The 57174-nt window shown below is 59.6% G+C and carries 49 protein-coding genes (2 of these 49 running past the window's edge); 25 read left to right on the forward strand and 24 right to left on the reverse strand.

Translation table 11 applies throughout. The annotated features are described in order from the left end of the window. The 4 genes in view from HDF16_RS12000 to HDF16_RS12015 are tightly spaced (each overlapping or abutting the next) and all read left to right on the forward strand, a layout consistent with a single transcriptional unit that may run on beyond the window. Positions 1-175, forward strand: partial view of a TIGR04282 family arsenosugar biosynthesis glycosyltransferase gene (locus HDF16_RS12000; protein WP_184216868.1) — the end only. Its footprint begins 578 nt before the window's first position; the window shows 175 of its 753 coding nt (coding positions 579-753); the start codon falls outside the window, past its left edge; it ends in the stop codon at positions 173-175. Further along, positions 172-1593: a glycosyltransferase family 87 protein gene (locus HDF16_RS12005; RefSeq protein WP_184216869.1), complete on the forward strand. Its 1422-nt coding sequence runs from the start codon at positions 172-174 to the stop codon at positions 1591-1593. The genes HDF16_RS12000 and HDF16_RS12005 overlap by 4 nt, the downstream gene beginning before the upstream one ends. Then, complete coding sequence (locus tag HDF16_RS12010; protein WP_184216871.1) at positions 1590-2726, forward strand: radical SAM protein; 1137 nt, start codon at positions 1590-1592, stop codon at positions 2724-2726. Before HDF16_RS12005 ends, HDF16_RS12010 begins: the two co-directional genes overlap by 4 nt. After that, complete coding sequence (locus HDF16_RS12015) at positions 2714-3418, forward strand: glycosyltransferase family 2 protein (RefSeq protein WP_348641309.1); 705 nt, start codon at positions 2714-2716, stop codon at positions 3416-3418. Before HDF16_RS12010 ends, HDF16_RS12015 begins: the two co-directional genes overlap by 13 nt. Before the next feature lie 3 nt (positions 3419-3421). Here the strand turns inward: HDF16_RS12015 and HDF16_RS12020 are convergent, their stop codons facing one another. Then, positions 3422-5389 (reverse strand): ArnT family glycosyltransferase, encoded by a 1968-nt coding sequence (locus HDF16_RS12020; protein WP_184216873.1) that lies wholly within the window; start codon positions 5387-5389, stop codon positions 3422-3424. Positions 5390-5475: 86 nt separating this feature from the next. On the opposite strand from HDF16_RS12020, the gene HDF16_RS12025 reads away from it, so the two are divergent. Continuing rightward, complete coding sequence (locus HDF16_RS12025) at positions 5476-6234, forward strand: AIM24 family protein (RefSeq protein WP_184216875.1); 759 nt, start codon at positions 5476-5478, stop codon at positions 6232-6234. An 8-nt stretch (positions 6235-6242) separates the two neighbouring features. On the opposite strand, the gene HDF16_RS12030 is transcribed toward HDF16_RS12025, so the two are convergent. After that, positions 6243-6686 carry a MauE/DoxX family redox-associated membrane protein gene (locus tag HDF16_RS12030; protein ID WP_184216877.1) on the reverse strand — a complete coding sequence of 148 codons (444 nt, stop codon included), beginning with the start codon at positions 6684-6686 and terminating at the stop codon, positions 6243-6245. Between the two features lie 53 nt (positions 6687-6739). Here HDF16_RS12030 and HDF16_RS12035 point away from each other — a divergent pair, with 53 nt between their 5' ends. Beyond that, positions 6740-7531, forward strand: coding sequence for an ABC transporter ATP-binding protein (locus HDF16_RS12035; RefSeq protein ID WP_184216879.1), 792 nt, complete (start codon positions 6740-6742; stop codon positions 7529-7531). A 72-nt stretch (positions 7532-7603) separates the two neighbouring features. Here HDF16_RS12035 and HDF16_RS12040 read toward each other — a convergent pair whose 3' ends face one another. The 11 genes from HDF16_RS12040 to HDF16_RS12090 all read right to left on the reverse strand — a co-directional run bounded on the left by HDF16_RS12040 (position 7604) and on the right by HDF16_RS12090 (position 18190). Continuing rightward, complete coding sequence (locus HDF16_RS12040) at positions 7604-8917, reverse strand: hypothetical protein (RefSeq protein WP_184216881.1); 1314 nt, start codon at positions 8915-8917, stop codon at positions 7604-7606. Between the two features lie 80 nt (positions 8918-8997). Beyond that, complete coding sequence (locus HDF16_RS12045; protein WP_184216883.1) at positions 8998-9615, reverse strand: GNAT family N-acetyltransferase; 618 nt, start codon at positions 9613-9615, stop codon at positions 8998-9000. A gap of 8 nt (positions 9616-9623) precedes the next feature. Further along, a complete protein-coding gene (gene argH, locus HDF16_RS12050; RefSeq protein WP_184216885.1) occupies positions 9624-11042 on the reverse strand; it encodes an argininosuccinate lyase in 1419 nt (472 codons plus the stop codon). A 17-nt stretch (positions 11043-11059) separates the two neighbouring features. Further along, positions 11060-11467, reverse strand: a complete 408-nt coding sequence (locus tag HDF16_RS12055; protein ID WP_184216887.1) for a hypothetical protein — start codon at positions 11465-11467, stop codon at positions 11060-11062. A 91-nt stretch (positions 11468-11558) separates the two neighbouring features. Further along, positions 11559-12899, reverse strand: coding sequence for an argininosuccinate synthase (argG, locus tag HDF16_RS12060; RefSeq protein WP_184216889.1), 1341 nt, complete (start codon positions 12897-12899; stop codon positions 11559-11561). 121 nt (positions 12900-13020) lie between these two features. Then, complete coding sequence (locus HDF16_RS12065; RefSeq protein ID WP_184216891.1) at positions 13021-13347, reverse strand: GIY-YIG nuclease family protein; 327 nt, start codon at positions 13345-13347, stop codon at positions 13021-13023. A gap of 166 nt (positions 13348-13513) precedes the next feature. Beyond that, a complete protein-coding gene (gene argF / locus HDF16_RS12070) occupies positions 13514-14614 on the reverse strand; it encodes an ornithine carbamoyltransferase (RefSeq protein WP_184216893.1) in 1101 nt (366 codons plus the stop codon). Then, positions 14607-15869 (reverse strand): aspartate aminotransferase family protein, encoded by a 1263-nt coding sequence (locus HDF16_RS12075; RefSeq protein ID WP_184216895.1) that lies wholly within the window; start codon positions 15867-15869, stop codon positions 14607-14609. Before HDF16_RS12075 ends, argF begins: the two co-directional genes overlap by 8 nt. Next, positions 15866-16648: an acetylglutamate kinase gene (argB, locus tag HDF16_RS12080; RefSeq protein ID WP_184216896.1), complete on the reverse strand. Its 783-nt coding sequence runs from the start codon at positions 16646-16648 to the stop codon at positions 15866-15868. The genes HDF16_RS12075 and argB overlap by 4 nt, the downstream gene beginning before the upstream one ends. Then, positions 16645-17700, reverse strand: a complete 1056-nt coding sequence (argC, locus tag HDF16_RS12085) for an N-acetyl-gamma-glutamyl-phosphate reductase (RefSeq protein WP_184217504.1) — start codon at positions 17698-17700, stop codon at positions 16645-16647. Before argC ends, argB begins: the two co-directional genes overlap by 4 nt. A gap of 52 nt (positions 17701-17752) precedes the next feature. Next, positions 17753-18190, reverse strand: a complete 438-nt coding sequence (locus tag HDF16_RS12090) for an arginine repressor (RefSeq protein ID WP_184216898.1) — start codon at positions 18188-18190, stop codon at positions 17753-17755. A gap of 396 nt (positions 18191-18586) precedes the next feature. Here HDF16_RS12090 and HDF16_RS12095 point away from each other — a divergent pair, with 396 nt between their 5' ends. Beyond that, on the forward strand, positions 18587-23035 hold the full coding sequence (locus HDF16_RS12095) for a glutamate synthase-related protein (RefSeq protein ID WP_184217506.1): 4449 nt from the start codon (positions 18587-18589) through the stop codon (positions 23033-23035). A 21-nt stretch (positions 23036-23056) separates the two neighbouring features. Here the strand turns inward: HDF16_RS12095 and HDF16_RS12100 are convergent, their stop codons facing one another. Further along, complete coding sequence (locus HDF16_RS12100) at positions 23057-24217, reverse strand: pilus assembly protein TadG-related protein (protein ID WP_184216900.1); 1161 nt, start codon at positions 24215-24217, stop codon at positions 23057-23059. 236 nt (positions 24218-24453) lie between these two features. Between HDF16_RS12100 and HDF16_RS12105 the strand changes: the two genes are divergently transcribed. From HDF16_RS12105 to HDF16_RS12130, 6 genes are all read left to right on the forward strand, one after another. Continuing rightward, the gene (locus HDF16_RS12105) at positions 24454-24933 is read left to right on the forward strand and encodes a TadE/TadG family type IV pilus assembly protein (protein ID WP_184216902.1); all 480 of its coding nucleotides are present in this window, start codon (positions 24454-24456) and stop codon (positions 24931-24933) included. 8 nt (positions 24934-24941) lie between these two features. Continuing rightward, a complete protein-coding gene (locus HDF16_RS12110) occupies positions 24942-25346 on the forward strand; it encodes a TadE/TadG family type IV pilus assembly protein (protein WP_184216904.1) in 405 nt (134 codons plus the stop codon). A gap of 117 nt (positions 25347-25463) precedes the next feature. Further along, positions 25464-26108: a TetR/AcrR family transcriptional regulator C-terminal domain-containing protein gene (locus HDF16_RS12115; RefSeq protein ID WP_184216906.1), complete on the forward strand. Its 645-nt coding sequence runs from the start codon at positions 25464-25466 to the stop codon at positions 26106-26108. Between the two features lie 30 nt (positions 26109-26138). After that, positions 26139-27926, forward strand: coding sequence for an AMP-dependent synthetase/ligase (locus tag HDF16_RS12120; RefSeq protein ID WP_184216908.1), 1788 nt, complete (start codon positions 26139-26141; stop codon positions 27924-27926). A 60-nt stretch (positions 27927-27986) separates the two neighbouring features. Next, positions 27987-29075 carry an MBL fold metallo-hydrolase gene (locus HDF16_RS12125; protein ID WP_184216910.1) on the forward strand — a complete coding sequence of 363 codons (1089 nt, stop codon included), beginning with the start codon at positions 27987-27989 and terminating at the stop codon, positions 29073-29075. Positions 29076-29190: 115 nt separating this feature from the next. Then, complete coding sequence (locus tag HDF16_RS12130; RefSeq protein WP_184216912.1) at positions 29191-29454, forward strand: helix-turn-helix domain-containing protein; 264 nt, start codon at positions 29191-29193, stop codon at positions 29452-29454. A gap of 20 nt (positions 29455-29474) precedes the next feature. Here the strand turns inward: HDF16_RS12130 and HDF16_RS12135 are convergent, their stop codons facing one another. Next, entirely contained in the window at positions 29475-30332 is an 858-nt protein-coding gene (locus tag HDF16_RS12135) for an SDR family NAD(P)-dependent oxidoreductase (protein ID WP_184216914.1), read from the reverse strand. Between the two features lie 105 nt (positions 30333-30437). On the opposite strand from HDF16_RS12135, the gene HDF16_RS12140 reads away from it, so the two are divergent. Beyond that, the gene (locus HDF16_RS12140; protein ID WP_184216916.1) at positions 30438-30989 is read left to right on the forward strand and encodes a TetR/AcrR family transcriptional regulator; all 552 of its coding nucleotides are present in this window, start codon (positions 30438-30440) and stop codon (positions 30987-30989) included. 7 nt (positions 30990-30996) lie between these two features. On the opposite strand, the gene HDF16_RS12145 is transcribed toward HDF16_RS12140, so the two are convergent. Continuing rightward, entirely contained in the window at positions 30997-31890 is an 894-nt protein-coding gene (locus HDF16_RS12145) for a metallophosphoesterase (protein WP_184216918.1), read from the reverse strand. Between the two features lie 62 nt (positions 31891-31952). On the opposite strand from HDF16_RS12145, the gene HDF16_RS12150 reads away from it, so the two are divergent. From HDF16_RS12150 to HDF16_RS12175, 6 genes are all read left to right on the forward strand, one after another. Then, positions 31953-33023, forward strand: coding sequence for a M24 family metallopeptidase (locus HDF16_RS12150; protein ID WP_348641310.1), 1071 nt, complete (start codon positions 31953-31955; stop codon positions 33021-33023). Positions 33024-33055: 32 nt separating this feature from the next. Then, positions 33056-33553, forward strand: coding sequence for an acetyl-CoA carboxylase biotin carboxyl carrier protein (gene accB / locus HDF16_RS12155; RefSeq protein ID WP_184216921.1), 498 nt, complete (start codon positions 33056-33058; stop codon positions 33551-33553). Between the two features lie 89 nt (positions 33554-33642). After that, complete coding sequence (accC, locus tag HDF16_RS12160) at positions 33643-34998, forward strand: acetyl-CoA carboxylase biotin carboxylase subunit (RefSeq protein WP_184216922.1); 1356 nt, start codon at positions 33643-33645, stop codon at positions 34996-34998. 8 nt (positions 34999-35006) lie between these two features. Further along, positions 35007-35636, forward strand: coding sequence for a thiamine phosphate synthase (gene thiE / locus HDF16_RS12165; RefSeq protein ID WP_348641311.1), 630 nt, complete (start codon positions 35007-35009; stop codon positions 35634-35636). 110 nt (positions 35637-35746) lie between these two features. Beyond that, positions 35747-37213 (forward strand): APC family permease, encoded by a 1467-nt coding sequence (locus HDF16_RS12170; protein ID WP_184217510.1) that lies wholly within the window; start codon positions 35747-35749, stop codon positions 37211-37213. Positions 37214-37259: 46 nt separating this feature from the next. After that, complete coding sequence (locus tag HDF16_RS12175; RefSeq protein ID WP_184216924.1) at positions 37260-38858, forward strand: amino acid permease; 1599 nt, start codon at positions 37260-37262, stop codon at positions 38856-38858. A 202-nt stretch (positions 38859-39060) separates the two neighbouring features. On the opposite strand, the gene HDF16_RS12180 is transcribed toward HDF16_RS12175, so the two are convergent. The 4 genes from HDF16_RS12180 to HDF16_RS12195 form a co-directional block, all read right to left on the reverse strand. Continuing rightward, a complete protein-coding gene (locus tag HDF16_RS12180; protein ID WP_184216926.1) occupies positions 39061-41724 on the reverse strand; it encodes a hypothetical protein in 2664 nt (887 codons plus the stop codon). 86 nt (positions 41725-41810) lie between these two features. After that, positions 41811-42389, reverse strand: a complete 579-nt coding sequence (locus HDF16_RS12185) for a GrpB family protein (RefSeq protein WP_184216928.1) — start codon at positions 42387-42389, stop codon at positions 41811-41813. Between the two features lie 50 nt (positions 42390-42439). Then, positions 42440-43207 (reverse strand): ABC transporter ATP-binding protein, encoded by a 768-nt coding sequence (locus HDF16_RS12190; protein ID WP_281383457.1) that lies wholly within the window; start codon positions 43205-43207, stop codon positions 42440-42442. Positions 43208-43386: 179 nt separating this feature from the next. Next, the gene (locus tag HDF16_RS12195; RefSeq protein ID WP_184216930.1) at positions 43387-44787 is read right to left on the reverse strand and encodes an efflux RND transporter periplasmic adaptor subunit; all 1401 of its coding nucleotides are present in this window, start codon (positions 44785-44787) and stop codon (positions 43387-43389) included. Positions 44788-45066: 279 nt separating this feature from the next. Here HDF16_RS12195 and HDF16_RS12200 point away from each other — a divergent pair, with 279 nt between their 5' ends. Then, entirely contained in the window at positions 45067-46809 is a 1743-nt protein-coding gene (locus HDF16_RS12200) for a GWxTD domain-containing protein (RefSeq protein ID WP_184216932.1), read from the forward strand. Positions 46810-46956: 147 nt separating this feature from the next. Next, entirely contained in the window at positions 46957-48720 is a 1764-nt protein-coding gene (locus tag HDF16_RS12205; protein WP_184216934.1) for a carboxypeptidase regulatory-like domain-containing protein, read from the forward strand. 12 nt (positions 48721-48732) lie between these two features. Here the strand turns inward: HDF16_RS12205 and HDF16_RS12210 are convergent, their stop codons facing one another. The 3 genes from HDF16_RS12210 to HDF16_RS12220 form a co-directional block, all read right to left on the reverse strand. Then, positions 48733-49461 carry a ZIP family metal transporter gene (locus HDF16_RS12210; protein ID WP_184216936.1) on the reverse strand — a complete coding sequence of 243 codons (729 nt, stop codon included), beginning with the start codon at positions 49459-49461 and terminating at the stop codon, positions 48733-48735. Positions 49462-49542: 81 nt separating this feature from the next. Continuing rightward, complete coding sequence (locus HDF16_RS12215; protein WP_184216938.1) at positions 49543-50040, reverse strand: DUF4149 domain-containing protein; 498 nt, start codon at positions 50038-50040, stop codon at positions 49543-49545. A gap of 49 nt (positions 50041-50089) precedes the next feature. Further along, complete coding sequence (locus HDF16_RS12220) at positions 50090-50929, reverse strand: zinc metalloprotease HtpX (protein ID WP_184216940.1); 840 nt, start codon at positions 50927-50929, stop codon at positions 50090-50092. A 185-nt stretch (positions 50930-51114) separates the two neighbouring features. Between HDF16_RS12220 and HDF16_RS12225 the strand changes: the two genes are divergently transcribed. Continuing rightward, on the forward strand, positions 51115-52722 hold the full coding sequence (locus tag HDF16_RS12225) for a glycoside hydrolase family 43 protein (protein ID WP_184216942.1): 1608 nt from the start codon (positions 51115-51117) through the stop codon (positions 52720-52722). 38 nt (positions 52723-52760) lie between these two features. On the opposite strand, the gene HDF16_RS12230 is transcribed toward HDF16_RS12225, so the two are convergent. Next, complete coding sequence (locus HDF16_RS12230; protein ID WP_184216944.1) at positions 52761-54890, reverse strand: glutaminase family protein; 2130 nt, start codon at positions 54888-54890, stop codon at positions 52761-52763. A 160-nt stretch (positions 54891-55050) separates the two neighbouring features. Here HDF16_RS12230 and HDF16_RS12235 point away from each other — a divergent pair, with 160 nt between their 5' ends. Together HDF16_RS12235 and HDF16_RS12240 are read left to right on the forward strand one after the other, a co-directional pair. Then, positions 55051-56106: a LacI family DNA-binding transcriptional regulator gene (locus HDF16_RS12235; RefSeq protein ID WP_184216946.1), complete on the forward strand. Its 1056-nt coding sequence runs from the start codon at positions 55051-55053 to the stop codon at positions 56104-56106. Between the two features lie 115 nt (positions 56107-56221). Then, positions 56222-57174 carry the 5' portion of an endo-1,4-beta-xylanase gene (locus HDF16_RS12240; protein ID WP_184216948.1) on the forward strand. The gene runs 211 nt beyond the window's last position, so 953 of the gene's 1164 nt are visible here — the first part of the coding sequence; the start codon lies at positions 56222-56224; the stop codon falls past the right edge of the window.

Here is a 57174-nt window from a genome sequence, read left to right on the forward strand (position 1 = left end):
GCTTGAAGTGGTGATGCTCCCGCTTTGGTATGACGTGGATGATGCCGCGACGCTCGAGGTGCTGTGTGGAGAACTCGTCGGCGGCAGGATGCCTGATTTCGTAGGGGTGTCGGGGTATGAAGCTCCGCATACGAAGGAGTTTCTGGTGGCGATGCGCGAGACTGCGACGGTATGACGAAGACCTTATCGTGGCACGCGAGCAGAGCGTGGCAGACGAATGCAGCATTGTTGCTGATTGGTGCCGGGATGCTGGCGCTGGCGCGGCAACTGGTGAGTGAGAACGACCACTTTACGATTGGGCACTCCGGTGTTTCGGGGTACTCGGTTGTGCTGTACATAGCGGCCATCGTGATCATCCTGATGAGCGAGGTGGACCGGTTTACGTTTCCGATCATTCTTGCGGTCGCGGTCGCTTGCAGACTGGTGACGCTCTATGACGATCCGGCGATGTCGTCCGATGTTTATAGGTATGCGTGGGATGGAGTGGTGCAGCACGCGCACATCAATCCTTATCGCTATGTGCCGGGGGATAAGGCGTTGGCGTTTTTGTGCGCGCCAAATCAGGACCTGTTCGACAACATGAACCGGCGGGACTATGCGCATACGATCTATCCGCCGGCGGCGCAGTTTCTGTTCTACCTGATTACGTTCATCAGCCCGACGATGACGTTTATGAAGACGGCGATGGTGCTGTTCGAAGGACTGACGCTGTGGGCGCTGATGGCGCTGCTGCGCGAGATGGGAGTGCGACGCGAGCAGACACTGATCTATGCGTGGTGCCCGATTCTTGTATGGGAGATTGGGGACTCGGGGCATCTGGATGCGGTGGCAATGGCTTTCATCGCGCTTGCGCTATTGTTTCGGTATCGACGGAAGCCAGTGTTGACGGGGTTGTTTCTCGGGCTTGCGGTGATGACAAAGATGTATCCGCTGGTGCTGATGCCAGCATTGATGATGAAGAAAGATTCCAAATCTCAAAGGCGAGATGCGGGGCACCCGATCTTCGGATGGGATTGGACGATGCCTGCCACGGTGTTTGGTTTGATTGTGGCAGGGTATGCGGCGTATTCGTCTGTGGGGAAGCTGGTGTTCGGTTTTCTCGGCGGCTACGTGGAAGAGGAAGGGATGCAGTCGGGGGCGAGATACTTCTTGCTACAACTGACGCAGGAGGTGCCGGGCCTGCATCGGTTGCCTGCTTCTTTCTTTATGGGATTCTGCGTGGTGGTGTTTGGAGCCTTGACGGTTTGGGCGTTGAAGGTGGCCCGGGACTCGGACGGCAGCGCGTTTCTAGGGCCGGCGTTTGCGCTGGCGTTCGCGCTGATGCTCCTGTTCTCACCTCACTATCCCTGGTACATTGTTTGGCTGGTGCCGTTGCTTGCGCTGGTGCCGAGTCTGACGGTATTGACCTACGTAAGTGCATTTTTTTATCTGTACACGACGGAACTTGCGGAGCCGGGGCCGAAGATGTTCCTGGCCAATAAATATCTGTACGCCATGGTACTGGGTGCCGCGATCATCGAGGCAGTGATGCGCAAGTGGCCGGTCCATCGCCATTATCTGATTCAGGCTGACCCTGCGAGAGAGACCCTATGAGCACACTGCTTCCTATACTTCCGCCTAATAACCTAGTTGAAGACGATCGGCTTTCACCGGAAGCGCAGCGCGCCGAGGAAGAGAAGAACGCGATGCGGCGATACTTCCAGAAGCCGGAGGAGCAGCTGCTTCCCGTGGCGAACCATGAGCCAGTATGTCTTTATCTGGAGACGACAAACCGCTGCAATCTGCTGTGCGTGACTTGTCCGAGAACTTATGAGCAGCTTGAGCCTGAGGCGGACATGCCATGGGAGATGTTTACTTCGCTGATCGATCAGTATCCCAACATTGCGCGAGTAGTCCTGCATGGGATCGGCGAGCCGATGCTAGTGAAGGATATTGCGCAGAGGGTCGCGTATCTGAAGGCGCGGAACATCTATGTGCTGTTCAACACGAATGGGACGCTGCTAAATGATGCGAATGGGCGGGCGCTGATTGACGCGGGGCTGGATGAACTGCGGGTCTCGCTCGATGCGGCGGAGTCAGAGGTCTACCAGATGGTGCGAGGGAAGGATTTCTTCGCGAAGATCGTCGAGAACGTAAGGAACTTCACCCGTCTGCAGCGAGAGTTACATGCTCCAAAGCCGCGCGTGTCGCTGTGGCTTACTGGGCTTCGTGAGACGGTGGACCAGTTGCCGAACTTTGTAAGGCTCGCACATGATGTCGGTGTGACCGAGGTGTATCTGCAGCGGCTGGTGTTCTTTGAGAGCGGCGAGGCGAATGAGAACTCGCTGGCAAGGGCGGAGTCGGCGCTGTTTGAGCATACGAGCGAGGGCGAAGAGGCGTTGATTCGCGAGGCTGAAGATGTGGCGAAGGAGTTGGGAGTGATGTTCTCGGCTTCGGGTGCGGTCGATCCGGGTGAATCGATACGGATGGCGCGGACCGATAATCCGTGGAGTCTGTGCCGGAGGCCGTGGTCGTTGATGTACATCACCGCGAATGGGCGCGTGCTGCCGTGCTGTATTGCGCCGTTTTCGATGAAGGGATATGGGAGTTTTACGCTAGGCGATGCTACTCAGGAGACGCTTCGTGAGATCTGGAACGGCGCGGAGTATCAGCGGTTTCGCGAGGGGCTGCTGACGAGTGCGCCGCCTCCGGCTTGTTCGAACTGCGGGCTTAGGTGGAGTTTGTAACCCTGAACGTTACAGTGATTATTCCCGCGCTGAACGAGGCTGAATCGATCGGCCATGTCGTCGCCGAGATGCCGTGGAATTTAATCGCGGAGTGCATCGTCGTCGACAACGGATCGACGGATGGGACTGCGGAGATTGCGCGGGCGGCGGGGGCGCGGGTGGTGAAGTCGGCGCGAGGATATGGCGCGGCTTGCCTGGCTGGATCGAATGCGGCTCTGCAGGATTCGGAGATTCTGGTTTACATGGATGGGGATGGGTCGGATGTGATCGCCGGACTGCCTGAGTTGCTTGCTCCTATTGATCGTGGCGAGGCGGACTTTGTGATTGGATCGCGACTGCGGGGCGTTCGAGAGCCCGGATCGATGCTGGCTTCGCAGGTGTTTGCGGGGCGGTTCGTAGGGCTACTGCTGCGGGTGTTTCTTGGAGTGAAGTACACGGACATGGGACCGTTTCGGGCGATTCGGAGATTGTCACTCGAAGAGTTACAAATGTCTGAGCTCACATATGGGTGGAATCTCGAGATGCAGATCAAGGCGGCTAAGCGCGGGCTGCGCATCGTCGAGATTCCGGTGGACTACCGGAAGAGGATTGGTGGCGAGTCGAAGGTATCGGGAAACTTCAGAGCCTCGATGAAGGCGGCTGTGCGGATTCTTGAGGTGCTGATCCGAGTCAGCGCGGGAAAGAGTTCATAGAGGTCATTTGGGGAAGACCAGTTCGTCGTCGCCGAAGACCTGGGTTTCACCCATGCTCGTGTCGGACTTGCCTCCGTTCGACTGGCGGCAACTTAGACAGACGATGGCACAGGGCGCTGGGGTCGACGTCGTTGAGGCGAAGGCCTGGGTGGGGTTCTGGATGTCGATGTAGCGGACGAAACGCGAGCGACCGTCGATGCGAAGTTGCGCAAGAAAAGGATAGACATAGAAGGAGTGCGGGCTCATACCGATCTGCGGTTCAGGCATGGGGAGGTAGGCATCGATGGCTATGTGGCCGCAACCATGCGCCTTGATGGCGTCGGCCATCGCGATCTGTGCAGGTGCCGAGGCGGCGTGTTGGTCAGCGAAGTACAGCAAAGCTCGTGGCTCGAAGATTGTGGGGAAGCCCTTAGTGTGGAGGAGGGACCGGGTGGAGTTGGATAGTAGATAGGGCCCCGCGATGAAGAGTAAGAAGGCGGAGAACCCGAGGACCTGCCATGGGCGAGGCAGAAGGCGTTCCGCGACGCAGCCGACGAGGACTGCCGCCATGGCGAAGAGCGGCATGTGGAAGCGACTGCCCCAGGGCTGCCAGCGGATGACCGCTGAGTACGCGATGAACGCGATGATGATGCTGAGGGTGTAATAGCGGGCACGCTGGTCTTTCACGTTGAGCCGCAAGAAGATAAGCGCGGCGAAGCACGCAAGGATAATTGCAAAGTGGACAGGGTTTCCGGCCTGGGTCTCGAGGCGTGAGGGGCGATCAACTTCATAAGGGAGATTCGACCACAGGGCGCTGGGATCGTCGGGATTTTGGCCGAGAATGCGGATGGTTTTGCGGGCTGCGGACTCGACGACAGTGTTCAACTTCGCGGATGGCGTGCCCATCTGCAGCGTGATCTGGCGAAGGGTGTTAGCGGCGATGCTTGCGGGGATGATGTGGCCGTTGCCGAAAGCCAGGCGGGGACCTCCATCTGGGAACGGAGCATCGAAGGGGGTGCCAGTGATCTGGTAGGCACGAACGAATTGGCCTGCGTTGATTGCGAGTAGAAGAGCGATGAAGAGAGGCAGTCGCTTGAGCGCCCACATGCGAACAGGCGACGGACGGAAGGCGATGCAGCCGATGAGCAGAATAGGCAGGTAGACGAAGGTTATGCCCTTGGTGAGGCATGAGAGACCGCAGGCGAGCGCAGCAGTGACGAGGTCCAGGAGGTTTGGCTCCGCTCCGGCCCTAAGCAGGAAGCAGCAGGCGGTAACAGTAAAGAACGTGACGACGCCAGTGGTCATAGAGCCCGAGGATTCAAGGAGTAACTCCGGGATCGTAAGCACGAAGAGTGCGGCGAGGAGTTGGCCGGTGCGCCGTGCTCCAAAGCGGCTGGCGATGAGCGTGACGGCGATGGCCGATCCGGCAAGCGAGAAGAACTCGACCAGGTTGGCGAAGCGATCGGAGCCGGAGAGGAGATAGGAGTTGAGAGTGATTATTTCGGCGGCATTGCCGAGCACGATCTGGGTGTAGTCCGGCGTGGGAAAGGGCCGGAGCGTGTGATTACTGACCCAGAAGAGTACGCGGGGCATGTGGTGTTCCATGACGTCCCAGCTATTGGGCGGGACGACGATGGCGACAACTCCGATGATGGCGAGGATGGCGCATGCAATCGCTGCCAACACGATGTCCAAGCCGCCGAGGTCAGGAGGTAAATGCACTGCCGGACGATGCTCACCCGCAGGCACAGAGGGGCGCAACTTTTTTGTACGGAGGAGAAAGAAAGTTGCCCCGGCGAGTGTGATCAGCCACGCCACTGAAAGCGCCGGCCCGGTGAGCAGATAAGGAATGCTCAGAAGCTCAGAGATTGTAACCAAAGTCGTTACAGAAAAGATCGCAGCGCGGAGAAGAGCGATACGTGAGCTGTCGCCGCGGAGACGGAAAGTAAAGTAAAGAACGGCTGCAACGGCGACGGGCAGAATTAGGGCCAAGGGACCTCGGGCTAGCACTGACGATTACGGATACGGAGATGATAGCAAGGGCTATATACTTCTCTCGTTGCATTCGAGGAGAAGCGATGGAACATCGGGTTGTTGGGACGACTATGCCGGTACTGGAGTTCGCGCTGGGAGCGAACGATGCGATCATCTCGGAGGCGGGGGAGCTATCTTGGATGACGCAGACGATCCAGATGACGACGCACACGCAGATGGGTGGCGGGGGTGGCTTCTTTGGCGCGATCAAGAGGATGGCCGGCGGAGGGTCGTTGTTCATGACGGAGTACCGCGCCATTGGCGCTCCCGGCGAGGTGGCGTTTGCGGCGCGGGTTCCGGGGCATATTGTTCCGGTGCAGGTCGGCAATGGCGTGGAGTACCTGATCCATCGGCATGGCTTCCTGTGCGCGACGGCTCAGATCGAGCTTGGTGTAGGGTTTCAGCAGTCGCTTGGGGCGGGGATCTTTGGCGGGGATGGCTTCCTGCTGCAGAAGGTGAGCGGCAATGGGATGGCGTGGTTGGAGCTATCAGGCGAGGTGGTGATCAAGGACCTTCGGCCGGGCGAGACGCTCCGTGTGCATCCGGGTCATGTGGGCGCGTTTCAATCGAGCGTGAACTTTCAAATTACACGGATTCCCGGGCTGAAGAACATGATCTTTGGTGGCGATGGTATCTTCCTTGCGGCGCTGACAGGACCAGGGAGAGTTTGGCTGCAGACGCTGCCGATCTCAAGACTGGCTCATCAGTTAATGGAGTACATGCCGGCACAGCGCCGGGCGGAGGGCGTCGAGGATGGTGTCATCGGCGGGGTTGTGGGGTCGGTGCTGCGAAACATGCGGTAGATCGCGGGCTATTTTTTGCGGTCGAGCAGGGCGTCGATGGACCAACCGTTGAAGCGCAGAAGGAAGAGTAGCGCTGCGTAGACTGCGGAGTACGTGAGCTGTATCGAGGCGGCTTGCCAGTCCTGAACGAGCGATGAGCCGAAGGTGAGGACGAGCATCAGGAGCGCTCCGCCGATGAGGGCGGCACGGGTGCGAAGGCCGACGAGCAAAAGAAAGCCGAAGAGGCCTTCGAGCCAAGGGAGGCCTTGCCCGAACGTGTGGACTATCGGCTGTGGCAGGGGCGACGCGGCGAACTGAGTGGTGAGCTTTGCGCTGAAGACGGCGGGGCCAGCGATGACGCGACTCACGCCGTGCATTGCTATGTTGGTTCCGAGAGTGATCCGCAGGAGCGCGTAGGCGGTGAGTTTGTCGCGATCGTTCGGGGGCAGGATGGTTGGGCCTTCGATGCTCATAAGGAATTATGATGCGTCCGGAGCGACGCTGTTATACCCGCTATCCTTTTGTGATGGGACCATTAGACGCAGAGACTTTTTTATCGCTGGAGAATGTGAATGTAGCGCGTGGGGAGAACGTCGTTCTTCATGACGTGAACCTGTCCGTGAAGAAGGGAGAGCATATTGCGATCCTGGGGCCGAATGGGTGTGGCAAGTCGACTCTGATCAAGACGATCACTTGTGAGTGCTACCCGCTGGTGAAGCCCGGGATGAAGGTAAGTATCTTCGGGCGTGAACGGTGGGATCTTACGGAGTTGAAGAAGAAGCTGGGAGTCGTCTCGGCGGAGTTGCCGGGACGGCCGACGCTTGGGATCACCGGGTTTGACGCAGTATTAACAGGATTCTTTTCCAGCTCGACTTTGTGGCCGAACTTGAAGGTGACTTCGGAGATGAGGGATAGAGCCGCCGAGGTTTTGAAGCGGATTGATTCGGTGGAGTTGACGGACAAGGTTGTCGGGGAGATGTCGGCAGGGCAGCAGCGTCGGGTGATGATTGGGCGGGCGCTGGTAGGGTCGGCGGATATGCTGCTGCTCGATGAGCCTTCGAATGCCCTGGATCTTTCGGCGCAGAAAGACTTACGGGATCTGCTGCGAGGGCTGGCGCAGGACGGGACGGGGATCATGCTGATCACGCACCATATTGCGGATATTCTGCCGGAGATCGACCGAGTGTTGATGATGCGAGAGGGACGGATTGTGGCGGACGGGGCCAAGACGGAGTTGCTGACTGCGGAGAGGTTGAGTGGGTTGTTTGGAACGAATGTGGGGTTGGTGGAGCGGGATGAGTTTTACTTTGCCTGGTGAGAATTTTACGTCCCACCATGCGATGAAGTCGCATGGATGGGCACCCGGGCATTATGGGTCTTTTGAGAAGAACTACTTCGGTGTTGATGACCAGTTTGCCCCGATAAGAGCGACAGCGGAGTCGACCGTGTCCCCGGGTTGTAAGGCAGACTCGTTGGCGATGTCGAAGAGGCGGACTATGCCATGGCTGTCGGTGACGATCAGCAGGGGAAGGTCGGTCGCGTTGAAGGTGTCGAGCAGTGCCGGCGGCACGGTGAACGTCGGTGTTCCGCGTAGAGAGGCTGCTGCGTAGGCGGGATTGAACGATTCTTTCTGGGCCGATGTGTCCTTGGTAGATAACTTGGGCATCTCCTGTGGTGGGACGGTCTGAGCGAGCAGGCCATAGATGTAGGCGTCGTGCTGGTTGACCGCGAATATGCCTGCGGGCATCTGTTTGGCGATGCGAATACATTGCGCGCACCAGTCGGGGAAGAGAAGCAGGACGGTAACCGTGTGGTGGGGTGGTAGCTTCGGCGCGCGCGGGAGAGTCGCGAGCGAGGCTAGTGGCGCGATGGCGGGGAGTGGCTTGCCGAGGAGCGCATAGCGATCTCTCATGCGGTTGATCGCAATCAGATCATCGTTCGCGATAGCGGACGGCAGCGCAGATTCGATCGCGGCGACGGTCTCTTGTGCAGCAGCCGGCTCTGCTTGTAGCTGTTGCAGTTCAGCGAGCACGAGGGCTTGCTTGTAGAGATCTGCGGTCGAGGGAGGTGCGTCCGGAGTGGCTTGTACATCGGGCGATGCGGGATGAAGAGCAGCGAGCAACAGAGGTTGCCGCTTCGCGGCGAGCGTGACCGCGTCGACGGTATATAGCAGGTGCATGTAGCCGATGGCCTGGTTGGTCGCGTCGGCGACGACAGAGGTATATGGAACGGCGGTGAGCAGAGCCAGGGCGTCGGTGAGCGCGCTGTGCTCATCTTTGAGCTGTAGCTCGGCGTTGATGAGCAAGGCATAGGCTTCGGCGAGCCGGGGCTTGGGTGTAACGTCCTCGTGGATGTAGCGATTGGCGGCTGCGACGGTTGCGGGCCAGGTGAAGCCCAGAGCGCAGAGCCGGCTGAGATCGACGAGCGCGGAGCCTGTGAAGTCGGTCGTAGCGCGCGCTGCACAGGCGACGGACGCCTGCTTGATGGCGACTCCCAGAGACGACTGCTCGGTGTCGGACCAGTTGGCGACGGCTGCGCGGGTAATCTCGACGGGCCGCATGGCTTCGCGATAGGCGGCTGCGGGTGAGAGCTCCGGTGTGGATGCGGCTGGCGGTTGTGTGGGGCTTGCGGGGGACTGTGCGAAGACAGCAGGGGAAGTGGCTAGAATTACAGACAGAAGGATTAGCGGTTTTATTCGGGGCAAGCGTTGCTCCTCGGATGATCGGGCTTGCACAACGAGGTGATGTTAGCTTAACCGCGGCAGAGTTGTGAGGGGTAAATCGGTTAGTTGTGGGGAATGACACCGGTCTGGAGCTTGACTAGCTCTGGCTGCGGTAGGCGGCTGGGGCCCAGCACGGCCATCCTTGGTAGCGGGCCGCGAACCATGGCGACTTCGTCGCAGGCGTAGAGGCGCGGGCAGGCCTGGCAGTCTTTGTAGATCTTGTCGGGCAGAGCGGTGCGGTCGGCGGTGCGGAAGCCGAAGTGGAAGAAGAAGTCCGGGATGCGCGTGAAGAGGCTGACGCAGACGACGCCTTGCTCCTCGGCTTCGGCGAGCAGCGCCTTCAGGATGCGGCCGCCTGCGCCTTGGCCCTTGGCTTCGGGTTTGACGACGATGCTGCGGACCTCTGCGAGGTGCGGGCCGTAGAGATGCAGCGCACCGCAGCCGAGGAAGACGCCAGCTTCTGACTCGGCGATGTGGAAGTCGCGGACGTTTTCGCAGATCTCGGCGTAGTTGCGGCGGAGGAGGGTGCCGTCGTGCGAGAGCGAGTTGACGAGCTCGAAGATGTGGACGGCGTCCTGGAGCTTGGCCTGGCGCACGATCGCGCCGCCGACGCGGGGACGCGATGAGTCGGTCGAGGTGGAGTCGCTGATCGCTCCGACGAGTGTAGAGAGTACGGACATTTCTTTGCTTACTTCTCGCTTTCGGTCTCGCGTGTGGACACCTTCTTTTTAGATGCGACCAGGGCTTCGGCGACGCGAGGGCGCGCGGTTCCGCCGATAACGTCGTGACAATCCAGTGTAGCTTCCAGCGTGATTGCGGCAAAGAAGTCTTCGGCGAAGGCGGGTGACAGTTGTTGTAGCTCGGGGAGCGTGATGTCGTCGAGTTCGCGCTTGGTTTCGATGCCGAGGCGGACGGCGTTGCCGATGATCTCGTGTGCCTTACGGAAGGGCACGCCTTTATTTGAGAGATAGGTTGCGGCGGCCATGGCGTTGAGGTAGCCGGTGGTGGCGGCGGTCTTCATTCGGTCGAAGTTGAACTTCAGAGCGCGGGTGAAGGCAGGAAGGACGGAGAGGATTCCAGCGATGGTGTCCGCGGAATCGAAGACCGGCTCCTGGCCCTCTTGCAGGTCTTTGTTGTAAGCGAGCGGCAGGCCCTTGATGAGCGTGGCCAGCGTCGTGGCCGCGCCGAGCAGGCGGCCGGACTTGCCGCGGATGAGTTCGGTCAGGTCGGGGTTCTTCTTCTGCGGCATGGCAGAGGAGCCGGTGGAGAAGGCTTCGGGGAGATCGAGGAAGCCAAACTCGGCCGTTGAATACAGAGTAAGTTCTTCGGCGAATCGGGATATGTGAATGCCGAGCGTGGCAATGGCCTGGGTGAAGTCGAGGGCGAAGTCGCGGTCGGAGGTTGCATCCATGCTGTTGGGCGTGGGCGCGGTAAACTTGAGCTCACGAGCTGCGATGGTACGGTCGAGGGCGAGGGTCGCGCCGGCGACTGCTCCCGAGCCAAGCGGGCAATAGTTCATGCGGGCGCGCGCGTCGGTGAGGCGGGAGATGTCGCGCTCGATCATGCTGGCGTAGGCGAGCAGCCAGTGCGCGACGAGCACGGGTTCGGCACGCTGAAGATGGGTGTACGAAGGGATCACGCTGTCGCCTGCTTCAGTCGCGAGCGTGGTGAGGGCTTCGTGCCAGGCGCGAAGGCCAGCGACCGTGTTATCGATGGCGTCGCGGACGAAGAGACGCATGTCGGTAGCAATCTGCTCGTTGCGGCTGCGGCCGGTGTGGAGCTTCAGGGCGAGGTTGCCGATGTGTTTGGTGAGTTCTAGTTCGACGAAGTGGTGGATGTCTTCGGCGTTGGTGGCTTTGGCGAGGATGGTCTCGGCGTGCAGGGGATTGCTCGTCACAACTGCATCGAGGCCTTCGAGCATCTTCGTTAGTTCGGCCTCGGTGAGGATGCCTGCGGCTGCAATGGCTCGGGCGTGTGCCTTCGATGCGGCTACCTCCTGGGGCAGGAGTCGCCAGTCGAAGGGGAAGGAGCGCTGCCAGTCTTCGAAGGCTGAGTTGAGGGGCTCGCGGAAGCGGCCTGACCACATTTTTGTCGGTTCGTTGGACATTTAGGTTCAAACTCTTTCTAGTTTGCTGAGCACTGCGGACCGGTCACTTGTAATTTATGCAACTGAGCCTTGGAATAGCCGGATTGCTTCCGACGTGTTCGTTGTAATGCACGTAGCTTGGGTGTGCTGAGTTCATCACACTCCATTACTGCGTCCCAAACTGTGCCGGTAATGGGATCGACAGCGTAGAAGCCAATCTCCACGCTTCCGCCTGGAAGTCCCTCCCAGATTGCATTGAAAACATAAAGTCCCTTGTCTGCACTTTTGTCTGCGAGAAGTTGGAAGCCGGGCATTTGCTTGGCCTTTGAACTTATTGCGGCCATCGCAAATCTGCTTGCTTCTTCGGCGGACATCTTCGTTGGGCGTTGAGCGTGGGTGACGGCAACAGTACCTGATAGAAGGAGCGCGATGAGGATTGACTTCATTATGAGTACCTCAGGGGCTAAAGCCCGGAAGCAACTGCGACAGTTACGGCACGGCTGAAGCCGTGCCCTTAAGCGAGACGAGTGTTACGTCTCAGTTCTTATCGCTACCGCTGCTGAGTTGCGGCATCTCGGTGCCTTTGCTTAGTTTGATCAAGCCACTCTCCGCATACGTGATGAGCTTGGCGCGGGTGTCGGTGATGTCGAGGTTGCGCATGGTGAGCTGGCCGATGCGGTCGCGGGGGCTGAAGGTGGACTCGCCCTTCTCCATGGTGAGGCGCTCGGGGTGGAAGGTGAGATTGGGCGAGGATGTGTTGAGGATGGTGTAGTCGTTGCCGCGGCGCAGCTCCAGCGTGACCTCGCCGGTGATGGGCTTGGCGACCCAGCGCTGGGCGGCTTCGCGGAGCATGATGGCTTGCGGGTCGAACCAGCGGCCCTGGTAGAGGAGGCGGCCTAGCTTGCGGCCGCTGTCGCGATACTGCTCGATGGTGTCCTCGTTGTGGATGCCGGTGAGCAGGCGCTCGTAGGCGATGAAGAGCAGGGCGAGACCGGGGGACTCGTAGATGCCGCGGCTCTTGGCCTCGATGATGCGGTTTTCGATCTGGTCGCTCATCCCGAGGCCGTGGCGACCGCCGATGCGGTTGGCTTCGAGCATCAACTCAACCGCGTCAGGGTAGTCGGTGCCATTGAGGGCGACGGGGAAGCCCTCTTCGAAGCGGACGGTGATCTCTTCGCGCTTGACCTCAATGTCATCCTTCCAGAAAGACGCGCCCATGATGGGGACGACGATCTTCATGCTGCTGGTGAGGAGTTCGAGGTCCTTGGCTTCGTGCGTAGCTCCGAGGATGTTGGAGTCGGTGGAGTAGGCCTTTTCGGCGGACATCTTGTAGCCGAAGCCAGCCTTCGTCATGAAGGCGGACATCTCGGCGCGGCCGCCTAGCTCGTCGATGAAGGCGGCGTCGAGCCAGGGCTTGTAGACCTTGAGGTCGGGGTTGACGAGCAGGCCGTAGCGATAGAAGCGCTCGATGTCGTTGCCCTTGAAGGTCGAGCCGTCGCCCCAGATGTTGACGTCGTCTTCCTTCATCGCCGTGACGAGCATGGTGCCGGTGACGGCTCGGCCGATGGGCGTGGTGTTGAAGTAGGTGACGCCGGCGGTGGTGATGTGGAAGGCGCCGGACTGGAGCGCGGCGATGCCTTCGCGGACGAGCGGGCCACGGCAGTCGATGAGCCGTGCCTGCTCGGCGCCGTACTCGAGGGCCTTGCGCGGGATCTCGTCGTAGTCTGCCTCGTCGGGCTGGCCGAGGTTGGCGGTGTAGGCGTAAGGGAGTGCGCCCTTCTGCTTCATCCAATGCAGCGCGGCGCTGGTGTCGAGGCCGCCGGAGAAGGCGATGCCGACCTTTTGGCCGAGAGGGAGAGATTCTAGGATTACGGACATTTTGTTTAGAGCCTCAGTGTTCGGTGTTGGTGCGCCTTTGTACTTGCTGTCATCCTGAGCGAAGCGAAGGATCCCGAGGGAGTCGACATTACCTCAGCCGCTCGAACCTTTCGCCCACGAACTATTTCTGGTCGGCGATAGCTTGTTGCGGGGGGAGCATCTGCCAGTGGTGTTGTGGGCAAAGGTCTTTGAATTCAGGATTGGTTTGGGCGATGAGGGCGAGTTTCTTTGCGCGGGTCCAGCCTTTGATTTCTTTCTCGCGCGAGATGGCTGAGCGTATGTCGGTGAACTCTTCGTGCAGCAGGACTCTCTTGCAGCCATACTTTGTTGCGAAGGTGGACTTGATGCCGTTGCGGTGTTCCCAGAGACGTTTGTCGAAGTCGCTGGTTACGCCCGTGTACAGGGTGCCGGTCTCGCTGCCGAGGATGTAGACGTGGCCTTCTGGCATTCGTGGCTCCCTTTACACGGGCGGTTTGGGTTGAAAGGTTCGGGCGGTTGAGGTGGCGTTGAGTCTCGCGGGGTCCTTCGCTTTGCTCAGGATGACGGCAAGAACAAACAACTGCAACAGCAAAAACAAACAACTGCAACAGCAAAAACAAACAACGAAGAGAGCTTTAGTTCCGCTTACGCGCCTGTATGCCACGGCTGCGGCTGTTGGAGATGCGCTTCGCTCCTCCAAGCAGCATCAGCAAAAGTGCCTTCTGCGCGTGCATGCGGTTTTCGGCTTGGTCGAAGACGACCGATTGCGGCCCATCGAGAACTGCGTCCGTCACTTCGGCGTTGCGATGGGCGGGCAGGCAGTGCATAAAGACGGCATCTGCCTGCGCGTGGGCCATCAGCGCTTCGTTGACCTGGTAGGGCTTGAAGATGGGGGCGCGTTTGGTGGCCTCGTGCTCGAAGCCCATACTGGTGCAGACGTCGGTGTAGACGGCGTCGGCGCCGGTGACGGCCTTGACGGGGTCACTCATCAGGGTGATGCTGCCGCCGGTCGATTCGGCGATCTCGATGGACTTGTGGATGATGTCGAGCTTCGGCTGGAAGCCCTTGGGCGTCGCGACCGTGCAGTGCGTGCCGAGCTGCGCGGCGGTGAGCATCAGCGAGTGGCAGACATTGTTGCCGTCGCCGACGTAGGTGAAGTGGAGGCCCTCGGCTGAGCCGAATTTTTCTTCGAGGGTGAAGAAGTCGGCGATGGCCTGGCAGGGGTGTTCTAGGTCCGAGAGGGCGTTGATGACGGGAATCTTCGAGCAGGCCGCCATCTCGGTGATGGTGTCGTGCGAGTAGGTGCGGAGGACCATGATGGACATCCAGCGCTCGACGTTATGGGCCATGTCGGGGAGCGATTCGCGCTCGCCGAGCGGCGACTGCGTCTGGTCGACAAAGATGGCGTTGCCGCCGAGGGTGTTGATGGCGGTCTCGAAGGTGAGGCGGGTGCGCAGCGACGCCTTCTCGAAGAAGAGGACCATCTGGCGCGCGTCTAAAGCATGCCTGAAATCCTCAGGATGATTCTTAACGGCGTGGGCAAGCTCCATGATGGCAGCCATCTCCTGCACGGAGAGGTCTGCGATGGAGCAGAGGTCCCGACCGGCGAGGCGCTTGGCTGCTTCCGAGAATGCGGTGTCGGACTGGATACCGAGGGTGCTCGGAGCGGGGCGGGACATCAGGCCCTCTTCGTTGTCGATTGCCTTCTGGGAGAGAGCAGCGGTCTTGTTAGGCATGGGTGGTGTCTCCGGCCAGTACGGGGCTGGCTTGGTTACTCATGGGGTTCTCGTGAAGGGTGAAGAGTTCGTCGAGCGCGGCGATGGCGATGTCGACGTGCTGGGTTTCGAGGATGTACGGCGGCAGGAAGCGGAGAACCGTTTCGCTGGTGCGGTTGATGATGATCTTGCGCTCCATGAGCTCGCGTGCGATGTCACCGGCGAGGGTGGCGTCGTCGAGTTCGACACCGATCATGAGGCCGAGGCCACGTACTTCAGTGATTGCTTCATGCGACTTCGCGAGGTCGTTTAGGCGGTCGATGAAGTATGTGCCTACTTTGGTTACATGTTCGAGAATGCCGTCGCGCTTGATGGTGTCGAGGACAGCGATGGCGGCGGAGAGAGCGAGAGGATTACCGCCGAATGTGGTCCCGTGCATGCCGGGGTGGAAAGCCTTGGCTGCCTCTTCGGTGCAGAGCATCGCGCCCATGGGGACACCGCCAGCGATGGGCTTGGCGATGGTGGTGACGTCGGGAAGCACGTTGTAGTGCTGGTAGGCGAACCACTTGCCGGTGCGTCCGATGCCGCATTGGATCTCATCGGCGATGAGCAGGGCACCGGTGGAGTCGCAGAGTTCGCGAGCCGCAGTGAGGAACTCCTGCGAGACGGGATGGATGCCGCCTTCGCCCTGCACCGTTTCGATAAGGACGGCGCAGTAGTCGGAGGAGAAGGCGGCGCGGAGAGCGGCGACATCGTTAAATGGCACGAAGTCTACGGAGGGGATTAGGGGCGAAAATGGCTCGCGGTACTTGGCCTTGTGCGTGGTTGAGACCGAGCCCATGGTGCGGCCATGGAAGCTGTGTTCGAGCGCGAGGAACTTCGTGCCGATGTTGCGGCCCGCTTCGCGGAGATCGAGCGTGTGGGCGCGGGCAAGCTTCAGCGCGGCCTCCCATGCCTCGGTGCCGGAGTTGGTGAAGAAGACGCGGTCAAGGCCGCTGATCTCGGTGAGACGGAGGGCGAGCGGGGCGGTGTGCTCATGGAAGAAGAGGTTCGAGGTGTGGAGGAGCTTCTTCGTCTGCGCGATGATGGCTTCTTCGAGCGCGGGATGTCCGTAGCCAAGCGCGGAGCATCCGATGCCGCTAAGCAGGTCGAGATACTCAACGCCGTTCTCATCCTGCAGATAGACGCCCTTGCCGCTGGTGAAGAGGTAAGGGTTGCGTTCGTAGGTGTTCAGCAGCAGCTTCTTTTCAGCGGCCTGCAGGGATTCAAGTTTCATGCGACCATCACCTCCGTACCTTCGTTGACGCGGGTTGATATGAGATCGGGCAAGAGTTGGGCGGACTCTGCAGGGAGTATGCGGACGCGCTTGACGCCGTGAGTGAGGGCGTCGCGGCAGGCGTGGAGCTTGGGCAGCATGCCACCGGTGATGACGGACGCAGCTTCCAGACCTGGGATCTCCGGCAGCTTGAGCCAACGCATGACTTCGCCGTCTGCACCTTTGACGCCGGGTACGTCGGTGAGGAAGACGAGGGCGTCGGCCTTGGTGGCAACGGCGCAGGCGGAGGCCATCTCGTCGGCGTTGATGTTGTAGTACTCGCCGTCGAAGCCGAGTGCGATGGAGGAGATGACGGGGACAGCGCCCATGGTCCAGATGGCGTCGAGCCAGCGCGGGTCAGTCGCTGCGATCTCGCCGACGAAGCCAAGGTCAGGAGTGGTGATCTTCTTGCGGGCGCGGAAGACGTGGCCGTCTCCGCCAGAGAGGCCGACGGCAGCGCAGCCATGCTGGCCGAGCGCGGCGACGAGCGACTTGTTGACGCGGCCTGCGAGGACCATGAGGGCGGCGTCGCGGGTTTCGGCGTCGGTGACGCGGAGGCCGGAGATGAACTGGCTGACCTTGCCCATCTGGGCGAGGGTCTTGGTCAACTGCACACCGCCGCCGTGAACGACGGCGACCTGGTTGCCGTCGCCGACGAGTTCGGCGATAGCCTTGCCGCAGGAGTGAAGCAACGCTTTATCTTCGAGCGATGCTCCACCGAGCTTGACTACGTATTTCAAAGCAGGCCCTCCGCTTCGTTCCAACCACACATGAGGTTGAGGTTCTGGACGGCCTGACCGGCAGCGCCCTTGAGTAGATTATCGAGGCAGGAGACGATGACGAGGCGTTTGCCGCCGGGTTCAAGCTCGAAGCCGATGTCGCAATAGTTCGTGCGAACGATGTACTGGATCTGGGGAAGATTGCCGTTGCCGCGCACGCGAACTAGCGGGCTGGTGGCGTAGCAGGCACGGAAGATCGACTCGATCTTTTCGGGGTGCATGCTCTCGATCAGGCGGACGTAGATCGTGGAGAGTATCCCGCGCGGGATCGGCAGCAGATGCGGCGTGAACTGGATGTCCGAGGCGTCGAGGTGGAGCTGCTCGAGAAGCTCACCCGTGTGGCGATGGCCAAAGACGTTGTAGGCGGAGAGATTGTCGGCCGCGTACATGAAGTGTGTCTTCGCGGTCGCCGCTTTGCCTGCGCCGCTGATGCCCGACTTGGCGTCGCAGATGATACCGGGGGAGAGATCGACGATACCTGCCTCGAGCAGAGGCGCTAGGGCGAGGATGATCGACGTCGCGTAGCAGCCGGGGTTGGCGACGATACGGGCATCGCGAAGATCTTTCCGGTGGAGTTCGGGGCAGCCGTAGACGGCTTCTGCCTGTAGGTTCCGGGCGAGGTCGGGATTGGCGTCAGTCAACTTGTAGACGGCGCGGTTGGCATCGTCGTTCAGACGCCATGCGCCGCTGAGGTCGATGACGCGGATGTTGCGGGCAATGGCCTCGGGCACCCACTCGCGAGACTGCTCGTGTGGCGTGGCTAGGAAGAGGACTTCGACGCCTTCATCGACAAGCCGATCCCAGGAGAAGGGAACTACTTCGGGCGAAGGGCCGCTGGTCGCGAGTTGCGGTTGTAGATCCGTGAGGTAGAGCTTCGCAGCATCTTCGCCAGGACGACCGAGGAACGTTGGGGTGGTATCGGCTAGCTTCGGGTGGTGCAGGAGCAGCCGCGCAAGTTCGCCGCCGGCGTAGCCGCTGACACCAGCCACAGCAGTGCGAACGGTGCTGGGCACGGGAAGGTACTTTGCGTGAAGGCCGGATTCCTGGGGAGTGAGAACGGATATTTCAGCCAATGAGGACCTCGATTCTGGCCTTCAGCGTACGGGCCTGCTTTTCATCGGGACAGATGATAAGAACGGTGTCGTCTCCAGCGATGGTGCCGACGACCTCGGACCAGTCTTCGTAGTCGACCCCGGCGGCAACGGGTTGAGCGCTGCCAGTGGTGGTGATCAGGACTAGAAGGTTCGAGGCAAGACGGACTTCGAGACCGAAGCTGCGCAGGACCTCGCGGATGCCAGGGCCTTCGTCTTCTTCGGTGGAATTATTTGGCAGCGCATACCCGGAAGGCCCCTTTAATAGACGAAGTTCGTGTATATCTCGAGATAGGGTCGCCTGTGTGACGTGGAATCCGTGCCCCGCCAGCTTGATGCGCAGGTCGTCCTGATTGGTCACAGGGGTGTTGACCAGGAGTTCTCGGATCGCATTGTGGCGCTGCTGTTTCATGATCGGGTTGATCCTGCTCTGGATTCTGGGCCTTCTATCTGTTTCCTCTGATGTCTTCAGTGGAACGTCCGGCGATGAATGGTGAATGAACTCCCGGCGGAATGTATAAAAATACATTTCTCATGTATAAATATACACATATCGAGCGGTGAGCGACTACGAATTTCAAAATTTAGAAGAGGGCTTCGGAGGAGGGATAGCTGTCGATTCCGAAGTAGTATTGACATTATGGCCATCTCTACGCAAAACACTCAAAGCATGAGCCCCGAGCGGTCTTCCGGGAGTGTCGCATCGAACCTCGCTGTCGATTCGCTGCTGAGTCCGAAACGGACGGCGACGAAGTCCGGCGGGTCGCTGATTAATGGAGTGTATACGGGTAAGTCGCTCATTAATCCGATGTTCGATCACGACTCCTGCGGCGTGGGTTTTGTGGCAAGCGTGGACGCGGTGCCGACACACGAGATTTTGCAGCAGGCTTTGACGGCGCTTGGACGGCTCGCGCATCGTGGCGCCGTGGCATCCGATGGCAAGAGCAGCGATGGTGTGGGCGTGACGGCGGCTGTACCCCGGGAGTTGTTGCTGCGCTCGACCGGCGTGACGCTGGCCGCGGACGCTACGCTGGGCCTTGGGATGCTGTTTCTCCCCGTGGAGGAGACGCGCGCCGAAGACGTGCTGACTCGTTGCCTGGAGTCGAACGATCTGAAGGTGCTTTGTTGGCGCGATGTGCCGATCTGTACGGATTGCCTCGGCGAGATTGCCCTGAGCACGATGCCGAAGATTCGCCAGGTTTTAGTGGCGAGCGCTGAGGGCATGAGCGACGAAAACATCGAACGCCGCCTCTACCTGGCGCGCAAGCAGTTTGAGAAGATTCACGAGCAGGACGAGATTACGGGATACATCTGTTCGCTGTCTTCGCGGACGGTTGTCTACAAAGCAATGTGTACCGGCACGCATCTTGCGGATTACTTTCCGGATCTGGCATCGCCTGACTTTGTGACCCCGTTTGCTCTGTTTCACCAGCGTTATGCGACAAACACGTTGCCCACATGGCATCGCGCACAGCCGGGGCGGACGCTGGCGCATAACGGCGAGATCAACACGGTGTGGGGCAACCGGGTGCGAATGACGGCGCGTGATTCCACGCTCCCGGTCGAGTGCAAGCCAGTACTTACGAAGGGTGGGACGGACTCAACCAGCCTCGATGAAGCGGTAGAGTTGATCTCCATGAACGGCCGCACGCTCTCTGAAGCGGTACGCATGCTAATGCCTCCGGCGGCTGAAGGACATCAGCGGTCGATGTTCCTGCGCTACCACAGCGCTTGCGCGGAGCCGTGGGATGGTCCGGCTGCGATCGCCTTTACCGATGGGCATGTTGTCGGTGCCGCGTTGGACCGGAATGGATTGCGCCCGTGCCGATTTGCGATCACCAGCGACGGTTTGGTGGTCGCTGGCTCCGAGGCTGGCCTTGTCGATCTCGACCCTGAGAAGGTGATCGAAAGCGGTCGTCTTGGACCGGGACAGATGCTCGTAGTCGATCTGGCGGCTGGAAAGGTCTATGACGATGAGGCGCTGCTCGATCTGTTTGATCGGGGTGCAACCTACGCGCAGCTTGCCGAGATCTCGCCCCTCGCGGCACTGCCTTTGCACGACACTCCCGACAGTACGAAGTTGCTGGCGATGCAGCGTGGATTTGGCTACACGCGCGAAGACGTGAAGATGATCCTGCAGCCCATGGCTGTGGAGGGTAAGGACGCAGTCTGGTCGATGGGCGACGACACGCCGCTGGCATTCCTGGCACGTGCTCCCCGTCCGGTGTATGCATTCTTCCGGCAACGTTTCGCGCAGGTGACGAACCCGGCGATCGATCCGCTTCGCGAGGCTTGCGTAGTGTCGCTGGATACCCGGCTTGGCCCGTGGCCCCATCTTCTGGATAAAAATGCACCCTTGCCCGGCTTGAGCCTGAAGTCTCCGTTCCTTTCGTTGGGACAGGTGGAGTCGCTGCGGCGGGGCAAGTATCCGCATCTCGCAGATCTACGCTTCTCGGAATTGCCGTGCCTCTTTCCTCCATCTTCAAGCTTGCTCCAGGGACTTGACGCCGTCTGCACGAGGGCGATTGAACTGGTACGCGGCGGAACGAGGATTCTGCTGCTGACCGATCGAGGTGCGAGCGCGGAGGCATTGCCCGTTCCGATGGCAATGGCGACGGGAGCGGTGCACCAGGCGCTGGTTGCCGCTGGACTGCGGACCCTTGCCGGACTAGCTGTTGAGGCGGGAGATTGCCGCGATATCCATCACGCGGCGGTCATTATCGGCTACGGGGCGGGGGCAGTTTGCCCGTGGCTGGCGCTAGAGACGGCGTTGAGCCTTGCACCGGCGGGCAGCGATGCGACGGCAGCCGAGGCCAGGATGTTGAAGTCGCTCGACGCTGGGCTGGCAAAAGTGATGTCGAAGATGGGCATCTCCGTGGTGGACAGCTACCGTGGGGCACACCTCTTCGATATCCTCGGTCTGCACTCTAGCGTCGTAGACCGCTGCTTCCCAAATACCCCGGCACCGCTTTCGGGGATTGGGTTCGCTGAGCTGGAAAAGCATCTTCGTGAGACGTGGATTGTGGAATCTGCTCCGGTCGCCGCGCCGAGCGCGGACCTACCGGACTATGGCTGGGTACGCTTCCGGAAGACCGAGCGGGCGGAGCCTCATGCCTGGCAACCAGCTACGGTCAAGGCCTTGCAATCGGTAGTAGGCAGCGCGCGCGGAGTGGCGTTGTCGACCGACCCGGCTGCCGCGTTCGCTATCTACTCGAGAGATGTGATCGCTCGCGATCCCTCCGTGCTGCGCGACTTGCTGGAGATTCGTCCGGCCGGGGCGGAGCTACGGCTTGCGGACGTGCAGACGCCCGCGGATCTGTGCAAGAAGTTCATCGCGAGCGCGATGTCGCTGGGTTCGCTAAGCCCGGAGGCGCATTCGACGATCACGATCGCCATGAATACGCTCGGTGGCCGGTCGAATACGGGCGAGGGCGGCGAAGATCGCGATGTCTACCGTTCGGAGCCTGTTGCGGCGAGCACGCCGGCTGGTTCCTCGCGGATGCAGATGCAGGCGGAGGGATCGGTTGCGGTCGCTGAGCCGGTGGTTGAGGCTCCTTCGGTTCAACATCTTCTGAATAACAAGATCAAGCAAGTCGCGTCAGGTCGTTTCGGCGTGACTGCTGAGTACCTGGCTCATGCTGAGGAGATCGAGATCAAAGTGGCGCAGGGAGCGAAGCCCGGTGAGGGTGGCCAGCTTCCTGGGTTCAAGGTGAGCGGTCTGATCGCTCGGCTTCGCCATGCGCAGCCGGGAGTTTCGCTAATCTCGCCGCCTCCTCACCACGATATCTATTCAATTGAGGACCTTGCGCAGTTGATCTACGACTTGAAGCGGGTGAATCCGCGCGCGGCTGTCGGAGTGAAGCTGGTCTCAAGCTGCGGCGTAGGAACGGTTGCTGCTGGTGTCGCCAAGGCGTATGCGGACTTTATCGTGATCGCAGGAAATACCGGCGGGACGGGTGCGGCGGCTCTTTCGAGCATCAAGTATGCGGGCAATCCGTGGGAGCTTGGCCTAGCCGAGGCGCAGCAGGTGCTGATGGCAAACGGGATGCGCGACCGCGTGCGTTTGCGGACTGATGGCGGGCTGGCGACGGCACGAGATGTTCTGATCGCGGCCATGCTGGGTGCGGATGAGTATGCCTTCGGGACGGCCGTTCTGGTCGTTTTGGGCTGCGATATGGCTCGCCAGTGCCACCTGAACACTTGCCCGACCGGGATTGCTACGCAGAAGCCGGAGTTGCGGGCGAAGTTCCGCGGCAAGCCGGAGCACGTCGTGAAGTTCTTCGAGCAGTTGGCGGGAGATCTTCAGCATCTGCTTGCGCGGTACGGACTCGCTTCGATCGAAGAGGCAGTCGGGCGCACAGACCTGCTCGAGCAGGTGCGGTTTGACGGGAATCTTGATCTGCAGCCGCTACTGGCAAAGGTGACCGACGGCCCCACGCGCTGGCTAGGCGGCCGCAATGATCGGCCTGACCCGCAGCCGCCGTTGGATGAGGCGTGGGTTACCCCGGCGATCGAGGCTGTCGAAGCTGGTCAGCCGTTTGTCATCGATTCGCCGATTACGAACGCGAATCGCTCCATGGGATCGCGACTTGCTGGCGAACTTGCGCTCCGCGAAGCTCGTGGCGACGGTGGCCCGGTCGACGTTACATTCAACCTGACTGGTACGGCGGGCCAGTCCTTCGGAGCCTTCATAACTCCGGGTATGAAGCTGGTCCTGACCGGACAAGCCAATGATTTTGTGGGCAAGGGGCTATCGGGGGGAGAGATTGTGATCCGCGCCCGTGGTCTCGCGGCGCGAGAGAGCGGACATCACGTCATTCTCGGTAACGTCGCGCTTTATGGAGCGACTGCCGGAACGCTATTCGCTGCCGGACGCGCGGGGGAGCGATTCGCCGTGAGGAACTCCGGAGTGACAGCGGTGGTCGAAGGGGTTGGCGACCATGGTTGCGAGTACATGACCGGGGGCGTCGTTGTGGTGTTAGGTGAAGCGGGAATGAACTTCGGGGCTGGCATGACCGGCGGCCTTGCCTGGGTCTACGACCCGGAAGGCAAGTTCATTCAACGCAAGAGGTTCCATGTGGACTTCATTGAGCCAATTGCGTTTACTCATGCGGATGCTGTAGCCCAAGAGCAGTTGAAGGAACTCATCTCCAGGCATGCAGAGGTGTCGGAGAGCAGTCTGGCGACAGCGATGCTGGCGGACTGGGCTAAGAAGTCGGGTGCATTTGTAATGTTGTCTCCGAAGCCTCAGGCTTAAGAGACACAAGGGCACGGCGGCCTATTCAACCAGGCCGCCGCCGATGATGTGGAATGGGTTGCCGTTGGCGAGGGTGGTGTAGTCGCTGCTGGCTATCCAGCCGGTGTTGTGGATCGAGATGTTGTCGGCCACGATGCCGTTATATCGCACGGCCTTGAGCGGTATGTTCGAGACATCGATCTCCTCTCCGGCCAGGTAAAGGATTCCATCGACGGTGGAGGACGGGTTCCAGTTGGCGAGGGAAAGTTCGACCTGACCGCTGGGCATGTTGCGGTCGGAGAAGAAGAAGATCCCCTGGAGAGTTCCGTTCGTGGGCGCCGACAAGGTGCCGTTGATGTTCGTGATCGACGCTGTCCCGTAGTTGTAACCCCCACCTGTCGTCATGAAGAAGGTGACGCCCGCGCCTCTCAAGGTAGGACCATTGATATTAAGATTGCCTACAACAATGTAGGTCCCTGGATTAAGAGTGACCAGCGCTGGCGTGTTGATGGTGAGCCCGCCGCAGTAGGTGCCGGGGTTTAGGGTGGCGGCCGCAGTGATGCTGACGCTGGTATAGGTGCAGGACTGAAAGACGGGCTCGGCCACATAGAGCAGGGGATCGCCCATTGCGCCATAGTGAACGGGAGCGGGGATGACGCTGCCTGAGCTTGCGGATGCACCGCCGTGCAACAGGAACTGGTTGCCGGTACTGCTGCTGCCTCCGTTGAAGTAATACGACTTGCCAATGTAGAAGGGGCAGCTTCCCGTGACGGTCTGGTTGATCGCGTTGAGAGAGACGCCGGTGTAGAACTGCGCCAGGAAATAGACGCAGGGCGTAGGCGGAATGAGGCCGGTGGCCTTGGCGCGGAGGGTGAACTTGCCGGGGATGAAGCGAGTGGTAAAGGGCTGCGTGATGGTCACCTGTACCGCCGACGAATTGCCTTGATAGCTCCCCGAAGTGGGCGGATTCGAGATGGTGACAGTTACGTAGTTGGTGCCGTTTACGAAGTTGTTGAGCTTTGCATCCGCCGCGCCGCCGGCCGCCATGGTGCTCCCGTCCTCCGAGGCGTAGATAGCCCCGATTGCAGCCGCGTCGGCGGCATTCTGAAGCTGGAGCTGCGCCACCTCCATCATGCCGAGATCGATCATGAGACCGCAGCAGTAGATCATGACCGAGAGGAAGCCGACCAGATAGAGGCTCATTGGTGAAGGCACCCAGTGTGAACGCGCTGTGGCTGCATCCGCGCCGAAATCGTCGTGCGGACAGAAAGCTCCAACATTCGATATATCGTCCGTGATTCACATCGAATGAAGCCGGCTTCACCTGTTCAATTTGCCTGTCCCGAATTGACCGGGCGAAGAGGCGGCTGCTCTCGGGAGAGATCGCGTTCGCCGATAGCGTTAGGTGGAGCTTCATTCTCCTGTGGAGGTGTGTCGCCTTGATTGTCCCCCAAATCCGGGAAAGGGCGCGCGCGATATTTCGCGGGCGAACGGGTTCGGAACAAGCCAGCGCCCTGGTGGAGTTCAGCCTGACGATGCCCGTGGTGGTGGTCTTTTGCCTGGCGGCGGTGAGTTTTGCCCTAATCGTACAGCAGGACATCTCGCTGACCGATGCTGTCGCGGCAGGCACGAAGTATGGCGCGAATGGTCATGGGAACGATCTTTCCGGCATGAAGTTCGCGGCAACCACGGCGGGATCGGGCGTCCCGGGGCTGTCGGTAACGGCGGCGAAGTATTGCAGTTGCTCGCCGGGAGGCGCGGCGGTGACCTGCACCACCACTTGTTATCCGTTTCCTATCACTCCCGCACAGTACGTGACGGTGACGGCAACGGCACCTGCTCCGCTCTTGTTTGCCGTTACCGGTCTGCCGTCATCACTTCCTCTGAGTGCTTCTTCGACTCTCCGAGCGCCGTGGTGAGGAGGCTTGTGAAGAGACTCTTCAGGCGATCCGACGGGCAGACCATCATCGAGATGGCGCTGGTGCTTCCCGTCCTGGTGATGTTTACCTTCGGCGTGCTTGAGTTGAGCATCTTCATAGCCTGCTGCATTAACGGGACCTACGCGGCGCACGCTGCGGTCAGGTACGCGATCGTCCATGGCTCGGCGAGTACGAATCCTTGCACGACTTCGACGTTGCAGTCCCAGGTGAAGCCTTTTCTGGTTGGAATCCCATCGTCCGCGGTTACGATTGCCCCAACATGGAGTCCGAATACAGATGCAGGAAGCACCGTGACGGTGAAGATCACCTTCTCCTATCCAATAACCATTCCATTCGATAAGGCTCGGACACTGAGTGCTGTTGCGACTGCCTCGGGCACCATTGTGGAGTAGCGGCGAAACGCGCGGCTTTCGAGCCGACCAAGGTGGTCGCTGGCAATTGCGTCAGCCTTTCTTTACAGTGGCTAGCTGGAGAGGTTGAGCGTGAAGGGTAGGCCAACACGAGAATCGGTGAAGCCAGAAGCCCCGGGAGCGATCGCTGCAGCCGTTGATGCTGGGGAAGTCTTTTCTCCGGTTCCTCCGGGAGAAAAGTATCAGCGGATTCTGGATGCGGCCGTCGAAGTGATCGCTGAAAAGGGATACTTCAACGCCCCGGTAAGCGCGATCGCGGCGCGGGCTGGAGTCGCGGACGGGACCGTTTATCTCTACTTCAAGAGCAAAGATGATGTGCTGCGGACTGCGATCGACCGCAACTTCGATCGGTTTCATAGGCAGGTAATCGAGCGGTTCCAGGAAGTTCATGATCCAAGGGAGCAGCTTGAGTACATCGCCCAGGTGCATCTGGAGAGCGGCTCGGTCAATCGCGCGATGGCGATCGTGATGCAGACTGAGGTCCGGCAGAGCGCTCAGTTTATCGCGGAGTTCTCGCACCACCACCTTGTGAAGTACATCCAGGTAGTCCGCGAGGTGATCCGTCGGGGGCAGCAGCAGGGAATCTTTCGACAGGATATTTCAGATGGCGTGGTGGCGCACTGCATGTTTGGGGCGATCGACGAGTTGCTGAGTTCTGCGGTATTCACAGGACGCAGCTATGATGCGAAGGCGACAGCGAAACAGGTTCTGGACGTTTTGTTGAACGGAATCAATCGGGCTTAGGGCCGTCGAGATCGGGTAGGGGAGCTATAGATGTTTGATTTCAAGACGGTGAATGATGTCTTCCAGGCGATTGCAGGCCGCGGGGACCAACTCGTGATGCAGGCACAGGACGCTGCCGGCGAGTGGCAGCCGATAACCTCGGCGGCGCTCTATGGCCGAGTACGCGCGCTGGCGTCGGCCTTCGCGAAGTGGGGTGTGGCGAAGGGTGACCGGGTTGCAATTCTGAGCGAGAACCGCTGGGAGTGGCAGGTGACGGACTTCGCAACGCTAGCGCTGGGCGCGGTGGATGTCCCGCTCTATGCGACGCTGACGGCGGAGCAGATTGGCTATATGTTGCGCGATTCCGGCGCGAAAGTGGCGGTGTTCTCGTCCGCCGAGCAGTACGACAAGCTGGCGGGAGCGGGAGAGCTTCCAGCGCTCGAGCACGTGGTGGTGATGGATGGCGGAGACCTTCCAAACGCGGTGAACTTTACATCGTTGATGGAGTCTGCGAAGGCGATGGAGACGCGCGACGCCGCGTTTGATGCGACGGCGGCTACCGTGCAGGCGGACGACCTGATGACGATCATCTACACATCAGGCACGACGGGCGAGCCGAAAGGCGTGATGCTGACCCATGGCAACGAGGCGAGCAATCTGAACTACTCGACCGATGGGATTGGGTTTGGTCCGGGCGATCTTTGCATCTCCTTTCTGCCTCTGTCGCATGTGACGGCTCGGCACACGGATTTGGCTCTGTTGGCTCATGGAGTATCGCTGGCGTACTGCCCTAAGTTCGACCGGCTGCCCCCGATCATGAAGGCATTGCGACCGACGGTATTGATCGCCGTGCCGAGGGTGTACGAGAAGATTCGGCAGGCTGTGGAGGGTAAGTCCGCGCCGTCACCTCTGAAGTCAAAGATATTGAAGTGGGCAGTCGCGACGGGAACCAAGCATCGAGGGGAGGTGCTTGCGGGTAAGACGCCCGGTGGACTGGCTCATGCGATTGCGGACAAGCTGGTGTACAGCAAAATTCGCGATGCGTTTGGCGGCCGGGCGAGGATCTTTGTGTCGGGCGGAGCTCCGCTGGGGATGGATTCGGCGGGCTGGTTCGCGGATGTGGGGATACGGATCTTCGAGGGGTATGGGCTGACGGAGACTTCGCCTGTCATCGCCGTGAACAAGCCGAATGCGCACCGGATCGGGACGGTCGGCAAGGCGCTGGCAAACGTGAAGTGCCGGTTCGCGGAGGATGGCGAACTGGAGGTCTCCGGGCCTTCGATCTTCAACGGCTATTGGAATAAGCCGAAGGAGACGGAAGAGGCATTTACTGCTGACGGGTGGTTTAAGACGGGGGATATCGGAAATATCGACGGCGATGGATACCTGTCGATTACAGACCGAAAGAAGGAGCTGCTGAAGACGAGTGGCGGCAAGCTGATTGCTCCGCAGCCGATCGAAAATAAGCTGAAGGCGAACTCGTTGGTGGGGCAGGCGGCGTTGGTCGGAGACAAGCACAAGTTCGCCTGCGTGCTGATCTCACCGAACATGGCGGCTCTCGAAAGTTGGGCGGCGGGGCAGGGCGTTTCGGTCAGCGACCACAAGGCGTTGGTGAAGGACGCGAAGGTAGTGGCGCTATACCAGGGCATCGTGACGCAGGTGAACGGGACGCTAGCGCACTTCGAAGATATGAAGCGGCTCTGCGTGGTGCCGGAAGAGTGGACTGTCGAGACCGGAGAACTGACTCCTAGTATGAAGCTGAAGCGGCGCGTGGTGGAGAAAAAGTACGCGACCGAGATCGCCGACTTCTACAAGGACGAGGCGACGGCATCCAAGTAGATTCTCTGCATATTGCTAGAGAATATGTAGCATCGCGCCGTATGGAGCATCCAATTCGGCATGGGCATGTTGAAGAAGGCTGAGAAGCAGGGAAAGAAGTTTATGAATCCGGTTCCGACGGGTGTGGGCGGGCCGGGGATGATGTTCAAGATTCTTCCTTTGTATCTGCGGAACCAGGAAGAGCGCGTGCCGAAGGTGCCATTGGGCCCGTTCCGGACGGATGCCAGGATCTATGCGACTCCGCCAGAGAATGGCCTGCGGGTGACGTGGATGGGTCACTCGGTGATGCTGGTAGAGATCGATGGCGTGCGGTTGCTGATCGATCCCGTGTGGGATGAGCGCGCTTCGCCGGCGCGGTGGTTTGGGCCAAAGCGGTTCTTTGCCGCTCCGCTGCGGCTTGATGAGCTGCCTCGGATCGATGCAGTAGTCATCTCGCATGACCACTACGACCACCTTGGGCGGATGACGGTGGAGCGGCTGGCAAAGCTCAATGCGGTGAGGGATGCGGTTTGGGTGACCTCGCTTGGAGTAGGCGAGTTGCTGCAGAAGTTCGGCGTTGCTGCGCGGCGTATCAAGGAGTTGGATTGGACGGACTCTGCGACCGTGAAGGCGCCGGATGGGGCAGAGATCGCGATAACAGCGGTGCCGTCGCGGCATTTCTCTGGACGGAGCTTGTCGAACCGGTTCGAGACTCTCTGGTCGTCGTTTGTGCTGCGCGGGGCGAAGCACAAGGTCTACTACGGCGCGGATTCCGGACTTTGGGACGGATTCGAAGAGATTGGAGCAGCCTACGGCCCGTTCGATCTGACGATGTTGGAGATTGGGGCGTTCAACGAGCTCTGGAAAGACATCCACATGGGGCCCGACGGGGCGGTGGAAGCCTTTGCTCGGATGGGCGGAGCAGGGCTACTCATGCCAATCCACTGGGGTTTGTTCGACTTGGCGCTTCATGGCTGGCGCGAGCCGATCCAGAGAATGACCGATCTGGCGAATTTGCGCGGCTTGCGGTTGTGGTCTCCGGCACCCGGAGCGCCATCGGAGGTGGTGGCCGGTCAGGAGTTACGGGCAAAGTGGTGGGAAGCTGTGCCTCACGCGTCGAAGGTTACGACCGCCGAAATGTTGCCTACAGGGAACGTGGTTCAGGACTAGGAGCGACAAGGCAGAAATCTCTTGTGCGGTGGAATGAAAGAGGGTACAAAGAGGAGGCTGGAAGTTCGGCATTCTTCCGGAAGACTCCGGTTATTTCCCGGTTTGGAGACAGATCATGGCAGGTGCTGTGCAGGCGATGTTGCGCGAGGTGATGGATATCCGGCAGGCAGCGGAGTATCTGGGCATAAGCGGCGATACGCTGTATCGCTATGCGTCTGAAGGATTTATCCCGGCGTTCAAGCTCGGCAACCGCTGGCGGTTCAAGAAGTCGCTGCTCGATTCATGGATGGATGAAAAGAGCGGCGTGAAGCCCCAGCCGGCGACCGGATTGACCGTGGTGGCACCGGAGCAGAAAAAGCCTGTGCGGCGAGCGCTGTAACAAGCTCTTTTTTTGGCGAGCTACTTCTTCAATAATCCCGATTGCTTGCCGATGAGTCGATCGATCCAACGGTCTGGCAGGAGTCGCGGCAGTGTCCAGTTCTTGAACCTTTGCGGAACGACGGCATAGCGGGTCTTTGGCTTGCGAGTCGTCAGCGCGGTATAGACGGTGTCCCCGATGCTCTCCGCCGTGAGCCCCTTCCGGCCTTCCTGAATGAGGTACTCGGTGAAACCTTCTATGATCGGGCCATAGTCCGTAGGTGCAAAACGGCCAAGGTCTGAGTCCTGGGCCTTATCCCAGATAGGCGTGATCACCACGCCTGGACCCACGATGATGACGTCAATGCCATAGAGAAGGAGTTCCCGTCGAAGGCTCGCGGACATGCCTTCAAGAGCGTGTTTCGAGGCAACGTAGGCACCAAGGAAGGGCGGGGCGATCTTGCCTGCCACAGAGCTTATCTGAACGATGCGTCCCGAAGTTCCGATGCGGCCCTTTTCGGCTCCCAGGAGCGGGGCGAAGGCCTTGGTAACGGTGAAGGGTCCAATCAGGTTGATCTCCATCTGACGGCGTAGCTCTTCGACCTCCAAGTGAAGCAGAGGGCCACCGACGGCGACTCCGGCATTGTTGACCAGACCGAAGAGGTTTTGTTGGCCAAGGCTTTCTTTCACCTCTGCCGCGGCCTGCTGAATGGTGGCGTGGTCTGTGACATCCATCAACAGTGGGGTGTAGGCGTCGCCGAATTGTTGCTTGAGGCGTTCCGCGTCGGCCTGCTTCCGGACTGTGCCGAAGACGCGTATGCCTTTATTGGTGAGAACCTTGGTGATGCCCAGACCTATCCCGGTCGAGGCCCCCGTAACGACAACGCTCTTCGATTCCATCTTTCCACTCCTGCGCCGGTCATAAAGATGTACGCCGTACATCAATGTCAACATGCACAGCGTACACCTTGGCAGGCTGCGGGTCAATTCGGTTAGGCTGAGAACATGGCATTTCCTTCGAAGACAGACCGAGCGCAGATCCTGGCGGCGGCCATGGAGCAATTAGAACGTGAAGGAATGCAGAGGCTATCGCTGCGCTCGCTGGCGGCCTCGCTGGGATTGGCTACAAACGCCCTCTACAGATACTTCGAAGACCGCTCCCACCTCGAAGCCGCCCTTGTGGCGCAGATCACTCTCAAGATGCGCGAGACCTTAGTCAAAGCGGCGGGACGGAAGCAACCTGAAGCGGCTGTTCGAGCTATGGCGCGCGCTTATCTAAAGTTTGCCCACGAGCGGCGGTTCTTGTATGAAGCCTGGATCAAGCCGTGTACGCATACACAGGAGAGTCAGATCGCGCATGAGTCGCTGTGGGGTTTTGTTGCCGGCCTGGTAGCACAGATCGCAGGCGAGACACGCGCTCCGGAAGCAGCGACTGCGTTGTGGGCATTCCTCCACGGGTTCGTCGAGTTGGAGGCGGCTGGCGTGTTCCAGCAGGGCAAGCCGTTAAGCAGCTTCGAATGGGGGCTAACGGCGTGGCTCGACGCGGCTCAGACCTAGTGGCAACTCAGGCAGGCTGAAGCGTAATGTGGGTGATCTCGGGGGGGCAGTTGAAGCGGAAGGGAAGACCTACAGTACCAAGCCCACGGTTCACATAGAGCTGAATGTTATCGAACTGGTAGCGGCCCATGGAGTATTTTTTGCCCAGGGGTGGAAGTAGAAGCGGTCCAGCGAACGGCATGCGGACTTGGCCGCCGTGGCTATGGCCGGAGAGCACCAGATCGATGTGCGGCGCTCGTGGGTGGTGCGAGATGACGTCCATGAAGTCCGGTTCGTGGCACATCAGGATCACAGGAGCGTCCGGCTTCTCGGGGGCAGCGACTTCGAGGTCGGGATTTCCCGATTCAGCGTCGTCGAGGCCTGCGAGCCAGACGTGATGGCCTCCCTTTTCGATGGGAACATAGCGATTTACAAGCGGATTCATGCCGTAAGTCGTGAGCATGCTGGTGACTGCGGCTGCGTCCACGTTTACGTCATGGTTGCCGAGGATCGCGTAGCGGAGCGGGCACTCGAGGCCGCGAAGGATCGCGCCGCAGTGCGGCATCGCGGCGTAAGCGCGATTGTCGGCACCCGAAGAGTTGTTGCTGATGTAGTCGCCGGTGGTGAGGACGAGATCGGGCTTGAGGGCGTTTATCTTACGGACGGCTTCGCGGAGGAAGAAGTCCTCGGTGAACCACTCGAGATGAATATCGCTCAGTTGCGCGATGCGGAAGCCGTGGAAGGCCTCGGGCAGGCCGGGAATCTTGAAGGTCTGGTCGACGACCTCGATGAAGTGGCGCTCGATCTCGGCGGAGTAGAGGCCAAGGGCTGCAACAGAGAGAGCGCCGCCGGCGAGGAGTTTGCGCCGGGAGAAGCGTGTTGAGGACGATGGCCGCTGCTGCGATGGAGTATCGACGGTCATACTCCATGATAACGGTTTGGAATGGGTATGCTCCGATAGAATAGAGTTCGATGAGTTTTCGAGTGAGACAGAGGCGGGCCGCTGCGGCGCTGACCGAGGGAATGGACGCCTTGCTGGTGACACATCTGCCGGATGTGCGTTATCTGACTGGATTTACGGGCTCAAGTGCGGCGTTGCTGTTGGCTGGCGGCAAGGCGACCCTATTTACAGACGGACGCTACACCGCCCAGGCGAAGGCTGAAGCGGTGGGGACGAAGGTCGTCATCGTACCGAAAGGAACACTGACTGCGGCATGCGAAGCAGCGGTGGCTGCGGGTATCAAACACTGCGGCTTCGATGCGGCGCAGACCACGGTGGCGACGCTGGAGACGATGCGAAAAGCTGTTCCGGGCAAGGTGCGGAGGAGCTTATTCCGGCCGAGCGGGCCATTGGTCGCTCATCTGCGAGAGGTTAAGGATGACGCGGAAGTCGAGATCATGCGGCGGGCCGCATTGACCGGATGCGGTCTGTTTGATCGAATGCTGGGGTATATACGGTCTGGCCTGACAGAGATCCAGGTAGCGGCAGAGTTGGAACACGCCGCGCGACTGGCAGGAGCTGAGGCGATGTCGTTTGAGACGATCGTGGCGAGCGGCGAGCGGTCGGCGCTGCCGCACGGCCGGGCTACGAACACGAAGCTCCCAAAGCGAGGATTTGTAACGCTGGACTTCGGCGTTGTAATGGATGGGTACTGCTCTGACATGACGCGCACGGTCCATCTGGGCAAGGCGAGCCAGGAGGAGTTCGACGTGTATCATGCGGTACTGGAAGCGCAGGAGGCTGCCGTAGCTGCTATCGCTCCGGGAGTCGCCCTGGGCGATGTAGATGAGGCGGCGCGGAGTATTCTGCGAGCGGTGAAGCTCGACGAGTACTTTACGCACTCGACTGGACATGGCGTTGGACTGGAGATTCACGAAGGTCCGCGCGTGGCGAAGGATCAGAAGGAAGTTTTGAAACGCGGTATGGTGGTAACGGTTGAGCCCGGGGTTTATATGCCGGGCAAGTTCGGTGTGCGCATCGAAGATATGGTGCTGGTAACGGCTGGTGGCGGTGAGGTCTTGACGCCCAGTGTGAAGGCATGGACACAGCTGTAGTGTCAGATTTTGAGAGGGAAGAAAGAGATCCGATGGAAGACGAGACGAATCTGGAAAAGCTGCAAGGGCTGGTTGAGTTTTTGAAGGAGAACGGCATCGCCGAATATGAGGCGGAGCGCGGCGACACGAAGATCAGGATCAAGTTTGCTTCGGCGGCAGGGCCGGCGACCGCACTCGATCCGGCGACACTGGCGCAGTGGCTGGGAGCTTCAGGCGCCCAAAGCGCCGCTGCACCTGCCGCCATAGCGACACCGGTTGCGTCGGTCGCGGCGGCCGAGCCTGAAGTGGCGCTGCACATGGTGAAATCTCCGATTGTGGGGACGTTCTACGATTCGCCTTCGCCAGGGTCGGCTCCGTTTGTTAAGGTGGGCGATGTGGTTGAGGTCGGGCAGGTGCTCTGCATCATCGAAGCGATGAAGCTGATGAACGAGATCGAGGCAGATGCCGCTGGCGAGATTGTGGCGCGGGTTGCGACGACGGGGCAGCCGGTGGAGTATGGGCAGCCTCTGTTTTCTATCAAGGCTAGCTAGGCAGTCGTTCGCCACCTGATAGGTTCGCGGTACGTTAGAAACCGATCCTCCGCCTTTGGCGAAGGATGACAAGATGTTCTAGGGGCACGATGTTTCGTAAGGTATTGATCGCAAATCGGGGTGAGATTGCACTGCGCGTCATCAGCGCGTGCAAGGAGATGGGCATCCGCACGGTCGCCGTATATAGCGAGGCCGACAGGAACAGCCTGCACGTCCGGTTTGCGGACGAGGCTATCTGCATTGGACCGCCTCGTTCGGCGGATTCGTACCTGAATGTGCCGGCGGTCATCTCGGCTGCAGAGATCGCCGATGTGGATGCTATCCATCCGGGCTATGGACTGCTGAGCGAGAACGCCAACTTTGCCGAGGTATGCCGGGCTTCGAACATCAAGTTCATCGGGCCTCCTCCTGAAGTCACGCGCATGATGGGCGAGAAGTCCACTGCTCGGCAGACGATGAAGAAGGCGAAGGTGCCGATTCTGCCCGGTTCCGACGGCGTGATTGCCGGCGCGGACGAGGCGCTGGAGTGGGCGAAGTCGGTTGGCTATCCGGTCATTTTGAAGGCTGTTGCCGGGGGCGGAGGGCGCGGCATGCGCATCTGCAGAAATGCTGCGGAGCTGCCGGAGCTTTATAACCAAGCGTCGACCGAAGCCGCGAATGCGTTCGGCAACGGCGATATGTACATGGAGAAGTTCATCGAGCGACCGCGCCACATCGAGTTCCAGGTCCTGGCCGATGAGCACGGCAACGTGATGAGCCTGGGCGAGCGCGAGTGCTCGATTCAGCGGCGGCACCAGAAGCTGATCGAAGAGGCACCGTCATTGCAGGTGAGCCCGAAGCTGCGGGCAGAGCTGGGTAAGACGATCGAGCGGTCTCTGAAGGACATCGGCTACCAGAACGCCGGGACGATCGAGTTCCTGATGGATGAAGACGGCAAGATCTACTTCATCGAGATGAACACGCGCATCCAGGTGGAGCATTGTGTAACCGAGATGGTTACAGGTATCGACCTGGTGAAGGCGCAGTTGCGGATCGCGATGGGCGAGAAGCTCAGCCAAATTGTGACCGAGCCGGTTACAATTCGCGGGCACGCCATCGAGTGCCGCATCAATGCGGAGCATCCGGAGAAGTTCACACCATCAGCGGGCAAGATCACGGCGTTCAATCTGCCGGGCGGCAACGGAGTTCGTGTGGACACGGCGCAGTACGCGGAGGGCGTGGTGCCTCCTTACTATGACTCGCTGATTGCGAAACTTATCTGCCACGGGAAGAATCGCGAAGAGGCGATGGACAAGATGCAGCGCGCTCTAAGCCAGTTCGTGGTGCAGGGAATTCACACGACGATTCCGCTGCACGAGAAAATCTTTGCGGATGAGGAGTTCCGGTCGGGGGCGTTCGATACGAAGTTTATGGAGCGGTTCTTCGAGCGCCAGGCCGCGAAGTAGGACGGTCCGTGAAAGCCCTTCCTCGTCTCTACGTGATCGCTGATGCCGGTATGCTCCTGTCGCGAGAAGTCAGTCTTGCAAACTTTGCGAATGAGCTTCGAGCGGCAGGTGTGACGCTGCTTCAGTATCGCGATAAGGATGCTGGGCCACAGACGATTCTGCGGAATGCTGTTGTTATTGCGGAGGCCTTTGCAGGAAGCGACGCCACGCTCATCATGAATGATCGGAGCGATCTGGCGGTGCTTGCCGAGTGGGATGGGGTGCATGTGGGTCAGGAGGATCTGTCGCCTGAAGATGCAAGGACCGTCATAGGTTCGGGCAGGATCGTTGGCATTTCAACGCATAACGAGGCGCAGGTGATTGCGGCGGATGCGGGGGCGGCGGACTATGTGGCGATTGGGCCGGTGTTCGCTACCGGGACAAAACTTGATGCGGCGGTGGTGGTGGGGCTTGACGGGGTAAGGCGCGCGCGGGCGATGACGACGAAGCCTCTGGTGGCGATTGGCGGGATTACGCGGGAGAATGCGCGGTCCGTGATCGAGGCCGGGGCCGATTCGGTGGCGGTGATCAGCGGGTTGTTTGTACCGGGCGAGAGTGTCGAGAAGGTGGCGCGGGACTTTCTCGAGATTTTGGGGTAGAACTGGGGAACGTGACAATTCCGCTAACGACAAAGACAGAGGCAGATCCTCCGCCTTCAGCGAAGGATGACAAGGTTTCAGGTGGTGGAACCCCGCACTTTGTGCAGGGGATGGGGCTGTTCTCCGCCACGGCGATCGTAATGGGGTCGATGATCGGGTCGGGGATCTTTATCGTGTCGGCGGATATGTCGCGGACGCTGGGGTCGCCGGCGCTGCTGATTGCGGCGTGGCTGGTGACGGCGGCGATGACGATCATCGGTGCGCTGAGCTACGGCGAACTGGCGGCGATGATGCCTAAGGCGGGCGGTCAGTATGTGTATCTGCGCGAGTCGCTGGGGCCGCTGTGGGGATTTCTATATGGGTGGACGCTCTTCCTGGTGATCCAGACAGGGACGATTGCGGCGGTTGGCGTTGGCTTTGGGAAGTTTCTTGGGGTGTTCATTCCAGGTGTGAGCACGACCAACTGGATCTGGCATGTGGGCTCGGGAACGATCGGGCTGAACACAGCGAACCTTGTGGCTATTGGGATCATTACGCTGCTGACGTTCACGAATACGCTGGGCGTGAAGCTGGGCGCGGCGGTTCAGAACGTCTTCACGTCGGCAAAGATCGTTGCGCTGGCGGCGGTGGTAATGGTGGGTGCGCTCGCGAAAAACGCGGGTGCGATTGCCGCAAACTTTGGGGATGGCTGGCATCAGTTCTGGGCTGGCTCCGGGTTGTCGGCGCAACATCCGGTGCAGATCGGTGCCAGCGGACCCACAGTGCTGGTCGGCGTGATGACAGTCGTGGCCGTCGTGCAGGTGGGGTCGCTGTTCTCGGCCGATGCATGGAACAATGTGACGTTTACGGCGGGAGAGATTCGGAACCCCAAGCGGAACCTCCCGCTATCGCTTGCGATCGGAACCGGCGTGGTCCTGCTTCTGTATATCCTCTGCAACTTCGTCTACTTGAGCGCGCTTCCGCTGGTGGGAAGTGCAAACGCAACGACTCTGGCTGGGCGCGGGATTCAATACGCCTCAGAGGATCGGGTCGCGACCGCGGTGATGGAGGCTGTGTTTGGAGGCGTCGGCGCGAAGCTGATGGCAGGAGCCATCCTCATCTCGACGTTTGGCTGCGTCAATGGGATGCTGCTCGCCGGCGCGCGTGTCTACTACGCGATGAGCCGGGACGGGCTCTTCTTCAAGAGTGTCGGCAAGCTGAGCCCGAAGTCGAATACGCCGGTGAACTCGCTGTGGGTGCAGTGGGCCTGGACTTGCCTGCTTTGTCTTTCGGGGAGCTATGGGCAACTGCTCGACTACGTGATCTTCGCGGTGCTGATCTTCTACATCCTGACGATTGTGGGCTTGTTTGTTCTGCGGAGGACGCGGCCGGACGCGGTGAGACCGTACAAGGCGTTCGGCTATCCGGTGCTGCCGGCGGTCTATATCGCGATGGCCGCTTGGATTTGTGTCGTACTATTGCGTTACAAACCTCAGTACACTTGGCCGGGCCTGATAATCGTTTTGATCGGCGTTCCGGTGTACCTGCTGTGGAAGAGAAGCGGTTCGGCCATGACGCCGGAACCGGAAGTTTTGTAAGTCTGAAGACAAATACGGAAGAGATAAAAGGGAGAACCAGGCCACGATGGCGAACCTGCTTGCAAAAAAGACGATGACCTCCTTAATGGCCGAGGCCAATGAAGAGGGATCGCAGACACTGGAACGTTCGCTTGGGCCATTTGCGCTGACCGCCTTAGGAATCGGCGCTGTCATAGGCGCTGGAATCTTTGTTCTGAGCGGTTTGGGTGCGCACACTGCGGGACCCGCGCTGATGCTGGCGTTCGTGCTATCGGGACTGGGATGCGCGTTCGCGGGCCTCTGCTATGCGGAGTTTGCGGCGATGATTCCGCTGGCCGGATCGGCCTATACGTATGCCTATGCGACGCTGGGCGAGATCTTCGCATGGATCATCGGCTGGGACCTGACGCTCGAGTATGCGATGGGCGCGAGCACGGTGAGTTCCGGCTGGTCGAACACGTTCGTTGAGTTTCTGGCCATCTTCAACCTGAAGTTTCCGTTATGGCTGGCGTATGACCACTGGACCGGGTTGAAGAAGGCGTTCGACATCGTAGCGCGGCAGTCGGTTCATGCAACGAATCCTGAGTTGACTCCCGGCACGAAGGCGTTCAGTGACGCGCTTTCGGCATTGCTTGCGGCCCCGTCGGCGGCACTCATAGCGCAGGCTCACGCTCTGCTGAATGCGCCAACGATCTTTGGCGTGGAGATCGGATTCAATCTTCCGGCGTTCCTGATCGCGTTGGTGATCACGACGGTCCTGGTGATCGGAATCAAGGAGTCGGCGAACTTCAACGCGGGCATTGTGATGTTGAAGGTCGGCGTGGTGCTGTTCGTGCTCGGCCTGGGATCGCACTATGTAAACAAGGCAAACTGGGGATCGGACTGGCACACGTTTGCGCCGTTCGGAGTCGGCGGTATCGGTCTGGCGGCAGGTCTGGTGTTCTTTTCGTACATCGGCTTCGACGCCGTTTCGACGACCGCCCAGGAGGCCAAGAACCCGCAACGCGACATGCCCATCGGGATCATCGCTTCATTGGCCATCTGCACGCTCTTGTATATCGGCGTGGCTGCTGTTCTCACCGGAATGGTCTACTGGCCTGAGATCAACATCGAGGCTCCGATCTCGCGAGCGTTCCTTGACCGCAACTTGAACTCTGCGGCAAACGTGATCACCATCGGAGCGCTGGCGGGACTCACGAGCGTCATGCTGGTGATGTTGCTGGGCCAAAGCCGCGTGCTGTATTCGATGGCAAAGGACGGACTGTTGCCGAAGGGATTCTTCGCAGCGATCCATCCGCGTTTCAGGACGCCATGGAAGGGGACCATTCTCGCAGGGCTGCTAGCCGCGCTGGTGGGATCAGTGACACCGATCGACGCCATTGGCAAGATGGTGAATATCGGGACACTCTTCGCGTTCGTCATCGTGTGCATCGCGGTGATCGTGCTGCGCAGGAAGGATCCTGATCGTCACCGGCCGTTCAAGACGCCGCTGGTGCCGTTGATTCCCATCCTTGGGATTTTATTCAATGGCTACATGATGGTTGAGCTTGGCGCGGCCAACTGGTACCGTCTGATCGGCTGGATGGCGATCGGCCTGGTGGTCTACTACTTCTACGGCAGGAAGCATAGCAAGCTGCAAAGAGAGCTAGCGGGTCAAGTCGAGTAACAAGACAAAGAAGTACAAGAAGCGGAGATGCAAAGGCCCGGCAGCGATGCCGGGCCTTTTGCGTCTACGCGGTGGGGTGCGGTTTGTGTTTCGCAAGAGTGTTCCATCCGTCGCAAGAGGCAGCGACACGCGGGATGAGGCGCTCACCCTTGTCCCCAACCCTCTCTCGTGAGGTGAACTAGACAAGGCTTGCTAAAGCTGTTTACTTCGTCGGCGGAATTACAGCAGTCGCCGCCGACGGCTGTGCGGGCACGGATGAGCTTGCTGGTGGTGCAGGCTGCGGTGGAGTGGATAGAGGCAGAACCGGCAACGTCACCTGATTCGTAGTGGACGGATCGTCGCGCAGACGGACATAAAAGGTCGTGTCAGCGCCGGGATGGGGGATGCTGATCGTATTGCCCACAAATCCTTCGGGGACTTCGGTAGGCGTGGTGAAGGCCTGATCCGTGGAAAATGCGTCAACCAAATAGAGGTCCGATCCTTCGAGGGTGCAGGGCTGCTGACGCACGCGGGTGGGGCAGTGCAGATCGGTCAGCGTAGGCAGCCGAACGATCGTGGCCAGGGGAATCCATTCGCCGGTGGTGCCGTCGGGTGCGATGGCCCGCAGACGAAGCGGACCGAAGGCTGATGGGCCGAAGACCTTGAGCGGCTCGAGGGTCGCAAGAACGGTGTGCTTGTTCTGGAGGACGAGTGTGCCGTCCGCGATGCCCAGCTTGGTGTGAAGTGAGTCGTCGGTGCTGGCGATCTCGATCTGCTGGCCGCGCGGGTAGTTGTCGGCGGACTTCAGGAAGAACGTCAGCTTGTCGTTTATCGGGAGATCGTCAGGCGAGAGGTGGATGGGCGAGCTCTTCGCTTGATCGATTCCTTTGCTTAGAAGGGTGATGGATGGGCGGGCGCTTCCTACGGTGAAGGGCAGCGTCAGGGTACGACCGTCCTTCAACGTGGCTGTCGCGGTCAACTTATCGCCGGGGGAGAGTTTGGGAGCAGAGTTCTTGCTGTCGATTGCCTTCGCGTCGCTCGTCTTCGTATCGAGCGACAGCTGCAGGTCGCCCTTCGATTCGCTTGCCTGCGGAGCATCGTGGCTCGGAGTGGGAGTGAAGATGATGCCTTTGAGCTCCAGCTGCTTGACCTGGTCGAGGCTGGTACCTGACAAAACTGCCGTGGAATCGCCTGCATGGAGATTCAAGGACTCGAGCTTGGCCGGCTCCGAGTAGGTCTTGGCGGTCACTTTATCGAGTGCGGGTGCGCCATACTGCTTGATGGCGAGCTCAACCGTGTCCTTGTTCAGGGATTTCAGTGGAAGGTTCAGCGAAATCTCGTCGGGCTTATCGGCTCGCTTCCAATCGAGCTTCGTCTCGGTCCCTGGGACGGAGTCGGAGATGATGGCCTGAACGCACGCAGTGCCGCTAGAAGCCAGGGTGAGGTGATTGTCTTGCCCAACGATGAGCGGGTCCGTTGTAACCAGCTTCCAACCCTTGCCGGGGACATTCTGAAGCGGGAGCGTGGGGCCGGTGAAGTGGTCAAATCCCCACATGCCGCTCACAGTGCCGGTCAGCGTCCCTGGAGGGAAGACCGCCTTGGGAACGGGCTTTGCATCAGCGGAAGTGGCGGCTTTCGGGTCGTCGGTGGACTTGGTAGTCGGCACTGTCACAATTCCCGCGTCGTCCGGCGTGGATACGGGAAGCATCTCCCGATGCCTCTCGTGATTCACGATCAGGCCACCGCGAAAGGCATCGGGAGCCAGAGGAACATCCGGGATGCGGTCTTCTGAATTGACGTGAAGCGTCAGTTCGTGGGCGAAGGAGGTGGAATAGACAAGCGGAGCTCCCTCGAGGCCAAGGACGAGATCGGGGCGAAGTAGGCAGGCTACCTGTTTCGGGTCGGCAGCGCGAAGCGGAGGCGGCGTTGCCGCCTGGATGCCGGGGAGGCCGATGACGATGACCGACTTCGGGTTGTGGAACGAGGGCGGCGCGTTCAGACGTAGATTCAGTTGCTGATCGCTGGGGAATGCAATGGCCGGAATGTACTGATATTGGGCTGTATGCAGGCTAGCGGTCAGACGGACCAGGTCGACGATCGCGCCGACATAGGCGCTGTAGAGACCTCCGCCGACCAGGGACGTGTTGCTTGCCTGAAGGATGAAGTCACTGGAAGGGCCATTTGAGAGCGCCGCTGCGACGGTCTGGCCGTGGCCGTCATCAAGCAGGAGTTGGTTGCCGGATTGAGTGAGGCAGTTGTACTGTGCATCGACGGGCTGCTTGAAGCAGTTTTCGTTGGGCTTCAGAGCCAGTGTGCGGGCGAGGAGCGTGGAGTGTTCTGAGAGTGCCTTGGCGTCGTTGGGATCGACGGTCTTCATGCTCTCGAGATACTTCTCGATACGTGCCTGCTCGAAGCCAGCTTCGTTCAAGTCCTGCGACGCTCGAACGAAGATGCCGGGACGGCCTTTGACGGCGGAGCGAAGCGTAGTGAAGTCGCCACCGGTTTCAGGGGCGAGAAAGAGGATGACCTGCTGGGCCTCCGGCGGAACGGTGATGAAGACACCTTCGCTCTGAACACCCTTGTTCCATGTCTCGATGCGGGTGAACCAGTTGTCAGGCGGGGGATTAGTTGTGCCGCGCAGAAACGCGGCTACTAAGAGGTACTTCACCGACTGGCTTGGCGGGAAATCGGGATGCAGCCAGATCTTATCGCCGACCTTGAGATTCGGCACCTGGGCAACGGGAAGAGTGACGCCGTCGCGTGTCACGCGAACTTCGACCTTTGGACCTGCGAGGTCGAATCGCGCCGGGTCTGCATGTGCGGGGGCGGTTGAGACGAGAAGCGCGGCAATCGTTGCGATTAAAAATCTGCGGCGCGAAGTCGACATACTTCATTTTAGATGCGCGAAGGTCCAGAAGGATATTGGCGAGGAGAGTTTTGGCAGGCTATCCAGCTCGCGCGCGGCGTAACACATTACGCGCTTGTGAATGGACGCATGATGGCTGCCAGCCTGCTCTTCATTCCAGAGATGAAGGAACTCTTGAGCGCGGTGTAGCGGGCGCGGCCTTCTGGTGCCGCGGCAGCAGCACGTTCTTTCTCGGCACGGTACTTCGTACGAAGGGCAGCATCCGTGCGCAGGGCGTCGCGGAAAGCTAGATTGAGGCTCCACTCTTCCGTATCGTAGTCCACGATATGCAGGATGTGCGTGCGTTCGGTGAGGTCGTGGCCGCGACCGAAGATGTGATGGCGAGGGATGCCGGCGTTGGCGACGAAGTCGTAACCTAAGGATTCGAGGGGAGCTTTGCAGCGCTCCCAATCTCCAAAAGGGCTGACGCCAACGATGATGTCGAGGATCGGCTTGGCCCGCATTCCGGGAACCGACGTCGAGCCAAAGTGTTCGATTGCCTTGGCGACGTCACCGAGCGCGACATCGAGGCGAGCTTTTTCTTCAGCATAGGCATCGACCCACGACGGGTCGTAGTCAGCCAGAAGATTCACATCGTTCTTTAGTCCAAGCAAGATCGGTGTCCCCGGCGTCGCAGCTTGAGGCATTCTCAGACGCCTATCCAGAGTACCCGACCGGCCAGTGCCTGGGTGGGAGTTCAGCCGCCTGCGGTCATTCGCGCGGATGGGTGATCCGAGGCGACCGCGCCGTCGCGGATAGTGACGATACGGTGGGCGTATTCGGCGATGTCGGGTTCGTGGGTGACGACAACGATCGTATTGCCCTTCGCGTGGAGGTCATCGAAGAGCGCCATGATCTCCACACCGGTCTTCGAGTCGAGGTTTCCCGTGGGCTCGTCGGCGAGGATGATGGACGGCTTGTTCACCAGCGCTCGTGCGATCGCAACGCGTTGGCGTTGTCCGCCTGAGAGCTCGTTCGGCTTGTGCATCATGCGGGAGCCGAGGTTGACCGATTCGAGGACTGCCTTGGCGCGGGCGATGCGCTCGGCAGCTGGAGTGCCGTTGTAGATCAGGGGAAGCTCTACGTTATGCAGCGAGGTCGCGCGAGCCAGAAGGTTGAACGTCTGGAAGACGAAGCCGATCTCCTTGTTGCGGATGCGCGCGAGTTCGTCATCGTTCAGCTCCGAAACATTGTGGCCGTTGAGCCAGTACTTGCCTTTACTTGGGGAGTCGAGGCACCCGATAAGGTTCATCAGCGTGGACTTGCCCGAACCCGATGGTCCCATGATGGCGACGTACTCGTTGTGCTTGATGCGGAGATTGACGCCGCGCAGGGCGTTCACCTGCTGATCTCCCATCTCGTAGGTCTTCCAGAGATTGTCGGTGACGATGACGTCTCCGGGACCGGGACCGCCGGCGTTGGGGTGGGCTTCTGCGCTGACTATTTCCTGGACTTCAGTGGGCATCCGGTTCTCCGGTGTATCTCTGCTGCAAGCAAAAATCGTGAACGGTACAAGTTAGACGCGCGGCAATTCCGCGTGATCGATAGGTCGAGCAATGTTATCTACGCGAAATTGCGGGCAAAGGTTCCGACGGTCTCGTCCGGATCTGCCGTTCTCGCAGTATCAAGGTCGATACTCCTCTGCTAGCTGTCGGTTGGGACTTCGGCAGAGTTGTCTTCCTTAACTTTAGTCCCACTGGCGAGCGTTCGGAGAATCTTGTATCTCCCGGTAACGATCTGGTCGCCCTCTTTCAGGCCGCTCAGGATCTCGATGTCAGTGCTTCCGGTGACGCCGGTCGTGACCGGGACGAAGTTCACGCTGAGTTTGCCCTTGGCATTCTTGCTGAGAATGTAGACGCCCTGCAGAGGCTTTGGCTTCTCCTTGGAAGATGTCGCCACTGGAGCGCCTGCCGGCGGCTTGCCTCCGTTGTCAAAGAGGGCCTTTTCCACCGTGGGGTCGCGCTGGACGAGTGCCTGAATGGGAATGGTGAGCGCATCGGGCTTGTGAGCCGTGGTGATCTTTGCGGTCGCCGAAAGGCCTGGGCGGAGATCTTCCAGGTTGGAGTCGCCGGCGTCGATCGTGACGACTACCTTGAAGTCCTTGGCTTCCTCGGTTCCGGTCGTGCTCTGGCTGGTGGCGATTCCAGTAGTCCGCAGCAGAGCCTGATCGCCGACATTGGTCACGCGCCCCTTGAAAGTGCGTCCGGGAAGCGCATCGACGGTGACATCAACCGTTTGGTCCAGCTTGATGTTAACGATGTCGGTCTCGTCGACTTTGACCTCGGCGGTGACGACGGACATGTCCGCGAGGGTCATCAGGGTCGAGCCTTCAGCGTTCTGGATGCCGGTGACCATGGTCTCGCCTTCACGGACGGGGACGTTCGTGACGAGGCCGTCAAAGGGAGCACGGCTGATCGTCTTGTCGAGCGAATCGAAGTTCGAACGCTGGCTGGCAACTGCCTGGTTGACTTTGGCTCGTTGCGACTCGGTTTGGGCACGCGACTGCGCTAGGGCGGCCTGGCGCTGGGCGAGCGTCGCGACGCTTACATCGAGAGCCGCCTTCTTCGCGTCGTAATCCTGCTTGGCGATGAGCTTCGCCTCGTAGAGAGCAAGGGCGCGATCGTAGTCGAACTTCTTCTGGACAAGGTCCGCCTTGGCCTGGGTGATATTAGCCTCGGCGGTCTGTTCGGCGGCGACCATGGAGTTCACGTCGGTCTTCGAGGAGGCGATTGTCGCATCCTGGGCCGCGACAATCGAGGTCGGCTGAACGTTTTCGAGGGTGGCAAGAGTCGCCCCCTTCTTCACGTGATCGCCTTCCTTGACGTACAGGTGCGTGATCCGGCCAAAGGCGGTCGCGCCAATGTTGACGTAGGTCTTGGGCTTGATCTGGCCGGTGCCGCTGACGATCGAGGTGAGGTCCTGGCGGGAGACCTTTGCGGTGGAGACCTTGGTGACGCTCGATGCATTGTGGCGGATCGTCCCGAAGACGATTCCGGCCACGACCAGCAGAACGACGACGATAATGATGATCTTCTTAGCGCTCATTCCGGCTTTCTCGACGCCTGGCTATGGCGTGCGGTTGCTGCGTTGGAGAGATGAGTGGGGCATTCCTGTTGCTCACATCGGGTACGGTAGTGCAGTCTTACAAGTTCCAGACTTACTGATAGAAAACCCAAGTGTGCTCCGATGATCTTCAGAACGCCTGAAGCTGCCTTTTTCGAGTACCGAGATGATAGCAGGGGAAGTGGCGGATTTGATGCCCTTGTACTGTCGCGGGGTGCCTTCGGCGGGCTACAATAGCGATTGAATCAGGAGCACCTTTTTATGAAGTCTTTCCCTCGGTCTCTGCCCGTCATCTCGTCCTCCTTGTTGGCTTTGCTGTTCGCTGCAGGTATTTTAGTTCCCGCTTTGAAGGCCCAGACCACGGCTCCGGCCGATGGTGTCACGAAAGGGCCAGTGACGGAAGAGAAGCCCGACCCGCTAAAGCGGCGTTTGACGGACAAAGAACGCTTCAAGCAGCAGAAGGACCTGAAGGGCGAACTCCACGGCGTTTATAAGAAGTGGATCGACGAGGACGTTCACTGGATCATCACAGACACCGAACTCCAAGCATTCAAGAGCCTGGGCAACGATGAAGAGCGTGACCAGTTCATCGAGCAGTTCTGGCTGCGCCGCAATCCGAATCCTGATTCCCCGGATAACGAGTATCGCGAAGAACACTATGCCCGCATCGCCTATGCCGATGAGCACTTTGCCGCTGGCAAGCCTGGATGGAAGACCGACCGTGGTCATATTTATATCGCTTACGGCAAGCCGGACAGCATCGAATCGCACCCAAGCGGTGGAAGCTACCAGCGTCCGCAGGAAGAGGGCGGCGGCGAGACATCGACCTTCCCATTTGAAACATGGCACTACCGCTACCTTGAAGGCGTAGGCGATAACGTCGATATCGAGTTCGTCGACACCTGCATGTGCGGTGACTATCACGCGACGATCGACCGCTCCGAGAAGGACGCTCTGAAGACGGTTCCTGGAGCTGGGCTGACTCAGTCTGAGCAGAACGGTCAGTCGAAGAAGGCAGACCGGTTCTCTGGTGGCGGTATCGAACAGCTTGGCGCCGGCCCATTTTCATCGATGAACCAGAGTAAGCAATTCGACCGGCTTGACCGGTTCGCAAAGATCTTTGCTCCGCCTCCGATCAAGTTCAAGGACATGGAGCAGTTCCTGACCACGTCGAAGATTTTGACAGGACCTCCGTTCCTCTTCGATGTGCGCACGGACTATGTGAAGGTGACGAACGATACGATCCTCGTTCCGCTGACTTTGCAGCTTCGCAACAGCGACATCACGTTTTCAAATAAGGATGGCGTGGCGATGGGGACGGTCAACATCCTTGGCCGCGTAACCAACCTCAATCACAAGCCGATCCAGACATTTGAAGATACGGTTAGCGTGCAGACCCCGAGCGAATTGCTGCAGCGCTCGAAGAACAATATGTCGGTTTATTGGAAGTCGCTTCCTCTGCGCCCGGGTCTGTATCGCGTGGATATCGTGATTAAAGATGTCAACAATCCAGACCACGTTGGCACCTGGAGTCGGAGCATCAATGTTCCAAAGTATGACGACGACAAGCTCGCGACTTCTTCGCTGATCCTTGCCGATCAGATGGAGCGCGTGCCGAGCAAAGATATCGGAGCAGGGAACTTTGTCATTGGTAACACTCGCATCCGCCCGCGAGTACCCAGTGGCGTGGCGATTCCGGTTACCTTTCATCGCGGACAAAATCTCAACTTCTGGATGCAGGTTTATAATCTGGGAATCGATGAGAAGAGCAAGAAGAACGATGCCACCATCGAATACCAGGTGATGGACATGGCCACCAACAAGGCCGTGCTTCAGACCCAGGAGTTGACATCCAAGCTGAGTCCGAATGCAGACCAGGTGACGTTGGAGAAGAGCATGCCGCTCGCCAGCCTTCAGCCTGGGAAGTACAAGGTGACGATCAAAATCAACGATGGTATTTCGAAGCAAGAGGTAGCCGAGTCGGCACCATTCACGGTCGACTAGGCACGGCTTTTGAGGTCTATGGATCCACGGCGGCGCAGCTACGTTGAGAAGTTCGATAGCTGGTTGAACGCGCGATCGGCAGAGGTTCGGAGAGCATCCCGAATGGCAATTCTTCGGAGCTGGCCAACGGCGCACAGGGGACATTCTGTGCAGATCAGATTCAATCAACTCGGCACGACCCTAATTCTGTTGACCGGCGTGGCAGTTTGCCTTCCTGCCGCAGCCCAGGTTAGTCCCGCAGCAGCGGTCACCGGCGTAGTTCGCGACGTTCAAGGTGTCGCGCAGGCCGGGGCGTTGGTGCAGGTGATGGCAGCCGGGCTGGACGTTCCGCGGACCACCTTTACCGACATCCATGGCCGCTACTCGATTGCAAACCTGATTCCAGGCAAATACGCCGTTCAGGCTTCTGCGGCGCTTTTTATCTCCACATCGAAAGACAATCTTCAGCTGCATCCGGGCAAGTGGTCGGTTGTTAATCTGACGCTTGCGACACTATTCGATACCTCGGCCTGGCTGCCTGCGGAGCGGCGGAAGTCGGACGAACCGGGTGACGAATGGAAATGGACTCTTCGGTCCTCGGCAAACCGCCCTATGCTGCGTATGGCGGATGACGAAACGGGCGAAGCGACGAGTGTCCTGACCTCATCGAGTGCGACCGAAACTCGGCGCGATTCGACGCAGGCGCGAGCGACCTTTACGAGCGGCGACGGCGGCTTCGGACACGGCGGGACGCACAGTGTCCTCGCGCAGGGCCGTGAACTCGCAGACGGCTCCGAATTGATGCTACGGATGGATGTGGGCACGCCGACGGAGCCTGCGGGAGTAGGGCCGTCGACGGAGGTTGAGGTTGGGTTCGGACGCAAACTTGGATATGGCGGTGCGGTGCGTACTGTCGTCAGCTACCAGGGACATCCAGAGTTGCTGAGTTCGGGTGGTACGACGAATGGCATTGGGGTCACGACGTTCCAGATGGCGAGCGCGGAACAGATCGCGCTTGGAGACACGGTAAAAATTGAGGTTGGCAGCGAAGTTTATGCAGTGAAAGCAGTCGGAACCGCGATGGGGGCGGACCCATTCTTTCGAGTTGCGGTGCAGCCGTCGGAAAACTGGACGGTGGGCTACCGCATGGCGACGGCGCGTGAGCTGCAGAGCTTTGGGGACCTCGATGCGGTGGAACGCGATCTTCCCGTGACAGTCTGCGCTGGCTCGCATATGGAGACGGAGCATGGACGGCATCAGGAGGTTTCTGTCTCCCGCAAGCTCGGCCATGGAGTAGCGGAAGTCACCTACTACCACGATGCGATGGATCATCCGGCAGTGGCTGGTCGGAGCGTGCTCCCGGACGGCGAACCCGTTCTGCAATCCCTCGGGGCCAGCGGGTTTGGAGTCCTGCAGGATCCTTCTACGGCAAGCTTCCGGTTTCTAGCGTCGGGTTACTCTGCGGGCGGTATGAATTTGATGGTCAGCGAACCGCTGGGACCGGGACTATGGGCAGCCCTTGAGTACAGTACCGGTTCCGCGTTGTCAGGCAGGAAGGTTGCAGATGGAATGTCGCTGGCGGAGGCTTCGGACCAGTTATATCTCGCGAGCGGACAGTCCGCGACGTTTGCAGTTAGAGGCCGCCTGATCCGGAGTGGCACAAAGCTGCGCGCGGCGTATCGCTGGCAGCCGACGGGTCTGGTCACAGCGATTGATCCCTATCGGGCCTTCAGCGATCAGGCTTACCTGAGCCTCGCTGTCAGGCAGCCGATCCATATGGGAAGACTTCTGCCGCCTGGGCTGGAAGGTACTCTGAATGTCACGAATCTTCTGGCGCAGGGGTACAAGCCATTTCTTTCCTCCGATGGCAGCACGCTGGTGCTCGCGCAGTCGCCAAGGACACTCGAGGCTGGGCTTTCGGTGACGTTCTAACCGGCCGGTGTTCTACGCCGGAGCGAACTGACGCAGCAGCACGAAGATCAACACTCCAAGGAAAAAGACCAGGGCCATCCGGATTCCTGGTTCTCGATTAACCTCGGGAACCAGGTCCGTCGCGGCCACATAGAAGGTGACGCCTGCCGAGAGCGGGAGGCCGGCCTTCACCAACGATGGCTCTAGACTGATCACGAGCACTCCAGCGACGGTTGTTGCGCCCAGAAAGAGCGCGGAGTTCATTGCAGCGGTCTTGCTGCGGCCACCAGCGAGCATGACGCTGGCGACGGTAAAGCCTTCGGGAATCTTGTGCAGGAAAATCGCAAAGAAGAGCACCCAGCCCAGCCAGTGCGATAGAGCGAAACCAGAGCCGATGGCGATACCGTCGAAGAACGTGTGGGTGGCCAGGCCCAGAAGAACGGAATAGCTCGTCTTGGCCGAGATGAACTCGTGATGATGCGTCTCTTCTCCGAAGTGGAAGTGGGGAACTAGTGTGTGCTCGAGTAGATGGACACCGCAGTACCCGATGAGCATCAGGGCGGGTGCCCATGACGGATTGGCCTTCATGCCCTCGGGCAACATCTCGAGAACGACGGCGGAGAGCATGAAGCCGGAACCGAGCGCAACGAAGTAGCGAAGCGCCTTCGCAGACGGAGAGCGCCTGACGAGCAGCACACCGCCGAGGTAATCGGCGAGGCCGGCACCAAGACCGAGCAGAAGACTGAGCCAGAAGGTAGACATTCCCTATCTCTCCCAGCGGGTCGGGGGAGACAAGCTGGCTTTCGAGGGGCTGGGATAGGGATATCTCATCAAGCTTCAAGTTTACTGTGTCTGCGGCGGTGATTCACGAGCGATCAGCAGAACGAGGCCAAGCCCGAGGAAGAGGATCGCGCCTTCAAGGCGTTCGGAGCGCTTATGCAGCTGTTCGAAGTGCATCTTTGCGGGATTGTCCTTCGCCGCGGCTTCAATATCTCCGCCACTTTGCACGCGATCCTGCTCCATCGCGGGAAGTATTCCGGCGTGCAGGTAAGCGGTCGCTAAGAGCATGACTGCGGAGAGCAAGAGCTGGATCTCATAACGTCTCTTGTGGGCCGGATCAGACTCCCGGAAGAGCAGAACTGTCGTGAGCCAGAAGATCGCGCCCGAGACGAGGCCCAGGATGTCCAGGACACGAAGCGCGCCACCGACTACACTTCCTGCCTGATGTTGGGACGGGAGAACGGAGAAGGCGACCGGCGCGAGCACGAAGGCGAAGAAGATGATTCCGCCTACCCAGACGACGATCGAGAGCAGGCGTAAGAACCGGATCAGTGTGGGCATGCTTTCGATCTTAAATCCAGACGCAGGTGCCGTGGTAGCCGCGACGCTCTTAGACGTGGTCGCGCCCGATGAGGCGCTGAATGCGCAGCTTGATGGGCGGATGCGTGCTGAACAAGTTCCCAAAGCCTCCGCCGCCAAGCAGGGGAGCGACAATAAAAAGATGGGCGCTCGCTGCAGATGCCTGCATGGGGATACGGCGTGAGCAGTCATCGAGCTTCTGCAGCGCACGGGCAAGCGCGTAGGGATTGCCTGTTGCGTGAGCCCCGGTCGCGTCGGCTTCGTATTCGCGTGAGCGCGATATGGCGAGTTGAATAAGCGACGCGGCAATCGGCGCAAGGATGAGCATAAAGATGCCGCCCGCAGCTCCGCGGTCCCGGCTGCCTCGTCCTCCGAAGAGCGCGGCAAAGTATTCCATCCGCGCGAGCATGGTGATGGCACCAGCGACCGTCGCAGCGATCGAACTGGTGAGGATGTCACGGTTCTTGACGTGGCCGAGTTCGTGAGCGAGCACGCCCTCCAGCTCCTCGTCATCCAGCAAACGGAGGATGCCCTGGGTCACAGCGACCGAAGCGTGCTGAGGATTGCGTCCTGTCGCAAAGGCGTTTGGGGACTCGTTAGGGATCACGTAGATCCTCGGCATCGGCAGACCCTGCTTCGCGGTGAGGCGCTCAACGACCGCAAAGACGCGGGGAAGTTGATCCCGCGTAACCGGCTGTGCCCCATAGATGGAGAGGGCGATCTTGTCCGAAAAGAAGTAGCTCGAGAAGTTCAGAGCGACGGACAGGATGAGAGCGAGAACCATGCCGTTCTGTCCACCCAGGCGGTCTCCAATGAATACTAGGAGCAGAGTAAGGGCAGTGAGGAGGAGGGTCGATTTGAAGGTGTTCATTTTGCGTGCACCGTAAATGTATCTATCCATTAGACGCGATGGCGGCAGGTTTGATTCGCTAGAGGTCTGCGCCGCGGTTACGGCAGCGGGTCACCTCCAGTAGTATCTCTAAGACGAGAAGGGCCGTCTGGGGACTAATTCCAGTCTCAAACGGTTGTTCTTCAGATAGTTGCCGGGAGACAAAGATGATTGTGAGTTGGGTTGGGAACGACGCGCACCGCGGTGGCAAAGACGCTGAGTTCCTCACGGAGAAGCCAGTTGCGAGGGGAAGGCTGTTTATCCTTCGAATGCTAACCCTCTTTGCCGCATTCATCATGGCTTCGGCAAGCCTTCTCGCGCAGACTGATGGAACCCTGAGTAGTCCCATCATCCCGGGCGATCATCCTGACCCGTCCATCATTCGTGTCGGAAAGACTTATTGGACGACCAGTACAGCAGGGAACTGGGCACCAGAGTTCTCTCTTTATCGCTCAGAAGATTTGCTGCACTGGGTGTCGGCGGGCGCGATCTTTCAGCACACGCCGGAGTGGGCGGATCGCGATTTCTGGGCGCCGGAGTTGGTCTCGGATGGAGGGCGAGTGCTGGTCTACTACGTCGGCAGGAAGCGTGGCGGAGGATTGTGCGTTGCAGTCGCCACTGCCTCGACTCCGGACGGCCATTACGAGGACCATGGACCGATCATGTGCCAAGAGGACGGGTCGATCGATCCGGCGTTCGCTCGCGATGAAAGCGGCAAGCCGTTTCTCATCTGGAAGGAGGACGGCAACTCGCAGGGCAAGTTAACCCCCATCTTTGCGCAACCGTTGGCCGAGGACCTCATACACGTTGCGGGCGAGAAGACGCAGTTGATCGTCAACGAGCCAGAGAGCTGGGAGGGCGGCGTGGTCGAGGCCCCTTACATCATGCGCCACGGTGGGAAGTTCTACATGTTTTATGCGGGTAACGCCTGCTGCGGAACGGGGTGCAAGTATGCGGAGGGCGTGGCAAGGGCCGACCATCTGCTTGGTCCATGGGAGAAAGATCCGGCGAATCCGATCATCCGTCCCAATGGAGCGTGGAAGTGCCCCGGCCACGGAACGGCAGTGCATACATCACAAGGCAAGGACGTGTTTCTCTATCACGCCTACCCGACATCGGGATTCGCCTTTCTCGGCCGCGAGTCAGTGATCGATTCGATTGAGTGGGACGCGCAGGGATGGCCGGTGGTAAACCAGGGGCGCGGTCCAGGGACGTTGCGAGCCGGAGTCAAGCTGGCTGTGGGCATGAGCGATTCATTCCCGGGTACGAAGTTAGATGGCGAGTGGAAATGGCCAATTGGGCATGAGCCTGACGTGCAGGTGGCCTCGGGGGCGCTGACATTGACCTTGCCTGAGGGAGCTTCGCAAAGCTTTGTGGCAAGGACGTTGCTCTCGCCCACCTACAAGGCCACCGTGGAGATCCCGGCCGAAGGAGGCGTCGGACTGATTGGCGGCGCGGAGAATGATGTCACCCTGTCGCGGCACGATGGAAAGCTGGAGCTATGGTCGGTGGAACGCGGTCAACGGCGGAGTCTATGGACCATGGACGCGCCAGCGGGAGCGCTATGGGTCAGCGTCGCTTCAATGACTCCAGGGGAGGCAGGCTTCAGTTATAAGATTGCCTCAGGCGCGTGGATACATGCGGGGGAGACAGTCAACCTGAAAGGGCTGCTTCCGTGGGATTCGGGGATGCGGATCGGGCTTGTGGTCGACGGCAAGGCTGGAGACCAGGCAAGCTTCCGGCAATTTCTCGTGACCGATCAGGCCGCAAAGTGAGGAGGATTCTCACCTCTGCGGCCTGATCGAAGTAGCGGTTAGTGCGTAGCTGGTTGAGAAGACGATGTTGCGCGAGCGCGCCACTTGGCCGCCAGCGCCTTGTCGTCGAGTGCCTTGACGAAGAGACCGCCCACCACGCTACGCGCCTGGAAGCTCTCCTGTTTCCCTGTGATGGTATCGAACCAGTCCGTCATCGGGACGCGGCTGGTTGTCTCCGTGGACCAGGTGTAGAGAGGATCGACGATAGCATCAAAGTCCGTCCGCTTCTCGGCGAGCGTGGCAGTCCATAACGTCCAGTCGCTCTTGGTGTAGGTTTTGCGGCTGTCGAGCGGAAGGCCGTACCGGTTCAGCTTCGTCTTGTAGAAGGCGATCTCGCTTTCGCGGACGCTTGGCGGGAATAGGTTGAAGTCAAGCAGCTTGTCCCATACCAGGTTGTACTTCTGGCTCCAAGTTCCTGGGCTGTTGAAGGCCAGCTTGTAATGGTCTCCTTCCGCGGCCATCTTCACCCACTGGCCAGCCATCGTCTTCGCCATGGCTCCGTACTGCTTGGCTTCGGCATCGTGATGGAGAAGGTGAGCGAGATCGGCGTAGGCACCGAGGGCATCGATCGCTTTGATGGAGAGATTGGCATTGTGGGCGACGTGACCTGCGAAGTCGTCGGTGGTGAGCTGCGTCTCGGGGTCGAGACCGTGAATCTTCAGGTACTCGGCCCACCGGGTTAGCAGCGGCCAAAAACGTTCGCCAAGTGAGCTCGATCCTTCGGTGCGCGCGATGGCGTCCACCAGGATGATGAGGTTTGCGGTCTCCTCAACGGGCATCTGGTCTTCCTCGGTCTTTTCGCCGCCGCCGTACTCCTGTCCGTTGGCGAGAGGGTACTGTCCAAGATCATGCGGCGCGAAGGGAAAGTGCCAGCGGTCGGTCATCGCCGCATACTGGAGTACTGGGAAGACCTGTGCTTCGAGCAGGCGCGGATTGAAGAAGAGAAAGATCGGGGACGAGGGATAGAGGACGTCGACGGTGGCGATGTCGCCGTTCGAGAAGTTCTCCTTGGCGAAGAGCATGGGTTGATTGTCGGCGTCCGCGACCAGCTTGTGGGCGGCAATGGACTGGCGATAGCTGAGGGTGCAGAGCCAGGCGTAGTGTGCACCTGCAGTGCGGGTGAGGTCGGCAATCAATTCCTTGTCGAACTTGTTGCCGCGTTCGTCAAGAGCCGCGTATTCGGACTCTGCCTCATCCAGCATCGCGGAGACGGATTTGCCATGCCGCTGCCAATAAGGCCTCAGGTTCCGGTTCATGTATTGAATGCCGAAGCCTTCCGTGTAGCTGACGAGAAGATGACGCGAGACGGGTTGAGTTCCGACGGAACCGAGAGGGAGAGCGACGGCGATGTGAGGTGCGGAGCGGTCGTTGGGTACGACACCGTCCATAAAGTCGGCTTTGGGAAGGACCCCGGTGCTAACGAATTCGTCCGCAGCATGGGGCGCGATTGAGGTCTGAGAGGTTTCGTTTGAAGGCACCCAGAGGTGGAAGTATCCCCAATCGATGCGAAGGTCATCGCCGGACCGATTGAGCACGGCCTGGTCGCGGGTGCCGACAGATAGAGACTGCCCGGAGGCGGTTTGTTGGCGTGAGAAGGTGACCGGTTGGTGCTCGTAGCTCGTGGCGCTGTTCGCATCCGCGTCGAGGTAGACCGAAACATCGTGCTGCGCTGCGTCCGTTGCGTGACTTGTCCACGTCACATAGGTGACAGGACGTGACATTAGGTCCATGTCGTCGAGAAATGCCGGGGTGAAGAAGCTGAGTTCGATCTCGATACCAGCGCCGGCGAAGCGATACCGTGTGTGCAGAGGAGTGAGTTCCATGCTGGTCTGAGGCAGGGCTGGGATATTCCAGGGATCTCGCCCCATGATACGGAAGGGCTTTCCGTCGATCCGAACGAGGCCGATGAGAGGCTGATCATGGCCGGTCCAATGAGTGGTCGGCCGGTCGGTCAGTTGGTCGGCGGTAGACCAGATGCTGAAATAGGGGTCGTGCGTGATCAACGGAGTCGCCGGAGGACGAGGGGAAGAAGCCTCGGACGCTGGTGTCTGTGCTGCTGCCGAGTTTGCAATGGAACCGGTTACCAGAAACACCGAGAGAACAGCCTGTAGCATGCAATACTTTGACATCGATAAGAACCTCATACCTTTTACCGCGACGGTCGGTCGCAATCGAATCTATTGAAGAAGATCGTTTGTTCTTGCGGACGGATGGACGATGTAACCGAATTCACGCTATCTTAGCAAGATTCTTCGAATGCGTATTTTGCTCCATTGAACTAACTTCCCTATGAACATTAAGGCTGTCGCAAAACTCGCCAACGTTTCCACGGCTACGGTCTCGCGCACCATCAACGGCTCGCCCAAGGTGAGTCCGGACACGGCTGCGCGAGTACGTAAGGCGATGGAGACTCTGAACTTCGTACTGAATACAAACGCCCGCGCGCTGGGCTCCGGACGCAGTAATTTGCTCGGCCTGATTATCTCGGACATCACCAACCCCTTCTTTCCGGAACTGGTAAAGGCCTTCGAGGACATCGCTGTAAGCCAAGGGAAAGAAGTGCTGATCGCCAACACGGACTACGATCCCGACCGCACGATGCACTGCGTTACGCGGATGCTTCAGCGGAAGGTAGACGGCGTCGCCATCATGACTTCGGAGATCAGCGAGCATGTCATCAGTTTCTTTCTGAAGCGCAAGATTCCCGTGGTGTTCCTTGACACGGGAGAGCCAGCCCCCGGAATAAGCCGCATCAACATCGACTATCCAGCGGGAGTCGAGATGGCCATGCAGTACCTGACCCAGCTCGGACACAAAGATATCTCGTTCATCAGCGGCCCGCTCAATCTCAACTCGGCAAAGACTCGCTACCAGGCATTCATGGAGAGCTCCGCCCGCGAACATCTCTCGGCGAAGGCGGAATACGTGCAGGAGGGCAACCATCGTCCAGATGGAGGGTACCGGGCGATGCAGCGCATCCTGGCGCTGGAGCAGCGACCGACTGCGGTGCTGACATCAAACGACCTGACTGCGATCGGGGCCATGGGAGCGATCTTCGAGGCGGGACTGAGAATCCCGCAGGACATATCAATCATCGGGTTCGACGATATTCAACTGAGCGCCTTTACCGAGCCTCCGCTGACGACCGTGCGAATTCCGCACAAAGATGTCGCGCGTGTGGCCATTGAGGCGCTGCTCGGCACGCAGGATCCAATCTCGAAAGAGCCGAAAGACGGAGCACAATACAAGATTCAGCCGATCTTCATGCCGCGGCGGTCTGCGGGGCCGGTTCCTGGTGAAGCTCATAGCTTCAAAAGGCGTCGGGCGGACAGGCTGCATGCTTGAATCGTCTGGACAGAGACTGGTCGTCATTCTCCGATCCATGTAAACGCTTGCAAAATCCTGTATCGTTTCTTCCGTGTTGTTTTATCAATTGAAATCGATTCGTAAAGGTCCACGTATGAAGCTTCGCGCCACATTCGCAATCGCACTCCTGCTTGCGGTAACTACAGTCCCGGCCAGGACACAAACCAAGGGGCGTTGGTCCGAACAGAAGGCGAATGATTGGTATGCCCAACAGCCATGGCTTGTCGGAGCAAACTTCATTCCTTCGAACGCCATCAACGAGCTTGTGATGTTCCAGGCCGCTACGTTTGATCCTGCGATCAACGACCATGAGCTTGGACTTGCTGAATCGATTGGCATGAATACGGCTCGCGTCTTCCTGCAGGACCAGTTATGGCAGCAGGATCCCGAAGGCTTCAAGAAGCGTCTGGACACGTTTCTCGGAATCGCGGCGAAGCATCACATCCGTCCCTTACTGGTGCTCTTCGATTCGTGCTGGGAGACCAACCCGCACCTTGGACCGCAGCACCCACCAATTCCGGGTGTACATAACTCGGGATGGGTGCAGAGCCCCGGCAAGCAGAGGCTGCTGGATCACTCGGTTGAGCCGGAGTTGAAGGCTTACGTCGAGGGCGTGGTTGGTGCGTTTGCCAGCGACCCGCGCATCCTGGGATGGGACGTCTGGAACGAGCCGGATAACAAGGGTGGCGATAAAGCAGCGGATGAAGCTGCCAAGGTGAAGCGAGTGAACGAACTGCTGCCGAAGGCGTTTGAGTGGGCTCGTTCGGCGCATCCTTCGCAGCCTTTGACGAGCGGCGTATGGCAGGGCGACTGGTCGAATCCGGCGACGGAGAGTGAGACGACGAAGATCCAGCTTGCTGAGTCGGATGTGATCTCCTTCCATAACTACGGTTGGCCGGAAGAGTTTGAGGCGCGGATCAAGGAGCTACAGCGGCTTCACCGGCCGATCATCTGCACGGAGTACATGGCTCGGGGCGCTGGTTCCACGTTCGATGGGAGCTTGCCCATCGCGAAGAGGTACAACGTCGGCGCAATCAACTGGGGACT

The organism is Granulicella aggregans (assembly GCF_014203275.1).
Taxonomy (GTDB): domain Bacteria; phylum Acidobacteriota; class Terriglobia; order Terriglobales; family Acidobacteriaceae; genus Edaphobacter.

What these genes read in the sequence shown, in the direction of transcription:
- HDF16_RS12030 (WP_184216877.1), bottom strand. Translation starts at nt 6,686, where the DNA reads ATGAGCATCGAAGGCCCAACCATCCTGCCCCCGAACGATCGCGACAAA.
- HDF16_RS12065 (WP_184216891.1), bottom strand. Translation starts at nt 13,347, where the DNA reads ATGCCAGAAGGCCACGTCTACATCCTCGGCAGCGAGACCGGCACCCTG.
- HDF16_RS12195 (WP_184216930.1), bottom strand. Translation starts at nt 44,787, where the DNA reads ATGAGCGCTAAGAAGATCATCATTATCGTCGTCGTTCTGCTGGTCGTG.
- HDF16_RS12235 (WP_184216946.1), top strand. Translation starts at nt 55,051, where the DNA reads ATGAACATTAAGGCTGTCGCAAAACTCGCCAACGTTTCCACGGCTACG.
- HDF16_RS12180 (WP_184216926.1), bottom strand. Translation starts at nt 41,724, where the DNA reads ATGTCGACTTCGCGCCGCAGATTTTTAATCGCAACGATTGCCGCGCTT.
- HDF16_RS12225 (WP_184216942.1), top strand. Translation starts at nt 51,115, where the DNA reads ATGATTGTGAGTTGGGTTGGGAACGACGCGCACCGCGGTGGCAAAGAC.
- accB (WP_184216921.1), top strand. Translation starts at nt 33,056, where the DNA reads ATGGAAGACGAGACGAATCTGGAAAAGCTGCAAGGGCTGGTTGAGTTT.
- argF (WP_184216893.1), bottom strand. Translation starts at nt 14,614, where the DNA reads ATGCCTAACAAGACCGCTGCTCTCTCCCAGAAGGCAATCGACAACGAA.
- HDF16_RS12210 (WP_184216936.1), bottom strand. Translation starts at nt 49,461, where the DNA reads ATGTCTACCTTCTGGCTCAGTCTTCTGCTCGGTCTTGGTGCCGGCCTC.
- HDF16_RS12175 (WP_184216924.1), top strand. Translation starts at nt 37,260, where the DNA reads ATGGCGAACCTGCTTGCAAAAAAGACGATGACCTCCTTAATGGCCGAG.
- HDF16_RS12140 (WP_184216916.1), top strand. Translation starts at nt 30,438, where the DNA reads ATGGCATTTCCTTCGAAGACAGACCGAGCGCAGATCCTGGCGGCGGCC.
- HDF16_RS12220 (WP_184216940.1), bottom strand. Translation starts at nt 50,929, where the DNA reads ATGAACACCTTCAAATCGACCCTCCTCCTCACTGCCCTTACTCTGCTC.
- HDF16_RS12045 (WP_184216883.1), bottom strand. Translation starts at nt 9,615, where the DNA reads ATGTCCGTACTCTCTACACTCGTCGGAGCGATCAGCGACTCCACCTCG.
- HDF16_RS12120 (WP_184216908.1), top strand. Translation starts at nt 26,139, where the DNA reads ATGTTTGATTTCAAGACGGTGAATGATGTCTTCCAGGCGATTGCAGGC.
- HDF16_RS12100 (WP_184216900.1), bottom strand. Translation starts at nt 24,217, where the DNA reads ATGAGCCTCTATCTGGTCGGCTTCCTCTCGGTCATGATCTACTGCTGC.
- HDF16_RS12055 (WP_184216887.1), bottom strand. Translation starts at nt 11,467, where the DNA reads ATGAAGTCAATCCTCATCGCGCTCCTTCTATCAGGTACTGTTGCCGTC.
- HDF16_RS12025 (WP_184216875.1), top strand. Translation starts at nt 5,476, where the DNA reads ATGGAACATCGGGTTGTTGGGACGACTATGCCGGTACTGGAGTTCGCG.
- accC (WP_184216922.1), top strand. Translation starts at nt 33,643, where the DNA reads ATGTTTCGTAAGGTATTGATCGCAAATCGGGGTGAGATTGCACTGCGC.
- HDF16_RS12215 (WP_184216938.1), bottom strand. Translation starts at nt 50,040, where the DNA reads ATGCCCACACTGATCCGGTTCTTACGCCTGCTCTCGATCGTCGTCTGG.
- HDF16_RS12200 (WP_184216932.1), top strand. Translation starts at nt 45,067, where the DNA reads ATGAAGTCTTTCCCTCGGTCTCTGCCCGTCATCTCGTCCTCCTTGTTG.
- HDF16_RS12125 (WP_184216910.1), top strand. Translation starts at nt 27,987, where the DNA reads ATGGGCATGTTGAAGAAGGCTGAGAAGCAGGGAAAGAAGTTTATGAAT.
- argH (WP_184216885.1), bottom strand. Translation starts at nt 11,042, where the DNA reads ATGTCCAACGAACCGACAAAAATGTGGTCAGGCCGCTTCCGCGAGCCC.
- HDF16_RS12095 (WP_184217506.1), top strand. Translation starts at nt 18,587, where the DNA reads ATGTTCGATCACGACTCCTGCGGCGTGGGTTTTGTGGCAAGCGTGGAC.
- HDF16_RS12135 (WP_184216914.1), bottom strand. Translation starts at nt 30,332, where the DNA reads ATGGAATCGAAGAGCGTTGTCGTTACGGGGGCCTCGACCGGGATAGGT.
- HDF16_RS12035 (WP_184216879.1), top strand. Translation starts at nt 6,740, where the DNA reads ATGGGACCATTAGACGCAGAGACTTTTTTATCGCTGGAGAATGTGAAT.
- HDF16_RS12145 (WP_184216918.1), bottom strand. Translation starts at nt 31,890, where the DNA reads ATGACCGTCGATACTCCATCGCAGCAGCGGCCATCGTCCTCAACACGC.
- HDF16_RS12190 (WP_281383457.1), bottom strand. Translation starts at nt 43,207, where the DNA reads ATGCCCACTGAAGTCCAGGAAATAGTCAGCGCAGAAGCCCACCCCAAC.
- HDF16_RS12130 (WP_184216912.1), top strand. Translation starts at nt 29,191, where the DNA reads ATGGCAGGTGCTGTGCAGGCGATGTTGCGCGAGGTGATGGATATCCGG.
- HDF16_RS12010 (WP_184216871.1), top strand. Translation starts at nt 1,590, where the DNA reads ATGAGCACACTGCTTCCTATACTTCCGCCTAATAACCTAGTTGAAGAC.
- HDF16_RS12170 (WP_184217510.1), top strand. Translation starts at nt 35,747, where the DNA reads ATGGGGCTGTTCTCCGCCACGGCGATCGTAATGGGGTCGATGATCGGG.
- HDF16_RS12075 (WP_184216895.1), bottom strand. Translation starts at nt 15,869, where the DNA reads ATGAAACTTGAATCCCTGCAGGCCGCTGAAAAGAAGCTGCTGCTGAAC.
- HDF16_RS12090 (WP_184216898.1), bottom strand. Translation starts at nt 18,190, where the DNA reads ATGAAACAGCAGCGCCACAATGCGATCCGAGAACTCCTGGTCAACACC.
- argG (WP_184216889.1), bottom strand. Translation starts at nt 12,899, where the DNA reads ATGTCCGTAATCCTAGAATCTCTCCCTCTCGGCCAAAAGGTCGGCATC.
- HDF16_RS12185 (WP_184216928.1), bottom strand. Translation starts at nt 42,389, where the DNA reads ATGCCTCAAGCTGCGACGCCGGGGACACCGATCTTGCTTGGACTAAAG.
- HDF16_RS12230 (WP_184216944.1), bottom strand. Translation starts at nt 54,890, where the DNA reads ATGTCAAAGTATTGCATGCTACAGGCTGTTCTCTCGGTGTTTCTGGTA.
- HDF16_RS12005 (WP_184216869.1), top strand. Translation starts at nt 172, where the DNA reads ATGACGAAGACCTTATCGTGGCACGCGAGCAGAGCGTGGCAGACGAAT.